The sequence below is a fragment of the Acidobacteriota bacterium genome (assembly GCA_034211275.1).
Classification (GTDB): domain Bacteria; phylum Acidobacteriota; class Thermoanaerobaculia; order Multivoradales; family JAHZIX01; genus JAGQSE01.
Genome location: JAXHTF010000024.1, coordinates 12,501 through 55,376, shown reverse-complemented (window position 1 = coordinate 55,376; position 42,876 = coordinate 12,501). Strand labels below are relative to the sequence as shown.

Here is a 42,876-nt window from a genome sequence, read left to right as displayed (position 1 = left end):
TGAATCCAGTAATTCTCCCCAACTGGGAAGAAATAACAAGAGCAGTGAACTGCAATACAACAATCAAACAGCTGAAAATTCTTCAAGGCTTGGCGGCGGCAGGAATAACGGCGGCATAGGTTTGGGTTTGGGTGATGAAAAAGTGGGGCGCTAAGAGCAAGCACGAGCTTGCCTGCTTGGTGGTGGAGCGGTTCCCTGAGCTCCAGCCGTGGCTGCCGGGGAAGCGGCAGGCGTGGGAAGGAGGGAGCTTGATGGTCTCAGTTCCGTTCTCGGTGGCCCAAGGTTTGCAAAAGACTTGAAAAAGCCCCTGCCCCTCGTGGGATGAGAGGCAGGGGCTAGCCTGTTAGGAGGGGAAGAGGAGGCTGAGCAAATGCTCGAGGGCATCGTCAACCAGCGTTGAGAGGATACGTCCCGCAGCCTTCCTAGCCACCCACTGCAAGCGAGACCTCGCTCCGTGAGTGGGCTCCTTGAGCCGCGACACTACCTCTTGCAGTCGTCGCATTTTCTGCTCCTTCTGTAAGGGTGCATGCTGGATACCGCCCGGTGGGGCGATTTCGCGTCCTCTTTCAGCAGGAGCCCGCCAAGCTGAGGTATAAGAATTGACCGCTGTCAATATTGTCCGATTTGCTCTAAGTTGTTAGCATAGAGATGCTTACGGGTCCTTCTTGAAACTTTGAACTCGTAAGCGTGTCGTGTCCAGCTTGCTGGGCTCGTGGCCGGTACTCAGGGAAGGACGCAACTTTCCGCGGTACCGGCCTTTTTAACACCTCCTTAATAGCTCATCTCTGAGCAGCTGGTTCTCGAGTACCTCCGAAACTTCCGGTTCGGGGTATGGCAAGTTTCCAGGCTCAGCGTTTGGAAGTCGACATATTCCTTTGCATCGATATTGTGATCCGAAATGCAACCCCCTTATCTCCTCTACACATTGAGGAGAAAAATCTAGGGCACACATTTGACCTCTAAATTTCGACGGGATACCTTCTCTGGAAATCACTAGTTCGCGGGAACTACACTTCGTCTGGAGAAGCGATGTTCAAGCTCATTCAGGAACGACTGCTGCAATATGGGCAGCGCTACCGACACGATGAAGAGAAAAAGATGAGGGAGGCGTTCTCCGGGTACATGTGCCCTGACCAGCGGATATCGGTGTTGGCTTTTCATCCCACCCCTGCAGGGGGAGAGCTTCTAGACATCGGAGCTAGAGCCGACGATTGGCCACAGGATCGCGTCGTTCAGTCTGTGCAAGCTGGATCGACGGGGTCCTTCGTGAGGAACGCTGACGATGCATCAAGACTTCGGCTACGTGTTTCCAAAATTGAAAAGGATGTCCAAGAGGATTTTGCCAACGAAAGTGCCCAATCTGACCGAAGGGCACAAGTTGCGCTTGAGCGACGCCGTTACCCCAATCTGGCATGGGACGACCCTGACCGGCCGCCACAAGGTGCCTCAATCGGGCACCTCAGCATCGCGCCAGCAGCTAGTTCGCTAAGAGACAAGCGGATTCCCGTTTTGGGTGTGGTTTACCTTCTAGATGCTAGTGAGGAAGCAATTCGTAGCCAGGAGGATGACGCTATACACGCCTCGCTGTTCGCAGCCAAAAAGTTGCTTCAGCTGAGAGCAGGTATCTTCCTGTGTTTGAGGGATCGTGACAGCCGAGATCTTCTGCAGCAATTAGCTCAGACTCAGGAGGGACAGTCTTTAACGCCATCAGTCCGAGACTTTTGTCACCGTTTGGCTACTTCTTTTGTCTTGTCGCACCACTGGTTTTATCCCTACGACCCGGTATGTGCCCGCCTAATTCAACTTTATGGTGGCAGCGAGCTATCTCTCACAGAGGTCTTCGAGCTGCACGGCTGGTCTGCCCCAAGCCTCCACCTTCACTCGGCCGATGAACCATTGAATCTGAACCAGCTTCTCGACCAAGCGCTCCGTGATCTAGCTAGCGTACTCAAATATAGCTTTGACGTAGAGCTTAGCGAATTCGCCAAGTCTCGTCTCCTAATGGCAATCGGAAGTGCGATTCTGAGGTGTGCCGGGAATCCTCTTTATCTGGCCGGAAGGACCCCCTCGAACCCTAGCCTGGATAAACACCGCTTGAGGCGAACTTCTAGTCTCGTTGGTAGCAACTTTGCTCTCATCATTCCTCGGGGCATAGCGACGCTAGATGAGCGTGAAGGTTCCGCCTATGTCTTCAGTAATCCAAAGCGCTATAAAGACTTGGTAAGTGGGGTTATAAGCAGCCTGGGCGAGAAAGACGACCCGTTTGAGCAGAACGGTCTGAGAGATCGCTATGCAACTCTTCGGTCAGTGTCCCCTCTGCCGGATGCGGATGAGATTGCGGGACGGGCGAACAGCAAAACCTCATCGCACCAGGTTAGTCGCATTTACATGCTCGATGAGGATCATCTTGATGCGCGTCTCGATCCGCTCCCGAAGGGTTTCAGGCTGAACACCCACTTTCCTTATAAACACTCAAGATGCCTGCTTGAGCGATTCCTTTTGCGAGAGCAAGATTAGGAACACTGGAGGACTTACCTGTGCAACTTAACTACGGAGACCTAGCGGTTATTGCTCTTTACTTTGTCGGTCTGGTGATCTTTGGGCTTATAGTGCGACGAATTGGAACATTCTCTGAGTATGCAATAGCTAGCAAGAGAGTTCCTCTGGTGCTTGTCGCGGCAAGCCTCTGCGCGACATACATTGGCCCTGGTTACTCGTTAGGGCTGGCGAGCCAAGGTGCCGGGACGGGGTTTCTCTATCTGGTGATTTTCTCCTTCTTCTCTCTCCAAACCATCGTGGTTGGGATCTTTTTCGCTAGCAGACTTCACGGTTATGACCGGGCGAAGACCATAGGAGATGTGATCAGAGTTCACTACGGGAAAGAGGCAAAGTTCGTCACAGGGGTAATCTCTGTTGGCCTATGCGTCGGGTTCGCTTCGGTTATGGCTAGAGCTGGCGGGGCGGTGCTCAGTGGAGCCCTCGGCTATCCGCTTCTTGTGGGCGTTCTGCTTATTACTGTTGTTGGCGTTCTGTATACGACCACTGGCGGGCTAAAGGCGGTTATCTTGACAGAGGCTGTTCAGTTCGCACTTATCGTTATAAGCGCCATTTTCCTGGTTTCATTCTTATTGCACGATCCGCGGACAGATGTCTCTCAGTTGACAATCGGGATCCAGGAGGTCCCCTCCCAGCTTCGCTCTATGGGAGCTATCCCATTAATCGGGCTAGCTCTATCACTCTTTTTCGGTGAAATGCTCATACCACCTTACGCAAATCGCGCCCTCGCTGCCGAAAGTGGGGGAGCTTCTCGTTGGGGATTTGTCGGAGCCGGAATGTTCTCTGTGGGCTGGTTTTTCCTGATGGTTTCGGTTGGAGTTCTGGCGACGAGCGTAGTTCCTTCGACAGTTTCTCCGGATGGCATACTCATGGCCGCCGCTCAGGAGGTTCTGCCCGTAGGTCTACTAGGCCTGCTCGTAGTAGGCTTTGCCGCGATCGTGATGTCTAGCCAGGAGTCTGTTCTTAATGCAGGGGCTGTCGCTTTTGTAAGAGACCTAGCTCCTCGGGCTATCTCAGAAGATGACAAAAAGGCCATTCTCTGGAGTCGCTCGATTACAATTTTTATGGGCAGTGCAGCCATCGTGCTTGCTCTGATCGCTCCGACGATAATTGATGGTCTGTTGATCTGTTATGCGATCTGGGCGCCCTCTGTTGTTCCTGCATTGTTATGGGCCCTGTTCGGTCTCCCGACATCGCGTTGGTCAGGATTCCTTTCGATTTTGAGTGGAGCTGTGGTTGCAGGCTCGCTCCAAGTTGCAGGCTTCCCTTCTGAGGTTTCTCTGCTGTGGGGCTTTGCTGGAAGCCTTGGTGGGTGCCTAGTCGGTTATGTGCTGGGACGAGTAGTGCGGAAATGAATGCTCTGCCTCTTAAAGCGGAAGCTCGAAGGATAGTGAGTTAAGATGCTTGACACATTGCGAGAGAAAGCCGGTCTCTCTGCTTGGCTCACTAGTTTGCTTGCTACCAAGGAGGAGAAGAGCTGTGTCGTTCAGGCTGGGCATTTCATCCTCGTCCCAGGAGAGAATGCAAGAGCTTCGGAAGTTCTTGTTGATTGTGGTGAACTTCCCCTTCTCGCGCAGTTCTCTCAATTTTCTAAGAGTACTTGGCTTTCCGCTTGTGAGGCTCTGGGTAGCTCTTTGTCTAGTCGCGATGTTGAACTTTTGGTACTCGTCAATGACTGGCAGTTCCTTGAGCTAGGCCTAGGTAATCGTAGAGCTGAGGCGCGGCTAGCCGACTACATGCGGCGCCAGTACTACAGTGCTAGTCAGAAGATCCCGTCTCTTCATAGTACCATCCTTTCCTCCTGTGGCTTGTCTGATGCAGTTGTTTTTAGAAATCGTCCGGACAAGTGGATGTTCTCCGAGACAGATCTTCGGAGAGATCTTAATAGATCAATTTCCGGTCTTTTCGATGAGGATGAGGCAGCTGAAGCTTCTCTTGTTAAGCGCTTTCTGCCCACAGGGGATCCAGTTATATCCTATGTAGATGAAGATGGCTCCGAACAATGTCTACTCTACTGTGGTGCTACTAGCTGCTCCGGGGAGATTGTGGAGCTTCTCAGGCGGCTGAGTGAGCGGTCCGTGGATGTTTTTGTTAATATCTTTCCTCGTCAATGCTGGGGACCAGTCGTCACCGGAACGAAGATTGCCCATGCAATATATGGGCTTTCTGGCATGGAAGTCGTCAATGTTGCAGTGCCGCTCTCGGATAGTTCTCAAAGGCCGCTGGTTGATATCCGCCAGTATTAGTGTGGTGAGTCTGTCTCGGCTGCCTCTCGTCGGTCTCGGCAATCCTTTTAGTCTTGAGCCCAGGGTAGCTTTTGCTACCATCATAGGTGCTTTTGATTGATGAACTTATTTTCGGTAAAGCAGATCACAGGCGGGCCAACCGTCTTTTTCGCTTTCTGGTTTTTGACCGCCGCTACCACACCTACCTCATCGGCAAGACCGGCGTCGGCAAGACCACCCTTCTCAGGACGCTCCTCGCCCAAGACATCGCCCGTGGCAACGGCGCGGTTCTCTTCGACCCGCATGGTGACCTCGCCGAAGAGGTGGTCAAACTCGTCCCGCTCTGGCGCGAGGACGACCTCATCTACCTCGATCCCGACACCCGCTGGCACTTCAACCCGCTTCGGGGCATCTCCGAGGAGCATCGTCCTCTGGCTGCAGCCGGCATCGTCGATGTGTTCAAGAAGAGCTGGTCAGAAGGCTGGGGACCGCGGCTTGAGCATGTGCTGCGGAATGTCGTCTTCACGCTCCTTGAGCGGGAAGGCTCAACCTTCGCAGATATTCCACGACTCTTGACCGAGAAGAGCTTCCGAGAGGATGTCGTACGAGGTGTGGAGAATGCTCAGGTGCGCCGTTTCTGGCAGTATGAGTTCGGGAAGTACTCGACCGGCTTCAGCGCCGTCGTCTCGGCGCCGGTGCTCAACAAAGTCGGTGCGTTCCTCACGGATCCCCGGGTGCGGGAGATTCTCTTTAGCGATGGAGAAGGGCTCCACCTGCGAAAGAAGCTCAACCTCAACAAGGTCGGTTGTCTAGGGGCGATCAAGGATATCGCCTTGCTTTGCCGTATGCCGTCTATTGGCATAGAGAGCAATCGGCCATTCGGACTGAGCATAGTCGAGCCGCGTGTCTAGAACGTAGAGCATAGCCTGAGAGTCTGATAGGACAATTCTGCCATCAGCATCAAGAACAGCTCCTACATCCAGGCGGGCATCGGCTTCAAAGCTCCAAGCGAGAGCACCGTCCTCGGTTCGGATCGCCAGGAGTGAGGAGCCGCTTCTGGCATACACGAATCCAGTGCTGTCGAGGAAGTCGATAAGAATGGGTGGTAAGAACTCCTCAGGCAGTGTTACTCGCCACTCCTCATTTCCGTCGGCTGTTAGGGCAAGGACTTCAGGCGTGCCGACCCCGCCAGCATAAATGCGTCCGGCTTCATCGACGATTGGCCTTGAGAAGCCCTCATGTCGCCAACGTTCTTGGCCGGTGGCCCTGTTCCAGCCGATAAGAGAATAGAGTTGTGAAGGATGGTGGAGAATTAGGGTGTCGTTCGCAAGTCCCTGTATTTCTGGACCAAAGTTGGCACCTCCAGCTCCGCGATCCCAGATGAGTGCTCCAGTGCTGGTAAATGCGGTCAGTCTGTTAGTGGTGTATGTTTGGGTCCCCATGTAAACGGAACCGTTATTGTCAATGACCAAGCCTTTGCCGCCGATAAAGTATGCTCCGTCGACGTCCCAGAGATTCTCGCTTGATTCCATATCTGTAGAGCAAAGACGGGAAGCTCCGAAATGGACAGCGTTTCTCGTCTCGTCGAGAGCTGGAACCTGCCGAGGGTGGGGTGAGGTATTGCCTCCTCCAGGGCAGTCTCCGTGGTCCCACTTTACAGAGCCGTCATCCGAATTGATCGCGACAAGGCGACCGTTGAGACAGCTATTCCAGTCGCCTACTGCGTAGAGCACACCATTGGCTCCGATAGATGGGCCAACATAACCAAAGCGAGCCGGCTGCGTGCCATAGCGGTCACAACCTTCCGGAAAGGACGGCCCCCAGAGCACCGCACCAGTCGAAGGGTCAAAGGCGGCTAGTCCTACATCTCTCGATCCATCATAGATACATATTTCAGACGCAGCGGCATAGAGGCTGCCGTCGTCCCCGAGCGCAGGAGTCGTTTGCATACAGAGATCTGTCGTCACGGGAGGATACGCGAGGTGTGGCGCCTGTTGCTCAGAAGGCGGCAGACGGGCCATTGTGAGCCCGACTATGTCCGGAGCGGAGTCTCCATCGATGAGAGGGGCATAGGTTCCCACAGTGGGGTCAAGTAAGCCGAGTGACCAAGCTGGTTGACCTCCGCCTTCGGTCACGGCTAGCCCGTAGAGTACGCCGGTTCCAGGCTGATCAGCTAGAAGAATTAGTTTAGGAGCGTTCGTGGGGCGCAGGCCTACCCAACTACCTGAGAATGGAGCGAACTGAGAGAGCGCGTTGCCAAGCGTCGGGTAGGAGTAGGAGGAGAGCATCCGGCCTGTCTCCGGATCGTATTCGAGAGAACTGTGCCCTTCAGGACTTGGCGCGCCGAGCAAGCTAGCCTGGCCTGTAGTCGGATCAATTCGGAGTAGATGTGTGTGAAGTGAGCTGTCCTCCGCGAGCGCGAAGAGGTTATTGCCAGGGCCAAAAGTAAGGTCGCCAATGCCGTCCAGTAGCTCTTGATCAAGTCCTAGTGAGCCTACAAATGTTATGGACTGATCTGTCGTGTTGACAGCGACAAGCTCTCCGAGACCCGTCTCGACTGTGTAGAGCAAGTCCCTGTCAGGATCAAAGGTAAGCCCTGAGTATGAGCCTGAGGGGAGAGTAATCCAGTTCTCGGAACTTCCTGAGCCTGGATCAATACGCGTGATATCCCAGGAACCACTTCTCAGCGCTACCAAAGTGCCTGGTGACAATAATTCGATTATTCCAAGGCTTGCTAGTTGGCGCTCGATATCATCGAGGATCTTGGCTCGTGTCTCTGTCCTCGCAAGGTAAGAGTGCTCAAAGTCGTGGTACTCGAATTTCGGAGTGCTGGCCAGACCATTGGTCACATTCCATGGAAGATTGCCAGGGACTAAGTCGATGGGGTCTTCCCTTAAGGTGGTCGACGCTGCAATCGGCGAGCTGTCGCCCAGGAGATCCGGTGCGGGGCTCGCTACAGAGACCATCCGAAACTGCGAGCGCTCCTCTGGCTCGAGAATCGGATACACAGCGTTACCAAAGAGATTGCCCTGGCTGTGCGCCACAAGGAGTACCGAAGTCTGTGCGCCGGAGATCAGGGAAGAATAGGTACTTCGATGTACATCGAGGTCCTGCTCGAGTAGGTCAGGGGCAGCGAATTGCACAAAGAGGAGTTGGTCGAGTATCTCTTGGACGCCAACCGGAGCTGACAGCACCCCTAGGACGTACTGCCAGAGAGTGGCCTCTCCGACAGCCAGGCCAGCTGCATTGAGTGCCTGACGAGAGGCCTGGAGAAAGTCTCTGAGGCAGAATCGAACCCCTTGGTCACCGCCATCCTGGTTCTCGTTCCAGCAGGCGGACTGGTTGTAGCTAGTTCTGACTTGGACCAATCGATCGAACTCTTCATCAGACAAACTGGGAAAGCGCTCTCGGAGTTTCAGCTCGAGATCGTGTCGAGACTTTTCTGCTTCCCCAGGGCTTGTTGCCACACCATTCCCGTAAAAGATGACGACATCCTGCGCTCCTAAAGGGGAGCCAGTAAGGCCCAGTGCCAGAAGTGTGAAGGTTGCAAAGAAATGCTTCATTCATGACCTCCAATCAGCTGGCCTGGGTTGAAGTCACAGTCATCTTCCGGCGAAAAAGCCGCCCCGCCCCAGCTACTCCCGCCAAGTAGTTCCGCAAAAGTGAAGAAGGCATCACTTCTTTCGGCCGTATTCAGGTACTGAGCCTTGATACTCTTCCTAAGAGTCTCACCCTCTTCGACGCCTATAAGTCCTTTGAGGCAGCGGTCAGATCTAAGTGTTGCCATAAATAGAGAGAAGGCAGACTGGCGATCAACCGCCTGGACCAGCGTGTCTTGAAAGCTCTCTCCATATTGGGAAAGCGCGGCACGGGTCACTGGCTCATCTGGGTATGTGAAGGCAATGAAGCGCTGAATGTCGTCTCGGAGCCCGTCACCGTCAGAGTCGACTCCTTCGACAGTTACCTTTCCAGCTTCACCTGGGGCAGGAGGAAGAGGAAAGGGCTGGATCTCAATATTGATTGGTAGCGGCCGTGAATAGTTCTTAGGCTTGTGTCCGAGCTTCCGTACCTGAACGGTCCCCTCGAGTACGCCGAGGATGCTGTCGGTACCGGCTTGAACCGTGAGCTCTACTTGTGTAGTCGTGCCTCTATTGATCGTCAGAGGACTGCTTGGGATGACAGAGACAAACTCAGCCAGTTCAGGAACTACACGAAGCTCAACCTGACCGAGATTGGTGTTCGCGGTGAAAGAGGCAGAGATAGAAGTGGACTCACCTCGGACAACTGGTAGGAAGACCGACTCCGGTTCCCAAGAGATCGCCGGGCGGGCGCTCGCTGTTGCTGTGAGCACAACGGCTGCGAGCACGAGGAAGATAATTACCGCAAGCCGAAGTGATTTTGCTGGTGGGGGAATCATATCGTCATGGTGCCATGCCGCACCAAGGATGCAACCCATAATGTGGACACCTCCTGGAAGCTTGCAAGTCGACTTCCTGTCAAGAGATCGTGATTGCCTAAGTGCAAAGCTAGCGCATATCTGGGTCAGCGACAAGGTGAGCTATTTGCAAGTGCCCACTCTCCGAAGCGAGGGAAGGTCCCGGCAGAGATAGCTTGCTTTGGCTACGTTTCCTTCTTGGCTATATTGGTTCCATATGGCAGCGAAAATTTACAGAAAAGCAACAATCTTCTCGTTCGTTGACCACCGTGGACAGGCTCAGCGCTTCACCATGTTCCAGAAGGATCGCCGCTACCACACCTACCTCATCGGCAAGACCGGCGTCGGCAAGACCACCCTTCTCAGGACGCTCCTCGCCCAAGACATCGCCCGTGGCAACGGCGCGGTTCTCTTCGACCCGCATGGTGACCTCGCCGAAGAGGTGGTCAAACTCGTCCCGCTCTGGCGCGAGGACGACCTCATCTACCTCGATCCCGACACCCGCTGGCACTTCAACCCGCTTCGGGGCATCTCCGAGGAGCATCGTCCTCTGGCTGCAGCCGGCATCGTCGATGTGTTCAAGAAGAGCTGGTCAGAAGGCTGGGGACCGCGGCTTGAGCATGTGCTGCGGAATGTCGTCTTCACGCTCCTTGAGCGGGAAGGCTCAACCTTCGCAGATATTCCACGACTCTTGACCGAGAAGAGCTTCCGAGAGGATGTCGTACGAGGTGTGGAGAATGCTCAGGTGCGCCGTTTCTGGCAGTATGAGTTCGGGAAGTACTCGACCGGCTTCAGCGCCGTCGTCTCGGCGCCGGTGCTCAACAAAGTCGGTGCGTTCCTCACGGATCCCCGGGTGCGGGAGATTCTCTGTGGGGAAGGAGTTGGGCTCAACCTCCGCGAGATCATCGACGGGCGGAAGCTCCTCATCGTGAACCTCGCCAAGGGAAAGCTCGGCGAAGGCCCATCCTCGCTCTTGGGGAGCCTGCTGCTGTCCCACCTGGCCCTTGCGGGGCTTGAGCGAGCTGACATGCCCGAGAGCAAGCGACAGGACTGCTTCGTCTATCTGGATGAGTTCCAGAGCTTCGCGACGCTCTCTGTGGCGACCATGCTCTCAGAGCTGCGGAAGTACCGGCTCAACCTCATCCTGGCGCATCAATATCTAGGGCAGCTCTCGCCTGAGATTGCCGATGCCGTGATTGGGAATGTGGGGACGCTGATCTGCTTCCGGCTCGGCGCCAAGGATGCGCCGCTCTTTGCCCGGGAGCTCGCGCCCAAGTTCGAGGCGGAGGATCTGGTGAACCTCCCGAACTACCACATCTACCTGCGCCTGATGATCAACGGGCAGGTGTCCAAGCCCTTCAGCGCGGTGACGATTGGCTCTCTGGAGGAAATCCCAGGGCTTGAGGCGATGCTGGGGAGGGAGGCGGCGTAGGCTTGACCATCGTTTTCGGATAGGCTTAGGAGCGGAGGAACCTTGGATCCAGCTCTCTACACCGCTATTGGAGCACTGATTGTGGCTCTGCTTGGAGGCCTGTTCCAGCTCTATCAAGCGAGAATCAGTCGAGTTGTGGAGCTTAAGGCGGAGCTTGCTCAAGAGGCCCTCAGATCTTACAGGCAAGGGTTGATTGAGGTCTGTTCCTCGCTTCTGGGGTTCCAGGATCAGCTAAATCTTATAAGCAAGGCAGAAGGTGCACGTCTCTCAGTGAAGTATCGGGAGGAACTACATAGAGCCCGAGATGAAGTAATGGATAGTGTTCGAGCCAATCATGTTACCTTTCCCAAGGAATTCAGGGTGCTGTTGCTTGATGCCAGAGAAAGGTGTGCCGACATTGTGCTGGCACTGGAGCTTGAGGGTGTTTGGAAGGGCGACCATGTAAAGCTGGAGCCAGGCCAGGTGGGGCGGGTCCGCAATGTAATGGTTGAGCTGGGCATGATCCACCAGAGGCTACTTGCTGCTGATATTTCATATAGCGAGAGGGTTCTCAGGAGGATTGGCGGTGAGTAAGGTGTTGTGGGTTGACGACGATGCGGATGGCTCGTTATTGGGCCTTGGGAGAATTCTCGAGCGCGCGGGCCTAGAAGTGGACATAGCTGCGGATGTATCGACAGCACTGAACCTTCTTGAGGAGAATGACTACGACTCTATTCTACTGGACCTTCTTGTTCCTCAGTTCAATTCTTCGAGAGGTCTCGATCCGCTACCCGGCCTAAGAGTCGTTGACTTCCTTTCGAAGAGGACAGTTAGGAATCGTGACCGAAACACTCCTAAGGTCGTGATCCTGACGGTCATGTCACCTTCGGAGCTGGAACCGGAGCTTCGAGGAAAAGATGTCCAGATCTTTTCCAAGATGGCTATTCTTGAGCGAGAGGTTATGGAAGATCTCAAGGCAGCATTGAAGGCCAAAAGCTAAACTGGGTTGTTTTTGTGCCTTCGCAACATGTCTGCCAAACCTGTGGCGCAGTCTCCAAGCTTGTCAGCCACCTCAAGCGCCTTTGTCGCCAGCGGCAAGTCCTCAGGATCAATCGAGGCAGCCTCAGGCGCGAAACCAACCACCTCCCGCAAGAAGATAGCCAGATACTCAAGGTCGGCGAGCGCAGCCCGGAACTCAGCCCGAAGCACCGATTCTTGCTGGTCGGGCATGTGCCCTTGAAACTCGCCCCAATAGGCGAAGAGAAGTGCCGCGAAACGCTCCAGCGCCTCGCGGTCTTTCCGCTCTGTGAAGCGGTGGAGGAAGGTCTCGCGGAATCCGGCGGTCTCGTCGAGGGATTCCGGATTAGGGGTAGAATCGCGTCGGTCACGCATGGAGCTTCGTCTCCTTGTGTGGCAAGGCTCGGCAGGGTGTGCCAGCACGCTGTCGGGCCGCTTTCGTGTGGTCTCCCACAAGGGGAGAGGCGACGCGGTCACTGTATCGTAGGATGGCGCCATGTGTCCATGGGCACATGGAGAGATGGGTACAATAGGGCTATGGCGAAGAAAGAGAAGCCGGTGAAGCAGCACAAGAGCCCGCGGGAGCTGGGCGCGAGCATGACCACGCCCGGCGGGCTGGTGCGGAAGGTTGCCTACCTCCATCCCGATGAAGTCGAGGCGCTCCGGCGTAAGGCCTTCGAGGAGCATCGCTCCGAGTCCGACATCATCCGCGAGGCGGTGCGGAGGCTCCTGGGGATCGAGGAGTGAAACTAGAGCAAGGCAAGGAGGTGCAGCCCATGGGGAAGAACTGGCACATCGGTGGGACAGCAGCAAAGGACCAGAGGCTTGACGCACAGGACCCCCGGGTGTTCTTCCATGGTGGCACGAACCCTTCGGGTTGGACGCTGGCTGAGCTCGAGGCGAAGCTCAAGAAACTCGGCGACAAGGCGCCTTCTGACTTCGCCGAGGCGTTGGAGCCATTGCGCCGAGCGCGCCGAGAATGGAAAGGCTGAGTCGCTTGCAAACTCCCCGCCTTCCCGTACACTGAATCTCATATGACCAAGGTCGAGCTACAACACGAAGCCCTCAAGCTCCCCGTCGAGGAGCGTCTGGAGCTTGCCGAGAGCCTCTGGGAGAGCATCGAGCGGGATGCCGAGGCCTTGCCGCTCCACGACTGGCAGAAGGAGCTTCTCGACGAGCGTCTTGCTCAGGCCAAAGAAGATCCGGACGGCTGGTTGAGCTGGGAGGAGGTCAAGCAGCGTGTGACGGCCTCAATCTCTGCCAGATCCTGAACGGGCGACGATCCATTGGAAAGTGCGAAGCCCCTCTCTGAGACTCGGAGAGGGGCTTCGTTGTTAAAGCAAGGGATCAGTAGGTGCTACCGAGCCACGAGTAGGACCTAGGCTCTACGGGCCGATGTAGGTGATGCGCCTCGACTCGAAATGGTCGAGATAGAGAACTCCGCTCGTCCCACTGTCAATGCCGTCAGGTGCACCAAAGAGCGCGTAGCTCACGGCATGGTCGCCATTAGTGAGGGCTGTCACGGTGTCTTGAAGCACGCCATCGACCCATAGGCTAATCGAACCGTCGCTGGTCGAGGGTCCTGACGCCCGCTCGTAGTCAATCTCGAGCGTGTGAGGCGCATCGGAGATTGTGATCCAGTTCGTCTTCTCCCATGACCCGTTATTCAGCTTCGCCTTGAAATTGAGCAGATAGGAGCTGCCGTTCTCTCGGAGGATCATCTCGGCGATGAGCTCGTTTGATGGATGACTCGTGAAGAGCTGTAGGACTGGGTGTCGCTTGTCCGCCGGGAAGAACAGGTTATTCGGATCAAGCTCGAATCGGGCCCGATACCGTCCCTCCTCAGTAGGAGAGTCGTCTCGAAGATAGGCTGCCTGGACGTTGACTCCGTTGAAGGTGATCTGCATCCCCTTGCTCCCGGTCAGCGCAGCTCCGGACGTGAACGCAATCTTGCTGCTTGGGTCAGAGGTCGAGGACCAGGCATTGCTGCCCTCGAAGTCGTCCTCAAAGATGAGGTCAAAGTACTCCTCGTCGAGCTCAGCCACGACCACGTCACCTTTAAAGCCCTGCCCGCTCGCAAAGGTCAGACGGCAGACAAAGTCATTCTGTGAGGCGTTGTAGTGGAGGTTCTTGCCATTGTTGTCCTCGACCACAAAGGGCGTATTGAGCGCGCCGATGTAGTCGCCGGGTAACGACCGAGTGTTCGAGGAAAGTACCGAAGTGTCGGCTGCTTCGAAATTCGGACTTACAACCCCGCCGACGACTTGTTGTGTCTCATCATCCCCATTGAGAGGAATGTTGATGTTGGAGTAGTAGAGCGATGTCGACTCTCCGGGTAGGCATGGGGGCGTGTTGGAGGGAGCGACTGTCTGTGTCCCAAAGAGCTGGAATGCGCCGTCGACCTTTTGGAGGCTCTGAACGGACATGGATGGAATCAGGTTCGTAACCGCCGGCATGGTGCTTACCGAAGCGCCGAAGGAGTAGGTCGTCCAGCTTGTGCACGCGGCATTTGAGGCAAGACGGAAAGTGCTCGTACCGGGGCTCGTGCCGAGGTTGACCTCGACGCAGGTGGTTCTGGTCGTGCTTGCGTTGACAATCACGTCCGCGAAACCAAATAGCCGTGAGGGGTTGTAGGGATCAGGCTGCAAGTGCGGGGCGGTCAGGCCAAAGCCGAGTCCCGTGGGAATGGTCAAGAGCGTGTCCCAGGAGAAGTTGATCCCGTCTGACGACGTGCCCATCTGAATCTTGGAGAAGTTAGTGCCGTCGGACGAGTCGATCATGAGTCCGACATTGGCCTGAGATCCACTCCAGGTCTGGTCCATTGCGAACGCTCCGCCTGGCAGATGGAAGAAAGAGTCGCAGGGCGCTACTACGCCATGGAAGGTTAACGAGCCGTCCGTGCCGCGCATCCCTGAGTGCGTGTAGTTCACGCTGAAGGCCATAGTGTCCTCGAGGGGGCATGCGGAGCCAGGGCCCATGCTAAAGCCGTTCGTGGCACCACTCCCCACGTAGTAGAAGAATTTCTGGCCGATGGGGATGCCGGTGATTGCATAAAAGCCGCCGTGGACTTTCTGCGTCACCGACCAGAAGTAGTAGCCAGTTGCGTCGACTTTGATGACTCGCAAGAAGCCGTGATCGGTAAAGGGTCGGATTTCAGTTTGTGCGAAGAGGGGGGTGGTGAGCAGACAGATACAGAGGAGGGTGAGAGTTTTGAGCTTCATCAGGGTCCTTGTTGGTAGGCGGTCGTGGTTTGTCGTTAATGCGTTGACCTTTCTCTGATCCACAGGCTCCCGTCGGGCTGATACCCATATCCCGGGAGTATGCGTCTCAGTTGTTCTTCAGTATATCCCCAAGTCTGGTAAAAGACCTGAGGCCGTCTCGACTCAATCGTCAGGTTCAGATTCCACTTCATATGGCCAGGAGTGATCTTCTCGAACGTGTCGACAGATAGGCTTGGTACTGGATCCAGGTGGGCAATCAATGGATCATTGTATCCAAGAACATCTACCATCTCGAAGTCCGTGAAGTAGGCCGGAATCCCTGACCAGGCAGTGGCAACCCGCGTACCGGATGGGAAACGCTTCTTCAGCGACAACGTCTCTGTCGCGACCAGGTGGTGGCTCGTGACGAGAAAAGGCCGCTCCGTCACCAAGGCTGCTTGCCACTTCTCTCGGCTTTCCGGGTTTACCAGCAGCCCGTTGGTGATGAGTGCGAGCACCATGGTCGTAGCATAGAGAAGCTTCGTGCCCACTTCGCGCCCAAGCACCCTTCCTGCATCCAGCTGGCTGAGCAATCGATTCGCCAAGCCAGTGAACACTACGAAGACCAGCGGCAGAGCGAAGGCGACGAAGCGATTTGCGTCGATGGGGGAGTGTTCCCAGGCGTCACCGCCGACATAGACGCTGTAGGCGATGTAGGCGAGCACGATGCAGAGCGGTAGAAGCAGCGTGCGGCGCTTCTCCCGTACGAAGAGCATGCCCGCGAGACAGATTCCCAGAATCCAACCATGAGAAATCAGGAAATCCGGGAGCACCGAAAGCCCTCGGAGAATGCGCAGATGCAGGGGGATACCCGAGAGCTTGAGGTAGTAGGTGTTGGGCAGGACATCATGGAAGTACAGCCACCGAAATGCCTGATACGACACGAGCGTTCCGAGGAAGATCGCTCCACCAAGAACCCATGAGCGAACCGTCTCGCGGCGGGGCCGTGCCGTGAGAACGAGAAAGAGCACGCAGATACCGACACAGAGCAGCATGTCCATGCGGGTCAAATAGGCGAGCGAGGCGAGACAAAAAAAGAGGACGTGGCGAGGCCTTCTTCGCTCCGTGATGTCGAGTGTCGTGAGCACCATAGCAACAAGCAAGACCGCTTGGAGCGCGGTCTCCATGCCCATCAGCGACCAGTAGAGGAGCGGGTAGTAGCCAGCAGTGAGAACCACGGCGGGTACCCAATGGCTTCGGGTCGGTGCCCCGAAGTGCCCGGTCACCAAGCGCTTCACCAGGAGAAGCATTACCATCAGTAGGCACAAAGAGAGCAGCTGAACGAAGAGGCTCCGAACCTCAAGCGAGACCGGCAGTAGGTTGACCGGCACCATTGCAGCCACCCAGAGTGGGCATGTGAAGCCCTCGACCGGCTCGCCAAAGCGCGCCCAGTTCAGGCCCCATCCCTCGACCACATTCCGGGCGTAGGTCATCGAGATCATCGCGTCGTCGAAGAGGCAAAACACGCGCGAGTCGCCAACCCTGAATGAGGTCCGGTAGATGAACCAGGATGCCCAGGCAACGAGGGACAGGAGGATGAGGCCGAGGCCGAGCTGCGGTCGCCAGCGTTCTGAGAGCCGAGTCTCGTTTGTAGGGGGCGAATCAGGCACGTCAACTCCACGAATGCGCTTCGTTATGGGGCCGTTCGCCGAGGAAGGGCCCAGAGAATGAAGAGAGGCTATCGGAGTTGATCCGGTATGGAAACAAAGAGCCCTGATCGAAATCGGAATACGGTTGCTCTGTAGCTATTCGCGAGGAGACCCTCTGCCAGTGCAAAGCCCCGAGTTAGGAAAGTCCAAAGTCGAACGTCCTGGAAGGCAGGAGAGTAGAGCTAGACAGTACTGAGGATGCCGAGGTTGACAAGCCTGATCTCCATCGCCTGAGGGCTCACCTCGAAGCTGCCTGCCATCTTTGATACAAGTTCTTCGCAGTCTTCCGCACAGCCGGCATCCTGGAGCTGGCTGAAGATGCGTCCAATGAAGTCGGTGGGCATCAAGAGTTCCGCCGCGAACTGATTCGCCTCGATTTCCTCTCGGTCGATCCCAAGGCTCGAGCGCTGATTCCGAAATCGAACCCGTCGATCTACGAAGACCGTCTCCTTATGTAGCAGGAAGTGCCCTAGCTCATGGGCGATGCTGAATCGCTTCCTGGTTATCGAATCGCTCCGATTGACTAGGATCACGGGGCGCCGCGCTTCCCGCGTCAACATCCCGGAAACTTCACCCTCTAGGTCTTCCTCAAGGACGATGACTCCGAGCTGTCTGCCAATGTCTCGGACATCAATGGGCGCTTCATGGACCTGCAGCTCGTTCAGAAGCTCCTGCGCTCTTTCTGCTGCTCTCGTTGTCCACGTCATCGACATCCTCCATGCTCTCAATGGCGCGCTGAATTACGCTATCCGACACTCCGACTCCCTTGAGCGCTCTTTCCGTCGAGCTGCCTCCCCTTGAAGAGGTCGGGAGTAGCTCAGATGGAGGCATCTCAAGGGCCTCTGCAAGCCGAACAAGGACGTGTAAGTGGACTCTCTGTCTGCCTCTCTCGATGTTTGCTAGAGAAGAGCGGCTCAGCCCAATCCGCTCCGCAAGCTCGTGCTGGGTAAGTTCTCGGCCGCTCCTGCGTCGAGCCTGTGCAAGTCGTTGCCCAAAGTCACTGTAGAAGAGCTCAACCATGTCTGCATCCTACGCATGCTGGCCCAGGATGTCAATATCGCAAACATGTTTGCTAGACAATCATGTGAGTACTCTTGACATCATTACGAACATGCCGTATACTCACATCTAATCTATGGAGAAGGCGCTGGCCCCCCAGGTGCCTCAGACCTCCTCCGACCCTCAACCCTCTCTATTTCAGGAGGTAAGCAGAAGTGTATATTTACAACGTATCGTATGACCTGAGGAAGCCAGGCAAGAACTACTCGGGGCTCACTAATGAGCTCAAGAATTCCCCAGATTGGTGGCACTACCTCGGATCTACCTGGCTGATCGCGACTCGAGAGACTGCTGGGCAGCTCTACAACCGCCTAGCGCAGCATCTCGACAAGAATGACTCAGTCCTCGTCATCAGAGTTTCAAATGACTACTCAGGCTGGCTCACCCAGGAAGCCTGGGACTGGATCAACAAGTACTTCCGGCAGGCAGCATAGGAGAATCAAAATGGCGAAGAATCCTCCGACAGGTGACGGCCATCGCAAAGGTGCGGTGCGCCAGCGTTCACAGGTGTTCAACCCGAAGAATCAACGATGGACCAAGCGAGATACTGAGACTGGTCTTTTCATCGACCAGAAGGCCGACCCGAAACCCTTCAAGGGAGTGAGGAAGGAGAAGTAGCTCAAAAATGGTGAGGCGCCCGACGGTCTTTCGGTTGTGGGCGCCTCGCCTAGTCTTTCCCCTCCATCGCCTCCCGCATAGCCCGCGCCCGCTCATCAGCTGCCTTCTTCAGCGCATCCGGTGCGAAGTGGGCGTAGACCTCCGTCGATCTCCTCGACCGGTGGCCTACGTTCCTGCCGGCAATCTCCAAGGGCACGCCCCGAGAGACATCCCAGCTCACCACATTGTGGCGTAGGTCATGGAGGCGGAAGGCGCCGAGGCCAGGGAGGTCGTCGAGACCGGCCCGCTTGCAGATGTTCTGCCACGGACGACGCACCGTGGTCAGATGCCCTCTGGCATCAGCGCCGGGGAAGACGTATTTGCACCCTGCGAGCCGCGTCACCTCTTCAAGGAGGCTTACTGCCTCCGCCGGTAGCTGCCGGCGTTCTGTCTCCGCCGTCTTGGTCTGGAGCAGCGTTGCCACGCCTTGCTCCATGTCGATCCGGTCCCATTCGAGCCTTAGCACCTCACCAATACGCCAGCCCGTCCAGAACGCGAAGCGGATGGCGGTGCAGGCGGTCGGGTTGCCGCCCTCAGCTTCTTCGGCGTCAATGGCCTGGAGGAGTGCGGACATTTGCTCTGAGGAGAGCATGACCTCGGTCTTGGCGCCACGCTTGGCTTCCGGGTAGCGCTCGACGTGGCGAGCGGGGTTCGAGAGCTGCGGTCGCCACTGCCAGCGCTCAGCCTGGTCGAAGGCGTTCTGGAGCATGGAGAGGACGCGATTGGCCACATAGGGCTTGTGGCGAAGTGTCTGGTGAAGCCCTTCGACCTGCGCCGTGGTGACATCGGCTACCGGGATATCCCCGAGGCGTGGGGTGACATGGCAGCGAAAGAGGCCCTCATAGAAGGAGATGGTCGAGGCGCGGGGTGGTCGCTTCTTACCGGGCAGGTACTCGGCGAGGAAGCGCTCGGCGAGGTCGGTCATGGTGGGCGTGTCTGTTTGGCGGCGGATGGCCTCTCGCGGATCCTCACCGGCTGCGATGCCGAGGAGGAGCTCTGAGGCACGCCTACGTGCTTGCTCCGGGGTGAGGGTGCCGACGGCGCCAATGGTGAGGCGTTTGGGTGCCTTCTTCCAGCTGTCGCCCGGCATGCGGTACTGGAGGAGGAAGACCTTTCTTCCCGAGGGGAGCGCCTTGACGCCGAAGCCCTTGAGCTCTCTGTCCCAGAGGAAGACCGGCTTCTGATTGCTGGCAATCAGGGAATCGACGGCTCGTTTGGTGATGCGTTGCTGCATAGTCAAGTGCTCCCTCCAGCAATCAGATAGCAATCAGGTTCGCTCAAATTGTGACAAACTTCTGCCTGCCGAACAAGGAGAAAGTGCCTGTTTTCAGGCACTTCTGCACCTCGGACAAAAGCGGTAATTTTGAATGGCATTCAAGAGGTCGTCGGTTCGATCCCGATCAGCTCCACCATTTCTTTCTTCTTCACCGCACAATTTGTAGCGAGTTCTCGAAGCCGGGTGTTTCCGGCTTGGGAGAGGTCTGTCTGCCTCCCTACGGCGGGGCACCTCGTCGGTCGAGGCGGCCTCTAGCCATGAGCTTGCTAACGCTTCGCGTGGAGGCGGTCAGGCCTGCCAAGGGTTGATGGTCTTCTCCACCATGGCTGCAAAGTCGCTGGTGTTTCGTGTGACCACGGTTAGGCCATGCACCAGGGCGGTGGCGGCGATGAGGGCGTCACGTTCGGGTTTGGGGTCGGGGGTGTGGAGCTGGGCGCATTGGTGGGCGACGGGGATATCGATGGGGAGGATCCTTCCCGCGAAAGCATCCAAGACTTGATTTTCCAGCCAGCTGCGGAGGGTCGAGCCTCGGTGGGAATTTTTGCGCTCGAGGCGGAGGATGCCGACCTCGATCTCCAAGATGGTGATGGTCGAGAGGAACAGCCGTTGAGCCGGCACTTTTTCGGCCCAGGTGACGACCTGAGCATCCGCTTTGCCGCTGCCGGCTCTTCTCAGCTCGGACACGACGTTCGTGTCCAACAAGAACATCAGGAGAGGTCCACCGGCTGGAGCTTCGGGCCTTTCAGGCGCGGCGCTTCGAATTCGATGTCCTGGCCTTCCGGCATCGCCAGCAGGTCTACGATGGAGGGTTGGTTGCCCGCGAGGCGGTCGTATTCTTGGATCGTCAAGAGCACGTGGGAGGGGCGGCCTCGGTGGGTGATGACCACGGGCCCTTCTTCCGCGGCCTTCTTGGCGCGGCTGGCATCCTGATTGAACTCTCGGCTGGTCAGGGTCGTCGTCATCTTTCCGCCTCCTCAGCTTGTAGGTATGTTACTACAATTGGGTTTGGCTAGCCTCCGCGGGTGCGGATCATCAGCGCACGAAAGGCCACTCGGAAGGAGCGGCAGTTCTATGAGAGAAGATAGGGGGGCAAGACGAGCTGAGGACGGAATACGACTTCTCCAAGATGCCCGGTGGAGTCCAGGGGAAGTACGCCGAGGCTTATCGCAATGGCACGAATCTGGTCCGGCTGGACCCGGATGTTGCGGAGGCGTTCGCCAGCGAGGAGTCGGTCAATGAAGCGCTACGAGCGCTCCTGCGGGCTACTTCCATGGTGAAGCCTGGAACCTCTTCGCCTCGGTAGCTCTTGGAAAACTGTCCAAGCGCTTGCTACTACCACTCAGTTCGTCGACCTACTGAGTCGGCTCAGCCTTCTTCCACCGTCAGCTTCAAAAACCGCCGCTTGCCAACCTTGAGCAGGTAGGGCTTGCCTTGGGGCTCTAGGGCGTGGTGGGGATCCTGAATCCCTTCGCCGTCGATGGAGACGGCGCCTTGGTCGAGGAGGCGGCGGGCCTCTTTGTTGGAGGAGGCGAGGCCGTTGTCGCGCATCGCCTGGACGATCTTGATCGGGGCCTGGGCGGTGGCCTCGGGGACGTCGTCGGGGACGCCGCCGCCGGCGAAGATTTTGTCGAATTCCGCCTGGGCCGACTGGGCCGCCTCGGTGCCGTGGTAGGTGGCCACCAGGTGGCGGGCGAGCTCCTGCTTGAGCTCCTTGGGGTGGTGCTTGCCTTCCGCCAGGCCCCGCTTGCGGGCCTCGATCTCCGCCTCCGGCAGGTCGGTGAGGAGCAGGAACCAATCCCACATCAGGTCGTCAGGGATCGACATGGTCTTGCCGTAGACCTCCTGCGGCGGGTCCTCCAGGGCGATGGCGTTGCCCAGGCTCTTGGACATTTTTTCGGTGCCGTCGGTGCCCACCAGCAGCGGCACGGTGAGCACCACCTGAGGCTCCAAGCCCTCTTCTTTCATCAGCGTCCGGCCCACCAGCAGATTGAAGATCTGGTCGTGGCCGCCGAGCTCCACGTCCGCTTCGAGGGCGATGGAGTCGTAGCCCTGGACCAGCGGGTAGAGGAGCTCGTGGAGGTGGATGGGCTGGTTGTCGTGGAAGCGGGTGCGGAAGTCCTCCCGCTCCATCATGCGGGCGAGGGTGTAGCGGCCGGCGAGGCGGATCATGCCGGCGCTGCCCAGCTCCCCGAGCCAGCGGTTGTTGTAGTCGATGACGGTGCGCTCGGCGTCCAGAATGTGGAAGACCTGCTGAGCGTAGGTGGCGGCGTTCTCCTCCACCTGTTTGTGGCTGAGCTGCGGCCGCGCCGCCTTCTTGCCGGTGGGGTCGCCGATCATGGCGGTGAAGTCGCCGATGAGGAAGACCACCCGGTGCCCCAGCTGCTGGAAGTGGGCCATCTTGCGGATCAGCACCGAATGCCCCACGTGGAGATCCGGCGACGAGGGGTCGAAGCCGGTCTTGACGGTGAGGGGCTTGCCGGTCTTGCGGGAACGCTCGAGCTTGGCGCGCAGCTGCTCCTCGTCCACCAGATCGACATGGCCACGGGTGAGCAGCTCCATCTGCTCGTCGACGGGGAGAAATTTAGTCTCGCTCATGGGGCCGGGAGGATAGCAGGATTGGAGCTGGGGCTGAAGGCCACTTACCCAAAGGGCTGGCGGGCCGGTCATGCCCTGGCTTGACGTCGCTCGGGCCTCGGCGCTGGAGGCCGACACAGGCGCCGGAGCTGCAGCGGCGCGCGGGAAACTCGCTACGCTCAGACAGTGCCGCGCGTTTTTTCGCCGCAGCTCCTGCCTGTGCCGGGCGCCTCGGATTCCTCGCTCCTGTCAAGCCAGAACACGACCTCCGTCGGAATTTGTTCGGCGAAGCGGGCTCATTGAAGAAGCGTCAAGACCAAACCGGCTCGTCAGGGAGCGCCAGGGCTCCCGGCAGGAGCTCACCTCGGGCAACCAGGCGGGCGTCGCCGGTGAGGGACCAAGATTTCAAGGGGAACGGGCTGGCCGCTGGATCTTCTTCTCCCGCCACCCGCAGCTCGAACCCCCCGCGGGTGAGGGCGGTGACGGGGAGCTGGCATTGAGGGAGACGGGCCCGGCGGGCGTGGAGTCTGGCGGCGACGGCGGCCATGACGCCGGTGCCGCAGGCGAGGGTTTCGCCGTAGACGCCACGCTCGTAGGTGCGGATCTCCAGCCGGTCGGGGGTGGGCCAGTGCACGAAATCGATGTTGGCGCCGGCGGGTCCCACCGCCGGGTGGTGGACCAGGGCCTTGCCCAGGCTCTCCACGGTTGCTGCGGCGAGGCCCTTCGGCTGGTCGAGAATCAGGTGCGGGACGCCGACGGTGAGCAGGGTACCGGAGATCTCGAGGGCGGCATGCTCTCCCGTCTGGACGGTCGCGATGATCTCTCGCGGAGCCTCTTTCGGTAGCGGCAGCTCTAGCTCGATGCCCGCCCTTCCAGCATCCCTCGCTACAACCTGGCCGGCGCCGGTGACGATCACCACCCGCTCCTCGGCCCAGCCCAGCTCGAAGGCCAGGCGGGCGGCGCAGCGGGTGCCGTTGAGGCAGAGGTCGGAGGCGGAGCCGTCGGCGTTGAAATGCTCCATCACCACGGACGATGTGCCGGGACGCAAGACGAAGATGCCGTCGGCGCCCAGGGACAGGCCGCGGCGGCACCAGGCGCGGATTTGCTCCGCGGTCGGTACCGGTGACGTCGGTGCCGCGGCGCCGGTGCCGTCGGGGAAGGCGATGAAGTCGTTGCCGCCGCCGGAGACCTTGTAGAAGCTCCGTTTCCGGTTGGGGGCAGCTGTGCTCACCGGACGGTGACCGTCACCTCTTCGCCGGGCTGGCCTTCGTTGCCCTGGTTGTCGACGGCGGTGAGGCGATAGGTCAGGGTCTGGCCGGTGGCGACGCGGTCGTCCAGGTATTCGCGGCCGCTCACCGGAGTCTGGGTGATGCGCAGGAAATCACCTTCCGGGCGCTTGCGATAGAGGTGGTAGCCCACCACGTCGCGGGAGGCGCTGGCATCCCAGCGCAGACGCACCTGGTCGACCTCCGCCAGCACCACCAGGGCGCTGGGGGGCTCCGGCGCGAAGCGGTCCTGGTAAAAGGCCTCCGCCTCGCCGGAGAGCCGGCTCTCGATGAGGGGGTCGCGGCTCAGCACTGTGGTGACGGTGTAGATGTAACGCTGGCCGAAGCGGGCGGAGGGGTCGAGGTAGCTGCGCTCTTCACCCCCCACCTGACGCAGCGGCCGGCGGTAGGCGCGGCTTCGGACGTCGCGGCGGTAGACGTTGAAGCCCTGAATCTCTTCACCGTCGAAGGACCAGTCGATGCGCAGTCCCTGGGGCGAGGGGATCAGGCGCAGGTCCCTTGGCGGCTCCGGCGGCGTCTGGGGTACCACCGAGACGATGTTGGAGATGCCCGAGACCGCGCCGTTGTTGGCGGTGGTGCGGACTCCGAAGGCGTAGAGGGACGGCTCCTCACCCTCTTCCGGGGCGGGCACCGGCAGGCGCAGGAAGACGCGGTTGCCGCTGGTGGCGGAGGATAGGTCGTCGGGGGTGAGCACGGCGGCGGAGGTGCCGCCGGCGCTGACCTGCCGCGGGTCGACGGTGGCGGAGAGGTCCTCCGGCGGCGGAGGCTGGATGAGCTGCAGAATCTCCGCCTGCTGCAATCCGGGGATGGCGGTGCCGCCGAGGGTGACGGTGGGATAGGTGAATTCGAGCAAGAAGTCCGAGCCCTGCTGCCGCAGCGCCAGATCCTCCACCGGCTTGGGCACGGCCCGTAGCGGCGGGATGGGGTCGCCCTTCTTGCCGCAGGCGGTGAACAGCAGCGGCAGGAGGAGGGCGGCCAGGAGTACGACCCCCGGAGACCTTCTGGCTCCGAGGCGACGGGGCGGGGCAGCGGTAGTGGGGGGCTCAGAGTACATAGCGGCTCAGATCCTGATCCTTGACGATGTCGGCGATGGCGTTGCGGACGTATTCGCCATCGACGGCGAATTCTCCGTCGGGCATTTCCGGAGCGTTGAAGGAGACCTCTTCCAGCACCCGCTCCATGAGGGTCGCCAGTCGGCGGGCGCCGATATTCTCGGTGTGGGAGTTGACCTCCACCGCCAGCCGGGCGATCTCGCGGACGGCGTCCTCGGTGAAGGTCAGCCCGACGCCCTCCGTGTCCAGCAGCGCCGAGTATTGCTTGGTGAGGGAGTTCTCCGGCTCGGTGAGGATGCGCACGAAGTCATCCTCGGTGAGGGAGTCCAGCTCCACCCGGATGGGGAAGCGGCCCTGGAGCTCGGGAATCAGATCCGACGGGCGGCTGACGTGGAAGGCGCCGGCGGCGATGAAGAGGATGTGGTCGGTGCGCACCATGCCGTATTTGGTGGTGACGGTGGTGCCTTCGACGATGGGCAGCAAATCCCGCTGCACGCCTTCGCGGGAGACGTCGGGACCGCGGCCCCCTTCCCGCCCGGCGACTTTGTCGATCTCGTCGAGGAAGATCAGCCCGCCCTGCTCCACCCGATGACGCGCTTCGCGGGCCACGTGTTGGCGGTCGATGAGCTTCTCCGCCTCCTGCTGGAGCAGAATCTCCTTGGCCTCCGCCACTTTGAACCGGTCCTTGCGCCGGCGGCCAAAGAGGCCCGGGAGCATCTCCTTGATGTTGATGCCCACTTCCTCGACCCCTTGGGGGGTGACCATCTCGAAGCTGCCGCTGGGGTTGTCGTCGACCTCGATCTGCACCTCGCGGTTGTCCAGGGCGCCTTCCCGGAGCTTTTTGCGGAATTTCTCGCGAGTCTCGGTGAGGTCTTCGCTGGGGGTGCTGCTCAGGCCGATGTTGGACGAGGGCACCAAGAGCTGAAGCAGCCGTTCCTCGGCGTGGGCCTGGGCGGCCTCGAGCACCGCTTCGCGCTTTTCTTCCCGCACCATGCTGTAGGCGATCTCGGTGAGGTCGCGGACCATGGACTCGACGTCCCGGCCAACGTAGCCCACCTCGGTGAATTTGCTTGCCTCGACCTTGATGAACGGTGCCCGGGCGAGCTTGGCCAGCCGGCGGGCGATCTCGGTCTTGCCGACGCCGGTGGAGCCGATCATCAGGATGTTCTTAGGGTAGATCTCGTCCGCCAGCTCCTCGGAGAGCTGCTGGCGCCGCCAGCGGTTGCGCAACGCCACCGCCACGGCACGCTTGGCCTGCTGCTGGCCAATGACGTATTTGTCCAGCTCCGAGACGATCTCCCGGGGTGGGAGATTCTCGATGCCGAGGGGCTGGTCGGTCTCATCCGGCAGGATGGTGGACATGACGCTAGAGCTCCTCGAGGGTGAGGCGGTGGTTGCTGTAGATGCAGATGTCGCCGGCGATCTTCATCGCCGCCTCGCAGATCTCCCGGGCGCTGAGCTCGGTGTGCTCGATGAGGGCGCGGGCGGCGGCGAGGGCGAAGTTGCCGCCGGAGCCGATGGCCATCAGGCCGTCGTCGTCGGGCTGCATGAGGTCGCCGTTGCCGGAGAGATAGAAGGTGTGGCGCTTGTTGGCCACCAGCATGGCGGCCTGGAGCTGGCGCAGGGCGCGGTCGGTGCGCCAATCCTTGGCCAGCTCCACCACCGCCCGCTCCAGGTTGCTTTGGAATTCTTCGAGCTTGGATTCGAAGCGGGTGATGAGAGCCAATCCGTCGGCGGCGCCACCGGCGAAGCCGACCAAGACCTGGCCTTTGCCCACGCGCTTGACCTTGCCGGCGGTGGACTTGATGACCGTATCTCCGAGGGTCACCTGACCGTCGCTGGCGATGCAAACGCTGTCGTTGCGGCGGACGAGGAGAACGGTTGTCGAGCGAGTTCGAGTTTCATTCGTCATGAAGGACGGATTGTAGCAGGGCCGGGGGTTCGGGTGGAGCCTGTCGCCGTCACCGAGCTTTCTGCTCCTGGGCCGTGTCCTGGTCGGTGGTCGCTCGGGCCTCGGCGCTGCTGGCCGCCGGAGGGGACCGAGTCTCGGCGGCGCGCGAAAAACTCGCTGGTGCTCAGACAGTTTCGCGCGTTTCTCCGCCGTGACTCGTGCCTCCGGCGGGCGCCTCGGAGTCCTCGCTCTTCACCGATCAGGACACTGCAGGTTCGCCGAACGACCGGGTGCCGAGGGGCGCCTAATCTTCCTCAGTGCTGCGGGCTCGGGGGTGGCTTTGGTGGTAGACGTTGAGCAGGCGGTCGAGCTCCAGGTGGGTGTAGCGCTGGGTGGTGGAGAGGGAGCTGTGGCCCAGCAGCTCCTGAATGGTGCGCAGGTCGGCGCCGCCCTCCAGCAGGTGGGTGGCGAAGGAATGGCGCAGGGCGTGGGGATGGGCGCCGCTGGCGAGGGCTGCCTTCTCCACCGCTTGATCGAGGCGGCGGCGCACCGAACGGGCGCTCAGCCGGCCGCCGCGGTGGTGCAGGAAGAGAGGCTGCGATTCCTCCAGCAGGGCTCCCTCCTGGCGTGCGCGCACTTCCTCCCAGTGGTCTAGCCACTGGTCCAGGGCCTCGGCGGCGCGGCGGCCGAAGGGCACGATGCGCTCTTTCTTCCCCTTGCCCAAAACGCGGAGGGTGCGTTCCGGTAGGTCCAGGTCGTTCCAGTCCAGGCCCACGAGCTCCGAGACGCGCAGCCCGGTGGCGTAGAGCAGCTCTAACAGCGCGCGATCGCGGCGGGCCAGGGGATCCTCGCCGTCCACCGCCTCGAGGAGGGTTTCGACCTCCGCCGGCCGCAGGGTGCGGGGGAGCTTCTTGGGCAGCTTGGGTCCTCGAACGCTGCGCGCCGGGCTGTGCTCCACCAGGCCTTCCCGGTGGGCGTGGCGGAAGAGCGAGCGCACCGCCGAAAGGGCGCGGCTTTGGGTCGCTGCGGTGACCTTGCGCCGGCCCAGGGAGGCGAGGAAGGCGCGCACGGCGGCGGCTTCTACCTCCTGGGGCTCGACGCCCTCTCGGCCCAGGTAGTCGCGCTCCAGGAAGTCGACGAATTCTTCCAGGTCGTGGCCGTAGGCGCGCAGGGTGTGCTCGGAGAGCCCCCGGGCATCCCGCAGGTGGTCGAGGAAGTCGTGGATGAGGTTCCGCATCGAGGGGCCGGCTTCCGGCGGGGCTCAGCTGACCGGTTCGGTGGCTTGTTCCTGCTTGCTCTTGCGCTTCTCGTACATCTGATCCACCGGCGGCTCCGGTGGCCTCTCGACCTCGACTCCGTGATCTTCAGCCCACCGCAGCAACGCTTCGTGGGCACGCCGGGCGTAGGCGGCCCGCCGCTGCTTTTTGGGGATGCGGCGGCCGAGGTCCTCGAATAGACCGTAGTTGATGTTGGCGGGCTGAAAGTTCTTCGCCGGGCTCTCCACCAGGTGACGGTTCATCGCTCCCAAGGCGGTGGTGGTGGGGAAGGGCTTGGGCTTGATGCCCTGGCGCTCCAGGCTGAGGTAGAGGGCGATGGCCATGCCGGAGGCGGCGGATTCCAGGTAGCCCTCGACGCCGGTGATCTGCCCCGCCAGCCGCAGCGACGGGCGGTTTTTGACCCGGTAGAAGGAGTCCAGGTGAGTGGGGGCGTTGATGAAGGTGTTGCGGTGGATCTGCCCCAGGCGCACAAAGTGGGCCTCTTCGAGACCGGGGATCATGCGCAGTACCCGCTTCTGGTCGCCCCACTTCATGCGCGACTGAAAGCCCACCAGGTTGTAGTGGCTGCGGGCCAGGTTCTCCTGCCGCAGCTGCACCACCGCCCAGGGCTTGCTGCCGTCCGGCGGCGTCAGGCCCACCGGCTTCATCGGGCCGAAGCGCAGGGTGTCGATGCCCCGCTGGGCCATGGCCTCGATGGGCAAGCAGCCCTCGAAGAGGAATTTCTTCTCGAAGCCGTGGGGCTCCACCTGATCCGCTTCCAGCAGTGCCTGGTAGAAGCTCAGATACTGCTCCCGGTCCATGGGCGCGTTGAGGTAGTCGTCGCCGTCCCCCTTGCCCCAGCGGGAGGCGCGGAAGAGCCGGTCCATATTCAGGCTTTCCGCCTCGACGATGGGGGCGATGGCGTCGTAGAAGTAGAGGTATTCCTCGCCCAGGACCTGCTGGAGCTCGGCGGCGAGAGCGTCGGAGGTCAGCGGCCCGGTGGCGAGAACCGTCGGGCCTTCCGGCAAGCGCTCCATCTCCTGCCGGCGGATCTCGATCAGAGGATGCGCCTCCAGAGCGGCGGTGACTTCCTCCGCGAAGCGATCCCGATCCACCGCCAGAGCGCTGCCGGCGGGCACCGCCGCCCGCCGGGCGCTGCCGATGATCAACGAGCCAAAGGCCTCGATCTCGCGCTTGAGGAGCCCCGCGGCGTGCAGGGGATCATCGCTGCGCAGGGAGTTGGAGCACACCAGCTCGGCGAAGAGCCCGGTCTTGTGGGCCGGCGTCGAACGCTCCGGCCGCATCTCGTAGAGCACCACCGGAATCCCGCGCCGGGCGAGCTGGTAGGCACACTCGGACCCGGCCAGGCCGGCGCCGATGATGGTGATGGGTTGGGGCTGGGGGTCGGTGGTTCCGTCGCTCATCGGGGAAGTATATCGAGTTGGCTCGTCAATCCACCCTCCCGTAGACCGGCCCCGGCAACCTGCGCAGCCAGCCTTGGAGCTCGAGGTCGAGGAGGGCGCCGAGGACTTCGTCCATGGCGCTGTCGGTGAGCAGGCAGAGATCGTCGGGGCTGCGGCGGGTGCCGGTGGGGAGATGTTGGAGGAGCTTGCCGGCCAGACCCTTGGGCGGCTGGCGGTGGTCTTCGGTCGCAGGCTGAGGCGGCAAGAGCTGGGGCGCAGTGGTCTGAGCGCCTGCCGGTGACGGAGCGGTGACAGACGAAGCGGGCGTGGACAGGCCGAGGGCATCGAGGATGTCTCGCGGGTGTTGGACCAGCAGGGCGCCGTCGCGGATCAGGCCGTTGGTGCCCAGGGCCTTCTCTTCGAAGATGGGGCCGGGGATCGCCCACACGTCTCGGCCCAGCTCCAGAGCGTGATGAGCGGTGATCAGGGAGCCCGACCGCCGGGCGGCCTGCACCACCAGCGTGCCCCGGGCCAGGGCGGCGATGATGCGGTTGCGGATGGGGAAGGTCCAGCGCCGCGGCAGCCAGCCCAAGGGCATCTCGCTGACGCGGGCGCCGGCGGTGACGATCTGCTCTCCCAGCTCCTTGTGCTGGCGCGGATAGGCGACGTCCAGGCCGCAGCCCAACACCGCTACCGTCGTGCCGCCGGCGGCATTGAGGGCGCCGCGGTGGGCGGCGGCGTCGACCCCCAGGGCGAAGCCGGAGACCACCGTCAGTCCTGCTTGGGCGAGGCTACGGCCGAAGAACGCCGCCGCTTCCAACCCATACTCGGTGGCCTTGCGCGAGCCCACCAGCGCCACCGCCGGAGCCGCCGGGAGCTCTCCCTGCACGTAGAGCGCCGCCGGCGGCAGGTGCAGGTCGAGGAGCGGCGCCGGGTAGTCGTCGTCGACGCGGGTCACCAGGCGGGCGCCGATGGTCTTCGCCGCGGTCTCCTCCCGCCGGCAGATCGCTTCGGCCCGGGGCAGGACGGCGAGGGCCCGGCGGGCCTGCTTCTCGGGCACCGCCAGGCGGCGGGAGACGGTTTCGGCGGTGACGCCGGGGGTGATCCAGGCTTCGAGCTCCTGGGCTAGCCGGCAGATCACCGCCCGGTGCAGATCGGGGCTGGCGTTGAGGGCGATGAGCAAAGCTCGCGATGTTTTCATGATCTTCCTCGCTGCGGTCGATAATCGTCCCCGCTACGCCGGTGTGGGCACGGCCACGCGGTGCTCGGGGCTTTGGTCCTGAGGACGCAAAGCGAGGGCGCCGTCGCTCACCGAAGGAATCTGCGCCGGCGGTCAGACTGGTGGGGGGAACGGGAATAGGCCAGGGGGACGAGCGGTTTAGCTCATATATACTGTGCGGACTTTGACGGATTTGAGAGCGACTGAACCGGACACCCCCGAGACTCAACGAAACAGAGGCCCCCGAGGTCTGCTGTTCGAGGTTGGAGCGTTGATGCGACCATTCCCCGGTACGTACATCGTCGGATTGCTCATCTTCCTGGCCGCGGTGAGCGGCTGCGGATCGACCCAAGCCGGTTCGAGCTCGGGCACCGACAACGCGGAAGCGCAGCTCAAGTTTGGCGTCCAGATGGCGCGCCAGGAGCTGTGGAGCGAGGCTTTGTTCCGCTTCCGCCGAGCGGCTCAGCTGGATCCCCGCAATCCGCGGGTTTTCAACAACCTGGCGGTGGCCTCGGAGGCCACGGGCAGCTTCGAGCAGGCTCTGGAGTATTACCGCGAAGCGCTCAAGCTCGACCCCAACAACCGCACCCTGCGCGGCAACTACTCTCGCTTCGTCGAGTTCTACCGCAGCTTCAAGCCCGAGGAGGAGAACCCCGAGGGGGCGAGCGCCGAGACCGAGCAGGGGCAGGGCGAGCAGGGCGAGGGTTCGCAGTCGACGAGTCGCCGATGAGCTGCGCGCCCATGCCGTTCTCCATTCTTCCCTCGCCCACTTGCATCGCTGGTGTCACGGAGGTGATCCCATGACCCGTTTCTTCCGCTGCCTCGCCGTCGCCTTGCTGATGGTGATGGCTCTGCCCTTGGCGGCCGCCGATTCCGTCGAGGTCCGTCTCAAGCTGCCACAGAAGGCTCGCCTCGATCTCACCGGCAAGAGCAGCGTCACCATCGCTCCCTTCCTGGTGGTCAGTCGCGAGGGGGATCGCAGTGCCCGCGGCCGCAGCATCGACGTCCAGCGGGAGTTCGAGCGCTATCTGACCAAGGTGATGCGTCGGGAAACCGACCTCAAGCTCATCGAGGCCGGTCCTCTCGACTATCCGACCTACGACATCGCCCAGCTGGCCCGCGAACAGGACTTCTGGAGCGTCGTCGGGCAGCGCACCCAGGCGGACCTCATCGTCGCCGGCAGTCTCGACTTCGACATTCAGGACCGCACCGGCTACCGCACCGAGCCCTACGTCTCGCCGTTCAACGGTCAGACCTACTACCGCCAGGTGCTGGTGGAGCAGACCGGTTTCGAGTACGACATCCTGATGCAGGTCTACGACGGCGATTCCGGCAAGCTGCTCTACACGGACAACTTCAAGGACTTCCAGAGCTATGAGGGTGAGGAGGCGGACCCCCTGCAGGGGATGTTCGAGAATCTCTACTCGCTGGAAGACCGGATCCTCAACCTCTTCACCCAGAAAGAAGTCGAAGCCAGCCGCACGCTGTTCACGAAATAGATCCTCATTCAAGAACTTCGAGGCGTTCATCAACGGGCCTGGGCGAGCCGCCGAGGCCTCGGCGCACGGGAGGTCTCCTTGGCTCGTTCACTGCTCTGCACTCTCCGCACCGCTCTGATCCTCGCGATTGTGGCGCTCCTACTCCCCGTGGCCCCGGCCCAGGGGCAATACCGGGACGTCTTCGGCAAGAACAAGGTCCAGTACCGCGACTTCAACTGGCAGATCTACCACTCGCCGCACTTCGACGTGTACTACTACACGGACTCCGAAGAATTGTTGGAGAAGGTGGTCTCCTACGCCGAGAGCGCCTACGACGAGCTCTCTCAGAAGTTCGACTTCCAGATTCAGGAGCCGACGCCCCTGATCTTCTACGAAACCCACTCCGCCTTCGAGCAGAACAACATCATCCTCAACTTCATCCCGGAGGGCGTGGGCGCCTTCGCCTCGCCGGTGCGCAACCGCATGGTGCTGCCGGTGGACATGCCGGATCCGGAGCTGCTGGGGCTGATCAAGCACGAGCTGACCCATATCTTCCAGTACCAGATGCTCTTCCAGGGCAGCCTGGCCAAGGGCCTGGCGGTGAATCCGCCGCTGTGGTTCATGGAAGGTATGGCCAGCTACATGGCGAAGGACGAGCAGTCCTACGACCGCATGTATCTGCGCGACGCGGTGGTCAACGACTCCATCCCCTCCATCACCCAGAGCGGTGTCGGCGGCTTCTTCGCCTACCGCTTCGGCCATGCCGCCTTCGACTACATCGAGGAGCGCTGGGGCCAGGACGGACTGTTGGATTTCCTCTACGAATTCCGCAACACCATCGGCTCGCGGGCGGATCGGGCGGTGGAGCGGGCGTTCAAGATCGAGCCCGAGGATTTCGACCGGGAATTCCGCCAGTGGCTGCGCAAGAAGTATCTGCCGCAGCTGGTGGAGACCGGTGAGCCGGGGGACTTCGGTCGTCCGTTCCGCATTCGCGACTCCCCCAACGGTCAGGCCATCTCGCCGGTGTCCTCGCCGTCCGGTGATCTGGTGGCGGCCTTCGCCATCTACAAGGGCGATCTCGATGTGGTGCTCTTCGACGCCGAGAAGCGGCGTCTGCTGCGCAACCTCACCAAGGGCTTCGCCAACGACTACCAATACTTCAGCAGCCAGTTCGTCTCGTCGCCGCGCTCCATGGGCCGGGATCTGGCCTTCTCCCCCGACGGCGACCAGCTGGCCCTCTTCGCCAAGCGCGAGAAGGGGCGCAGCCTGATCCTGGTCAACGTGCTCAAGGGCGGTATCGACCGCATCATCGATCTCGATGTTGAGCAGCCCTTGTCTCCCACCTGGAACGCCGATGGCCGGACCATCGCCTTCTCCGGCAACCAGAACGGCAGCTTCGACCTCTTTACCCTCGACCTCCAGACCTTGGAGGTGCGCAACCTCACCAACGACACCAATTTCGAGGGCGCGCCGTCGTTCTCGCCGGACGGTCAGTGGCTGGTCTACAGCGTGGTCATCGACGAATACGCTCAGCTCTTCCGGCTGCGTCTCGACGAACCGTCCCAGCGCTATCGTCTGACCTCCGGGGAGTACAACGACATCGACGCCACCTTCTCCCCCGACGGCCAGCGCATCTACTTCACCTCCGACCGCACCGGCGTGGACAATATTCACAGCCTGAGTCTGGATAGCGGTGAGGTGTTGCAGTACACCGACGTGGTCACCGGCTGCTTCATGCCGACGGTGCTCACCGAGCCCGATGGTGTCGAGCGTCTGGTCTACGCCGGCTATTGGAAGAACGGCTTCGATCTCTACGTCGCCGACATCGACGAGCCTCTCACCGATCCCGAAGTCACGGAGCTGGAGGAAGCGCCGGTGATGCTCGAAGAGCTCCCCGCCTTCGAGCCGGATATCCAGGTGGCCATCGACGACGCCAACGTCGAGGAGTACGGCGGCCTCAACTTCTTCTTGGAGAACGCCGACGCCTTCTTCGGCTTCGACGACGACCAGACCTTCATCGGCCGGGTGATCATCACCATGTCCGACTATCTGGGGGATCGCCGCATCATCGGCATCTTTGACTCCCAGAACTCGTTGGCCAATTTCGACCTGCGCTATCTCAACCTGCGCAACCGCACCCAATGGCAGGTGAGGCTCTTCGATCAGCGGCTCTTCTATACCTTCCAGGACCCCATTCGTGGGGATCTGGACCGCATCGAGGAGGCCTATCAGCTCACCGGTCTCGAGGGTTCGCTGATCCGTCCCTTCAGCTTCAATACCCGGGCGGAGGTCGGCGTGGCCTACCTCTATCGCGAGTTCACCGACCCGGTCTTCGGCGTAGACGATCAGGGCTTCGTCTTCCTCCAAGGGTTCCAGAGCGTCTCCGACGATTTTCCGCAGCTTTCCGCTTCGTTGATCAACGATGCCACCGTCTTCGCCACCTACGGCCCGGTGAGCGGATCGCGCTGGCGGGTGGACGGCTTCTACGCACCGGATCTGGACGAGAGCGGCACCCTCTACGTGGGCGCTACCGTCGACGGCCGGAAGTACATTCCGGTCACCCGGCGAAGCAATCTCGCCATGCGGCTCTACGCCGGCGTCATCGACGGCAACCGGGCGGGCTTCTTCTCCATCGGCGGCCTGGACACCCTGCGGGGCTTCGATTACCGGGCCCTGAGCGGTGATCGGGTGGCCTTCGCCAACATCGAGTACCGCTTCCCCCTCATCGACTACATCGCCACGCCGATCCTGCAATTCCAGGGGATCCGGGGCCGCTTCTTCCTCGACGTCGGTGCCGCGTGGTTCGACGACGGGCCGGACTTCAACTTCTACGACAGCGACAACAGCCGGTTGGAAGACGGCGTGGCCGCCTACGGCTTCGGCTTCAGCGTGCGCTTCTTCGGGCTCAACCTGAATTGGGATCTGTCGAAGCAGTGGAACTTCGAGGACTCCTCCGACGGCTACCGCACCGACTTCTATATCGGAACGCGCTTCTGATCCTCAGCGTCGAAATCGGAACTTCCAAGGCCTCCGCCGGCGTGTGCTGGCGGAGGCTTTATAGCTGAATTGCAATGGAATCCTTGTTCACCATCGTGGACCAGGAGTACAATCCGAGCAGCTCATGAAGATACGCGTGCTGGGCAGCTATGGCGGGGAGAACGCCGGAAGCCGAATGACCTGTTTGCTGATCAACGACCGCGTCGCTCTCGACGCCGGTTCGTTGAGTCAGGCTCTGACTATCGAAGAGCAGGTGGCGGTGCACTCCATCGTTCTCACCCACTCCCACATGGATCACACCAATTCGCTGCCCTTCTTCATCGAGAACGTCTTCGGCAAGACCGACCAGCCGATTCACATCTACGCCAGCGTCGCCACCATTTACGCGATCCGCAAATACCTTTTCAACAACGAGGTATGGCCGGATTTCTCCCGCTTGCCCAATCACCTCCTACCCTCTGTGCAATTCCACGAGATCGAGGCGGACGAGGCGCGGACCATCGGTGATGTGACCTTCACGCCGGTGCCGGTCAATCACGTGGTGCCCACTTTCGGCTATCTCATCGAAGCCGGTGGGTCATCGGTGCTATGGTCGAGCGATACCGGCCCCACGCAGCGGCTGTGGGAGATCGCCAATCAGAGGACCGACCTCAAGGCCATATGTCTGGAAACCAGCTTCGACAACTCGATGCAGGAAGTGGCGGACTTGTCGCTGCACCTGACGCCCCGGTCCATGGCGGAGGAGCTCGCCAAGCTGGAACGCGATGTGCCGGTCTATCTGCACCACATCAAGCCGCCCTGCGCCAGCCAGATCCGGCGCGAGGTCGCGGAGCTGAAGCTCTCCAACGTCCACTTCCTGGAACAGGGCAAAACCTACGATTTCAGCTGATCCCGCCGAACGCCGGTGGGCAGCTAGGAGCACGCTGAGGTCATGCGGGTCGTCGTCCTCGGATCCGGAAGCCGAGGGAACGCGGTGGTGGTGGAGTCCGCCGGCCGCCGGGTGTTGCTCGACGCCGGGTTCTCCTGTCGGGACCTGGAGCGCCGCATGCGCGCCGTCGATCTCGAGCCCTCGACCATCGAGGCGTTGGTACTGACCCACGAGCACGGTGATCATGCCCGTGGCGCCGAGCTCTTCTCCCGCCGCTACAAGGTGCCGGTCTACGCTACCGCCGGCACCCTCGATGGCCTCAAACTCTCCCGTCCCGCCCATACCCTGAGCTCCGGCACCGAGGCGGTCATCGGCGCCTTTCGCCTCGAACCCTTCGCCATCCCCCACGACGCTCGCGAGCCGGTGGGGTTGATGGTGGAGGACGAGGAAGGCCGGCGGCTGGGCCTGGCGGCGGATCTGGGAAGCGCCAGCCGCCTCGCCTGGGGCCGGCTGCGGGATCTGGATCTGCTGATCCTGGAAACCAACCACGACCTGGAGATGCTGCGCAACGGACCCTACCCATGGGTGCTCAAGCAGCGGGTCGCCGGCCGCCATGGCCATCTCTCCAACCGCCAGGCGGCGGACGGCATCCCCGAGCTGGTCAACGACCGGCTGCGCTGGGTGGTGCTCTATCATCTTTCTCAGACCAACAATCTTCCCGCTCTGGCCGCCAACGTCATCGGCGAGGCCCTGGACACCGAAGGCTGCCAGGCCGAGATCGTGGTGGCGGAACAGAGCGGTCCCACTTCCTGGCTGGAGGTATTGCGTTGAAAGCCATCGTCACCGTTTACCCGCGTCGCGAGATCCTGGACCCCCAGGGCAAGGCGATTCACCAAGCGCTGGAGCGCATCGGCTTCGAGGGCGTCGAAGAGGTCCGCGCCGGCAAGAGCTTCGAAATCGATCTCGCCGGCCAGGATCCGGACGCCGCCCGCCAGCAGGTGGAGAGCATGTGCCAAAAGCTGCTGGCCAACCCGGTGGTGGAGGACTACACCGTCGAGCTCCAGCCCGCCGACTCGAAGACGGGAGCGGCCTCATGAAATGCGGCGTCGTCGTCTTTCCCGGCAGCAATTGCGATCACGACGCCTACCACGTTTTCAAGCACGTCCTGGGGCAGGAGACCACGTTCCTCTGGCACCAAAAGGAAGATTTGGACGGCTGTGAGCTGGTGGTCCTCCCCGGCGGTTTTTCCTATGGTGACTACCTGCGCAGCGGGGCCGTCGCCGCCCGCTCGCCGGTAATGGCGGCGGTGCGCCGCCATGCCGAGGCGGGGGGACTGGTGTTGGGGATCTGCAACGGCTTCCAGATGCTGCTGGAGGCCGGCTTGTTGCCGGGGGCGCTGGTACGCAACTCCAGCCTGCGCTTCGTTTGCCGCGAGGTCTACCTGCGGGTGGAGCGGGACGATCTTCCCTTCACCGGCGGCCTGAGCCGCGGCCAGGTGCTGGAGCTCTCGGTGGCCCACGCCGACGGTAATTACCAGGACCGGGACGAGGCGCTGGACGAGCTGGAGGAGCAGGGCCGGGTGGTCTTCCGCTACGTCGACGCCGGCGGCGAGATGACGGCGGAGGCCAACCCCAACGGCTCCGCCCGTGGCATCGCGGGAATCACCAACGCCCGGGGCAACGTGCTGGGCATGATGCCCCACCCGGAGCGCTGTGCCGAGGAAGTGCTGGGTCACAGCGACGGCCTGCCGCTCCTCGCTGGCACGGTGGGAGTGGCCGCGACGGCTCTCGGCCAGGGGGTGGCGTGATGGCCGATTCGAAAGCGGCGTCCCCCAAGACGGTGTCTCCTAAGACGGTGTCCCCGAAGACGTTAGCCTCGGAGCCGGAGGTCTCCGCCGAGCTCGCCGAGGCCCATGGCCTCTCCGGCGAGGAATATCAGCGGCTGCTCCACATCCTCGGCCGCGATCCCAGCTTCACCGAGCTCGGCGTCGCCTCGGCGCTGTGGTCCGAGCATTGTTCCTACAAGAGCTCCAAGGTCTATCTGAAGGAATTCCCCACCGAGGGTCCCTACGTGCTTCAAGGCCCGGGGGAGAACGCCGGCGTGGTGGAAGTGGGCGAGGGCTGGGTGGCGGTGTTCAAGATGGAGAGCCACAATCACCCCAGCTTCATCGAGCCTTACCAGGGCGCCGCCACCGGCGTCGGCGGCATTCTGCGGGACGTTTTCACCATGGGTGCCCGGCCCATCGCCTGCATGGATTCGCTACGTTTCGGCGAGATCGACGCGCCGCGCATGCGCTACCTGGTGGACGGCGTGGTGCGCGGCATCGGCGGCTACGGCAACTGCGTCGGCGTTCCCACGGTGGGCGGCGAGACCGGCTTCCACCGCTGCTACAACGGCAACATTCTGGTCAACGCCTTCGCCCTCGGCGTGGCGCGGCGGGAGGGCATCTTCAGCGCCCGCGCCACCGGTCCGGGCAACCCGGTGCTCTACGTCGGCAGCCGCACCGGCCGCGACGGCATTCACGGCGCCACCATGGCCTCCGAGTCCTTCGATGCCGAGAGCGAGGCCAAGCGGCCGACGGTGCAGGTGGGGGATCCGTTCACCGAGAAGGTGCTCATCGAAGCCTGTCTGGAAGCCATGCGCACCGACGCCATCGTCGCCATCCAGGACATGGGGGCCGCCGGGCTCACCAGCTCCGCCTTCGAGATGGCCGGCAGCGGCGGCGTCGGCATTCGGCTGGATGTGGACCGGGTGCCCCTGCGGGAGGCGGGGCTGACCCCGTACGAGATCATGCTCTCCGAGTCTCAGGAGCGCATGCTCATCGTGGCTCGCCAGGGTCAGGAGGGCGTGCTGGAGGAGATCTACCGGCGTTGGGAGCTGGAAGTGGTGCCCATCGGCGAGCTCACCGACGACGGTCGGGCGGTGATCCGCTTCGGCGGTGAGACGGTGGCGGATATCCCGGTGCGCTCCCTCACCGACGAGGCGCCCATGTACCGGAGGCCGGTGGCGGAGCCGGCGGACCTGGCCCAGCGCCAGGCGCCACCGGAGGTTCCTTCGCCGGAAGATGCCGGGGACGCCCTGGAGCGTCTGCTGGCGACTCCGGAACTGGGCAGCAAGGAGTGGATCTGGCGCCAATACGACCATACGGTGCGCGCCAACACGGTGCTCGGCCCCGGCGGCGACGCGGCGCTCCTGACCCTCAAGGGCACCAGCCTGGGCCTGGCCCTGACCTCCGACGTCAATCCGGTCTACTGCTACCTCGATCCCCGCCGCGGCGGCGCTCAAGCGGTGGCGGAGGCGGTGCGCAACCTGGCCTGCGTCGGCGCCGAGCCCCTGGGTCTCACCGACTGCTTGAACTTCGGCAACCCGGAGCGGCCGGAGATTTCCTGGCAGTTCCGGGAGTGCGTGCGCGGCATGTCCGAAGCCTGCAGCGCCCTCGGCGCGCCGGTGATCTCCGGCAATGTCTCCTTCTACAACGAGAACGAGGACAGCGCCGTCTACCCGACGCCGACGGTGGCGGTGGTGGGCGTGGTCCACGATTTCGACCACCAGAAAGCCTATCGGGGCGCCGTTTCCCACTTCACCGCCGCCGGCGACCGGGTGGTGCTCTTGGGAGAGGACCACGGCGAGTTCGGCGGAGCCGCCTACCTGCGGCTGCTCTACGATCTCGAACAGGGCCGTCCGCCGCGGGTGGACCTGGGGGCGGAGGCGCGGTTGGCGCAGCTGCTGCGCTCCCTCAACGCCCGGCGGTTCCTGCACACCGCCCACGATCTATCCACCGGCGGCTTGGCGGTGGCCCTGGCAGAGGCGACCTTCGGCCGGGGGCTGGGCGCCAAGCTGCGCGTCCCGGTTGGTGGCGCCGGGCTCTTCTCCGAGAGTCAGGCGCGCGCCGTCATCGCGGTGCCTCCGGATCAGCTGGATACGGTGCTGGGAGCGGCCCAGGACGCTGGGGTACCGGCGCTGGAGATCGGTGAGGTGGGTGGTGAGCGCCTGGTCGTGGAGGCGGACGACGGTGGCTTCGACCGCGCTGTGGAGGAGCTCCATCGGATCTGGGCCACGGCCCTGCCGCGAGCTTTGGGGCTCTGAGAAATTGTGAGAGGCTGAGGGCGCCGGGAGCGGTGGGAGTGACGGACAGGACGGTGGTAGAGACTCGGCACGAGTAGCCTGCTAGCTCATCCGCTAGCTCACCTGTTGGCTGAACGGGGAACGACATGTGTGGCATCTTCGGCATCGAAGGTCTCGAGGCGGCGGCCAACCTGACCTATCTGGGGCTCTACGCGCTCCAGCATCGCGGGCAGGAAACCGCCGGCATCGCCTCTTGGGATGGAGCTCAGATGCACCCGGAGCGCGGTCGCGGTCACGTCGCCGACATCTTCGGCGAGCGGGTGCTGGGCCGCCTGCCCGGACGTCGGGCCATCGGCCATACCCGCTATTCCACCGCTGGTAGCGGGGCGCTGTCCAACGCCCAGCCCATCGTGGTGAAGACCGCTATGGGGCCGCTGGCGATCGTGCACAACGGCAACCTGGTCAACGACCACGGCATCCGCCGCCGGCTGGAGGCGGAGGGCTCCATCTTCCAGACCACCAGCGACACCGAGGTCATCCTCCACCTCATGGCGCGCAATCCGCGGGAAGACATCGTCGAGTCCCTGTTGGTCGCCCTGGATCAGGTGCGGGGCGCCTACTCCCTTCTGCTCATGGGGCAGGATTGCCTCATCGCCGCCCGCGATCCCAACGGCTTCCGGCCGCTGGTGCTGGGGGACCTGCAGGGCCATCCGTGCTTCTCCTCCGAGAGCTGCGCATTCGATCTGCTGGAGGCGGAGAAGGTGCGCGAGCTGGAGCCTGGCGAGGTGGTGGTGGCCAGTGGCCGCGGCCTGGAGAGCTTCCGCCTGCCGCGGGCCACCCGCCCCACCCGCTGCGTCTTCGAGCACGTCTACTTCGCCCGCCCGGACAGCGAGGTCTTTGGCGATGCCGTCTCGGAATCGCGGCTGGCCATGGGGGCCCAGCTCGCCCGGGAGGCACCGGCGCCCGCCGACATCGTCATTCCGGTGCCCGACAGCGGGCTCTTCGCCGCCCTCGGCTACAGCCGCGAGTCCGGGCTGCCCATGGAGTTCGGGCTGATCCGCAATCACTACGTCGGCCGCACCTTCATCGAGCCCGAGCAGTCCATCCGCCACTTCGGGGTCAAGATCAAGCTCAATCCGGTGCGCGGTCTCATCGAGGGGCGGCGGGTGGTGCTCATCGACGACTCCATCGTTCGCGGCACCACCTCCCGCAAAATCGTCGGCATGGTGCGCGACGCCGGTGCGACGGAGGTGCACATGCGCATCTCCTGTCCGCCCACCGCTTTTCCCTGCCACTACGGCATCGACACCCCCACCCGCTCCGAGCTCATCGCCTCCAGCAACGATCTCGGCCAGATTCAGGAGCACATCGGTGCCGACAGCCTGGCCTACCTCTCCCTGCCGGGGATGCTCGGCAGCGTCAGCGGCGCGCCGGAGACCTATTGCACCGCCTGCTGGACCGGCGAGTATCGGGTGCCGACGGAGAATCGGGACGCCCGGCAGCGCCAGCTTTTCCCTATCCGCACCGATGATTCCGACTGAAGATCCCGACTGGCAATTTCGACCGGGAGTGCCGACTGGCGATTCCAACTGAGGGAGCCGGCTGGGGCGGGGTAGGGCGTGGCCGGAAGCCGACGGGGAAGCGGCCGGCTTTTCCTCTCCGGGTCCCTCGCCTCGGAGCTCTTCAGACTCTTCACCTCATGCTCTTCGAAACCCACCAGCGCGACGGCCTGGCCTATGCCCGTATGGCGGTGCTCTTCCGCGGGCGTCCGGTACACCAGGTCTACGCCTACTCGGTGGACGGGCTACTCGTCGATACCGGCTACCCCCAGGGCGCGGACCGGCTGCTGGGATGGGCCCGGAAGCAGGATCTGGAGCGCGTGGTGCTGACCCACCACCATGAGGATCACGTCGGCGGGGCCGCGGTGCTGCGGGAGGAGCTGTCCTTGCCCATCCTCGCCTCGTCCTTGGCGATCCCCCGGCTGGCTCGGGCTCCGGCGCTGCCCTTCTACCGCCGGTTGGTGAGCCGCCGGCCGCGCCCGGTGACGGCGCAGCCGCTGTCCGACCTGCTGGAGCACCGGGGGCGCCGCTATCGGATCATCCCGACCCCGGGGCACGCCTTCGACCACGTCTGCCTCTACGACGAAGAGCGCCGCTGGCTCTTCTCCGGCGACCTCTATGTACATCCGAAGGTGACCTACCTGCGCCGCATCGAGGATGTCTGGCAGCATCTCGATTCCCTCCGCCGGGTGCGGGCGCTGGAGCCGGAGCGTCTCTTCTGTGCCCACGCCGGGCCGGTGGACCGGGCCACCCGAGCCTTGGAGCGCAAGATCGAGTTCTGGGAGAATCTGGCCCGTGAAGTGGGGGAGCTCCATCGCCGGGGGCTCTCCAGCCGCCAGATTCGCAAGCGTCTGGTGGGCTCCGAATCGCTCTTCAGCTATCTGAGCCTGGGAGATTTCTCCAAGCTCAACCTGATCCACGATTTACTGCGCGGGTCGCCGGACAGCGCCAGCTCCGAGGAGGCGCCAGCTGGAGCGGGGGAGAGTGTAAGCTAGCAGCCGCCCATCCTGTGGAAGCCCCCACCTCAAAACCCATGATTGCAGCGAGCCAACAACCATGAGCCAAGATTCCTCCCGTGGAGCCTACAGTGCCGCCGGCGTCGACATCGATGCCCAGGATGAAGCGCTGGCGGAGGTCAAACGCCTCGCCCGGGGCACCTTCACTTCCGGTGTGCTCACCGAAATCGGCGGCTTCGGCGGCCTGTTTCGCCCCGACCTGTCGGGGATGGAGGAGCCGGTGATCATCGCCTCTGCCGACGGCGTCGGCACCAAGCTGATGGTGGCCCGCATGGCCCGCTCCTACGCCACCGTCGGTGAGGACCTGGTCAACCACTGCGTCAACGACATCCTGGTGCAGGGCGCTCGGCCTCTCTTCTTCATGGACTACGTGGGGGCCGGCGTGCTCGAGCCCCGGGCGGTGGTGGAGCTGGTGCAGGGAGTCACCGCCGGTTGTCGCACCAACGGCTGCGCTCTGCTCGGCGGCGAGACCGCCGAGATGCCCGGCTTCTACCAGCCCGGCGACTACGAGCTGGTGGGCTTCATCGTCGGCATGGCGGATCGCGCCCGCTTGCTCGACGGCAGCCGGGTTCAGGTGGGGGATGCCCTCCTCGGCCTGCCCTCTTCCGGACTCCACACCAACGGCTACTCCCTGGCGCGCAAGATTCTCTTCGATGACCTCGGGCTC

40 protein-coding genes and 1 pseudogene (1 of these 41 cut by a window edge) are annotated in these 42,876 nt (G+C 61.8%); 23 read left to right on the top strand and 18 right to left on the bottom strand.

Going from position 1 to position 42,876, the window contains the following annotated elements; translation table 11 throughout:
- The first annotated feature begins 1,029 nt into the window (after window positions 1–1,029).
- The 4 genes from SX243_06605 to SX243_06590 all read left to right on the top strand — a co-directional run bounded on the left by SX243_06605 (window position 1,030) and on the right by SX243_06590 (window position 5,692).
- Window positions 1,030–2,517 carry a hypothetical protein gene (locus tag SX243_06605; GenBank protein ID MDY7092626.1) on the top strand — a complete coding sequence of 496 codons (1,488 nt, stop codon included), beginning with the start codon at window positions 1,030–1,032 and terminating at the stop codon, window positions 2,515–2,517.
- Between the two features lie 20 nt (window positions 2,518–2,537).
- A complete protein-coding gene (locus SX243_06600) occupies window positions 2,538–3,911 on the top strand; it encodes a sodium:solute symporter family protein (protein MDY7092625.1) in 1,374 nt (457 codons plus the stop codon).
- Between the two features lie 45 nt (window positions 3,912–3,956).
- Window positions 3,957–4,802 carry a hypothetical protein gene (locus tag SX243_06595; protein MDY7092624.1) on the top strand — a complete coding sequence of 282 codons (846 nt, stop codon included), beginning with the start codon at window positions 3,957–3,959 and terminating at the stop codon, window positions 4,800–4,802.
- Window positions 4,803–4,894: 92 nt separating this feature from the next.
- A complete protein-coding gene (locus SX243_06590; GenBank protein MDY7092623.1) occupies window positions 4,895–5,692 on the top strand; it encodes a type IV secretion system DNA-binding domain-containing protein in 798 nt (265 codons plus the stop codon).
- Here the strand turns inward: SX243_06590 and SX243_06585 are convergent.
- The gene (locus SX243_06585) at window positions 5,591–8,344 is read right to left on the bottom strand and encodes a PQQ-binding-like beta-propeller repeat protein (GenBank protein MDY7092622.1); all 2,754 of its coding nucleotides are present in this window, start codon (window positions 8,342–8,344) and stop codon (window positions 5,591–5,593) included. The two genes, SX243_06590 and SX243_06585, sit on opposite strands and share 102 nt — an antisense overlap.
- Entirely contained in the window at window positions 8,341–9,237 is an 897-nt protein-coding gene (locus SX243_06580; protein ID MDY7092621.1) for a hypothetical protein, read from the bottom strand. Before SX243_06580 ends, SX243_06585 begins: the two co-directional genes overlap by 4 nt.
- Before the next feature lie 196 nt (window positions 9,238–9,433).
- Between SX243_06580 and SX243_06575 the strand changes: the two genes are divergently transcribed.
- From SX243_06575 to SX243_06565, 3 genes are read left to right on the top strand one after another with little or no spacing between them, the layout of a single operon-like run.
- Window positions 9,434–10,648 (top strand): type IV secretion system DNA-binding domain-containing protein, encoded by a 1,215-nt coding sequence (locus SX243_06575; GenBank protein ID MDY7092620.1) that lies wholly within the window; start codon window positions 9,434–9,436, stop codon window positions 10,646–10,648.
- A gap of 42 nt (window positions 10,649–10,690) precedes the next feature.
- Window positions 10,691–11,221 carry a hypothetical protein gene (locus SX243_06570; GenBank protein MDY7092619.1) on the top strand — a complete coding sequence of 177 codons (531 nt, stop codon included), beginning with the start codon at window positions 10,691–10,693 and terminating at the stop codon, window positions 11,219–11,221.
- Entirely contained in the window at window positions 11,214–11,627 is a 414-nt protein-coding gene (locus SX243_06565; protein MDY7092618.1) for a hypothetical protein, read from the top strand. Before SX243_06570 ends, SX243_06565 begins: the two co-directional genes overlap by 8 nt.
- On the opposite strand, the gene SX243_06560 is transcribed toward SX243_06565, so the two are convergent.
- Window positions 11,624–12,019: a hypothetical protein gene (locus SX243_06560; protein ID MDY7092617.1), complete on the bottom strand. Its 396-nt coding sequence runs from the start codon at window positions 12,017–12,019 to the stop codon at window positions 11,624–11,626. The genes SX243_06565 and SX243_06560 overlap by 4 nt on opposite strands.
- Window positions 12,020–12,202: 183 nt before the next feature.
- On the opposite strand from SX243_06560, the gene SX243_06555 reads away from it, so the two are divergent.
- From SX243_06555 to SX243_06545, 3 genes are read left to right on the top strand one after another with little or no spacing between them, the layout of a single operon-like run.
- On the top strand, window positions 12,203–12,391 hold the full coding sequence (locus tag SX243_06555; protein ID MDY7092616.1) for a ribbon-helix-helix protein, CopG family: 189 nt from the start codon (window positions 12,203–12,205) through the stop codon (window positions 12,389–12,391).
- A gap of 29 nt (window positions 12,392–12,420) precedes the next feature.
- Window positions 12,421–12,636, top strand: coding sequence for a hypothetical protein (locus SX243_06550; protein ID MDY7092615.1), 216 nt, complete (start codon window positions 12,421–12,423; stop codon window positions 12,634–12,636).
- Window positions 12,637–12,678: 42 nt separating this feature from the next.
- Window positions 12,679–12,915 carry an addiction module protein gene (locus SX243_06545; GenBank protein MDY7092614.1) on the top strand — a complete coding sequence of 79 codons (237 nt, stop codon included), beginning with the start codon at window positions 12,679–12,681 and terminating at the stop codon, window positions 12,913–12,915.
- A 114-nt stretch (window positions 12,916–13,029) separates the two neighbouring features.
- Here the strand turns inward: SX243_06545 and SX243_06540 are convergent, their stop codons facing one another.
- From SX243_06540 to SX243_06525, 4 genes are all read right to left on the bottom strand, one after another.
- Window positions 13,030–14,865, bottom strand: a complete 1,836-nt coding sequence (locus SX243_06540; GenBank protein MDY7092613.1) for a hypothetical protein — start codon at window positions 14,863–14,865, stop codon at window positions 13,030–13,032.
- A gap of 35 nt (window positions 14,866–14,900) precedes the next feature.
- Window positions 14,901–16,514, bottom strand: a complete 1,614-nt coding sequence (locus SX243_06535; GenBank protein MDY7092612.1) for a hypothetical protein — start codon at window positions 16,512–16,514, stop codon at window positions 14,901–14,903.
- A 221-nt stretch (window positions 16,515–16,735) separates the two neighbouring features.
- On the bottom strand, window positions 16,736–17,260 hold the full coding sequence (locus SX243_06530) for an ImmA/IrrE family metallo-endopeptidase (protein ID MDY7092611.1): 525 nt from the start codon (window positions 17,258–17,260) through the stop codon (window positions 16,736–16,738).
- Window positions 17,196–17,573, bottom strand: coding sequence for a helix-turn-helix transcriptional regulator (locus tag SX243_06525; protein MDY7092610.1), 378 nt, complete (start codon window positions 17,571–17,573; stop codon window positions 17,196–17,198). The genes SX243_06530 and SX243_06525 overlap by 65 nt, the downstream gene beginning before the upstream one ends.
- A 194-nt stretch (window positions 17,574–17,767) precedes the next feature.
- On the opposite strand from SX243_06525, the gene SX243_06520 reads away from it, so the two are divergent.
- Together SX243_06520 and SX243_06515 are read left to right on the top strand one after the other, a co-directional pair.
- On the top strand, window positions 17,768–18,046 hold the full coding sequence (locus SX243_06520; protein MDY7092609.1) for a hypothetical protein: 279 nt from the start codon (window positions 17,768–17,770) through the stop codon (window positions 18,044–18,046).
- Window positions 18,047–18,056: 10 nt separating this feature from the next.
- Window positions 18,057–18,230 (top strand): hypothetical protein, encoded by a 174-nt coding sequence (locus SX243_06515; protein ID MDY7092608.1) that lies wholly within the window; start codon window positions 18,057–18,059, stop codon window positions 18,228–18,230.
- Between the two features lie 49 nt (window positions 18,231–18,279).
- Here the strand turns inward: SX243_06515 and SX243_06510 are convergent, their stop codons facing one another.
- The 11 genes and pseudogenes from SX243_06510 to dprA form a co-directional block, all read right to left on the bottom strand.
- On the bottom strand, window positions 18,280–19,503 hold the full coding sequence (locus tag SX243_06510; protein ID MDY7092607.1) for a tyrosine-type recombinase/integrase: 1,224 nt from the start codon (window positions 19,501–19,503) through the stop codon (window positions 18,280–18,282).
- A gap of 330 nt (window positions 19,504–19,833) precedes the next feature.
- On the bottom strand, window positions 19,834–20,253 hold the full coding sequence (locus SX243_06505; GenBank protein ID MDY7092606.1) for a type II toxin-antitoxin system VapC family toxin: 420 nt from the start codon (window positions 20,251–20,253) through the stop codon (window positions 19,834–19,836).
- Entirely contained in the window at window positions 20,253–20,507 is a 255-nt protein-coding gene (locus SX243_06500; protein MDY7092605.1) for a type II toxin-antitoxin system Phd/YefM family antitoxin, read from the bottom strand. Before SX243_06500 ends, SX243_06505 begins: the two co-directional genes overlap by 1 nt.
- A 403-nt stretch (window positions 20,508–20,910) precedes the next feature.
- A complete protein-coding gene (tyrS, locus tag SX243_06495) occupies window positions 20,911–22,140 on the bottom strand; it encodes a tyrosine--tRNA ligase (protein ID MDY7092604.1) in 1,230 nt (409 codons plus the stop codon).
- A gap of 289 nt (window positions 22,141–22,429) precedes the next feature.
- Complete coding sequence (gene dapF / locus SX243_06490; protein ID MDY7092603.1) at window positions 22,430–23,350, bottom strand: diaminopimelate epimerase; 921 nt, start codon at window positions 23,348–23,350, stop codon at window positions 22,430–22,432.
- Window positions 23,347–24,459 carry a hypothetical protein gene (locus SX243_06485; GenBank protein MDY7092602.1) on the bottom strand — a complete coding sequence of 371 codons (1,113 nt, stop codon included), beginning with the start codon at window positions 24,457–24,459 and terminating at the stop codon, window positions 23,347–23,349. Before SX243_06485 ends, dapF begins: the two co-directional genes overlap by 4 nt.
- Window positions 24,449–25,819, bottom strand: coding sequence for an ATP-dependent protease ATPase subunit HslU (gene hslU / locus SX243_06480; GenBank protein ID MDY7092601.1), 1,371 nt, complete (start codon window positions 25,817–25,819; stop codon window positions 24,449–24,451). The genes SX243_06485 and hslU overlap by 11 nt, the downstream gene beginning before the upstream one ends.
- 4 nt (window positions 25,820–25,823) lie before the next feature.
- Complete coding sequence (gene hslV / locus SX243_06475; protein MDY7092600.1) at window positions 25,824–26,369, bottom strand: ATP-dependent protease subunit HslV; 546 nt, start codon at window positions 26,367–26,369, stop codon at window positions 25,824–25,826.
- Between the two features lie 283 nt (window positions 26,370–26,652).
- On the bottom strand, window positions 26,653–27,585 hold the full coding sequence (gene xerC / locus SX243_06470; GenBank protein ID MDY7092599.1) for a tyrosine recombinase XerC: 933 nt from the start codon (window positions 27,583–27,585) through the stop codon (window positions 26,653–26,655).
- A gap of 132 nt (window positions 27,586–27,717) precedes the next feature.
- Window positions 27,718–29,028: pseudogene (gene trmFO, locus SX243_06465) on the bottom strand (methylenetetrahydrofolate--tRNA-(uracil(54)-C(5))-methyltransferase (FADH(2)-oxidizing) TrmFO).
- Between the two features lie 25 nt (window positions 29,029–29,053).
- On the bottom strand, window positions 29,054–30,208 hold the full coding sequence (gene dprA, locus SX243_06460) for a DNA-processing protein DprA (GenBank protein ID MDY7092598.1): 1,155 nt from the start codon (window positions 30,206–30,208) through the stop codon (window positions 29,054–29,056).
- 292 nt (window positions 30,209–30,500) lie between these two features.
- Between dprA and SX243_06455 the strand changes: the two genes are divergently transcribed.
- From SX243_06455 to purM, 11 genes are all read left to right on the top strand, one after another.
- Complete coding sequence (locus SX243_06455; GenBank protein ID MDY7092597.1) at window positions 30,501–30,956, top strand: tetratricopeptide repeat protein; 456 nt, start codon at window positions 30,501–30,503, stop codon at window positions 30,954–30,956.
- A 70-nt stretch (window positions 30,957–31,026) separates the two neighbouring features.
- Window positions 31,027–31,725 carry a hypothetical protein gene (locus SX243_06450; GenBank protein ID MDY7092596.1) on the top strand — a complete coding sequence of 233 codons (699 nt, stop codon included), beginning with the start codon at window positions 31,027–31,029 and terminating at the stop codon, window positions 31,723–31,725.
- A gap of 78 nt (window positions 31,726–31,803) precedes the next feature.
- On the top strand, window positions 31,804–34,701 hold the full coding sequence (locus tag SX243_06445) for a collagenase (GenBank protein ID MDY7092595.1): 2,898 nt from the start codon (window positions 31,804–31,806) through the stop codon (window positions 34,699–34,701).
- A 124-nt stretch (window positions 34,702–34,825) separates the two neighbouring features.
- The gene (locus SX243_06440) at window positions 34,826–35,590 is read left to right on the top strand and encodes a 3',5'-cyclic-nucleotide phosphodiesterase (GenBank protein ID MDY7092594.1); all 765 of its coding nucleotides are present in this window, start codon (window positions 34,826–34,828) and stop codon (window positions 35,588–35,590) included.
- Between the two features lie 42 nt (window positions 35,591–35,632).
- Window positions 35,633–36,400 carry an MBL fold metallo-hydrolase gene (locus SX243_06435; protein MDY7092593.1) on the top strand — a complete coding sequence of 256 codons (768 nt, stop codon included), beginning with the start codon at window positions 35,633–35,635 and terminating at the stop codon, window positions 36,398–36,400.
- On the top strand, window positions 36,397–36,666 hold the full coding sequence (gene purS / locus SX243_06430) for a phosphoribosylformylglycinamidine synthase subunit PurS (GenBank protein ID MDY7092592.1): 270 nt from the start codon (window positions 36,397–36,399) through the stop codon (window positions 36,664–36,666). The genes SX243_06435 and purS overlap by 4 nt, the downstream gene beginning before the upstream one ends.
- Entirely contained in the window at window positions 36,663–37,376 is a 714-nt protein-coding gene (purQ, locus tag SX243_06425; protein MDY7092591.1) for a phosphoribosylformylglycinamidine synthase subunit PurQ, read from the top strand. The genes purS and purQ overlap by 4 nt, the downstream gene beginning before the upstream one ends.
- Window positions 37,376–39,655 (top strand): phosphoribosylformylglycinamidine synthase subunit PurL, encoded by a 2,280-nt coding sequence (gene purL, locus SX243_06420; protein MDY7092590.1) that lies wholly within the window; start codon window positions 37,376–37,378, stop codon window positions 39,653–39,655. The genes purQ and purL overlap by 1 nt, the downstream gene beginning before the upstream one ends.
- Window positions 39,656–39,780: 125 nt before the next feature.
- The gene (purF, locus tag SX243_06415) at window positions 39,781–41,175 is read left to right on the top strand and encodes an amidophosphoribosyltransferase (GenBank protein ID MDY7092589.1); all 1,395 of its coding nucleotides are present in this window, start codon (window positions 39,781–39,783) and stop codon (window positions 41,173–41,175) included.
- 158 nt (window positions 41,176–41,333) lie between these two features.
- Complete coding sequence (locus SX243_06410) at window positions 41,334–42,188, top strand: MBL fold metallo-hydrolase (protein MDY7092588.1); 855 nt, start codon at window positions 41,334–41,336, stop codon at window positions 42,186–42,188.
- 61 nt (window positions 42,189–42,249) lie between these two features.
- Window positions 42,250–42,876: the 5' portion of a phosphoribosylformylglycinamidine cyclo-ligase gene (gene purM, locus SX243_06405; GenBank protein ID MDY7092587.1), read on the top strand. It continues 456 nt past the right edge of the window; 627 of the gene's 1,083 nt are visible here — the first part of the coding sequence; the start codon lies at window positions 42,250–42,252; the stop codon falls past the right edge of the window.

Excerpts from the sequence above, each read along its gene's own strand:
- SX243_06605 (MDY7092626.1), top strand. The coding sequence starts at position 1,030 with ATGTTCAAGCTCATTCAGGAACGACTGCTGCAATATGGGCAGCGCTAC.
- SX243_06595 (MDY7092624.1), top strand. The coding sequence starts at position 3,957 with ATGCTTGACACATTGCGAGAGAAAGCCGGTCTCTCTGCTTGGCTCACT.
- SX243_06585 (MDY7092622.1), bottom strand. The coding sequence starts at position 8,344 with ATGAAGCATTTCTTTGCAACCTTCACACTTCTGGCACTGGGCCTTACT.
- SX243_06580 (MDY7092621.1), bottom strand. The coding sequence starts at position 9,237 with ATGGGTTGCATCCTTGGTGCGGCATGGCACCATGACGATATGATTCCC.
- SX243_06575 (MDY7092620.1), top strand. The coding sequence starts at position 9,434 with ATGGCAGCGAAAATTTACAGAAAAGCAACAATCTTCTCGTTCGTTGAC.
- SX243_06560 (MDY7092617.1), bottom strand. The coding sequence starts at position 12,019 with ATGCGTGACCGACGCGATTCTACCCCTAATCCGGAATCCCTCGACGAG.
- SX243_06550 (MDY7092615.1), top strand. The coding sequence starts at position 12,421 with ATGGGGAAGAACTGGCACATCGGTGGGACAGCAGCAAAGGACCAGAGG.
- SX243_06545 (MDY7092614.1), top strand. The coding sequence starts at position 12,679 with ATGACCAAGGTCGAGCTACAACACGAAGCCCTCAAGCTCCCCGTCGAG.
- SX243_06540 (MDY7092613.1), bottom strand. The coding sequence starts at position 14,865 with ATGAAGCTCAAAACTCTCACCCTCCTCTGTATCTGTCTGCTCACCACC.
- SX243_06530 (MDY7092611.1), bottom strand. The coding sequence starts at position 17,260 with ATGACGTGGACAACGAGAGCAGCAGAAAGAGCGCAGGAGCTTCTGAAC.
- SX243_06525 (MDY7092610.1), bottom strand. The coding sequence starts at position 17,573 with ATGGTTGAGCTCTTCTACAGTGACTTTGGGCAACGACTTGCACAGGCT.
- SX243_06515 (MDY7092608.1), top strand. The coding sequence starts at position 18,057 with ATGGCGAAGAATCCTCCGACAGGTGACGGCCATCGCAAAGGTGCGGTG.
- SX243_06510 (MDY7092607.1), bottom strand. The coding sequence starts at position 19,503 with ATGCAGCAACGCATCACCAAACGAGCCGTCGATTCCCTGATTGCCAGC.
- SX243_06505 (MDY7092606.1), bottom strand. The coding sequence starts at position 20,253 with ATGTTCTTGTTGGACACGAACGTCGTGTCCGAGCTGAGAAGAGCCGGC.
- SX243_06500 (MDY7092605.1), bottom strand. The coding sequence starts at position 20,507 with ATGACGACGACCCTGACCAGCCGAGAGTTCAATCAGGATGCCAGCCGC.
- tyrS (MDY7092604.1), bottom strand. The coding sequence starts at position 22,140 with ATGAGCGAGACTAAATTTCTCCCCGTCGACGAGCAGATGGAGCTGCTC.
- SX243_06485 (MDY7092602.1), bottom strand. The coding sequence starts at position 24,459 with ATGTACTCTGAGCCCCCCACTACCGCTGCCCCGCCCCGTCGCCTCGGA.
- hslU (MDY7092601.1), bottom strand. The coding sequence starts at position 25,819 with ATGTCCACCATCCTGCCGGATGAGACCGACCAGCCCCTCGGCATCGAG.
- hslV (MDY7092600.1), bottom strand. The coding sequence starts at position 26,369 with ATGACGAATGAAACTCGAACTCGCTCGACAACCGTTCTCCTCGTCCGC.
- xerC (MDY7092599.1), bottom strand. The coding sequence starts at position 27,585 with ATGCGGAACCTCATCCACGACTTCCTCGACCACCTGCGGGATGCCCGG.
- dprA (MDY7092598.1), bottom strand. The coding sequence starts at position 30,208 with ATGAAAACATCGCGAGCTTTGCTCATCGCCCTCAACGCCAGCCCCGAT.
- SX243_06455 (MDY7092597.1), top strand. The coding sequence starts at position 30,501 with ATGCGACCATTCCCCGGTACGTACATCGTCGGATTGCTCATCTTCCTG.
- SX243_06450 (MDY7092596.1), top strand. The coding sequence starts at position 31,027 with ATGACCCGTTTCTTCCGCTGCCTCGCCGTCGCCTTGCTGATGGTGATG.
- SX243_06440 (MDY7092594.1), top strand. The coding sequence starts at position 34,826 with ATGAAGATACGCGTGCTGGGCAGCTATGGCGGGGAGAACGCCGGAAGC.
- SX243_06435 (MDY7092593.1), top strand. The coding sequence starts at position 35,633 with ATGCGGGTCGTCGTCCTCGGATCCGGAAGCCGAGGGAACGCGGTGGTG.
- purQ (MDY7092591.1), top strand. The coding sequence starts at position 36,663 with ATGAAATGCGGCGTCGTCGTCTTTCCCGGCAGCAATTGCGATCACGAC.
- purL (MDY7092590.1), top strand. The coding sequence starts at position 37,376 with ATGGCCGATTCGAAAGCGGCGTCCCCCAAGACGGTGTCTCCTAAGACG.
- purF (MDY7092589.1), top strand. The coding sequence starts at position 39,781 with ATGTGTGGCATCTTCGGCATCGAAGGTCTCGAGGCGGCGGCCAACCTG.
- SX243_06410 (MDY7092588.1), top strand. The coding sequence starts at position 41,334 with ATGCTCTTCGAAACCCACCAGCGCGACGGCCTGGCCTATGCCCGTATG.